The sequence below is a fragment of the Enterococcus sp. DIV1298c genome (assembly GCF_017316315.1).
In the GTDB taxonomy this organism is placed as follows: domain Bacteria; phylum Bacillota; class Bacilli; order Lactobacillales; family Enterococcaceae; genus Enterococcus_B; species Enterococcus_B mangumiae.
This window is the reverse complement of sequence record NZ_JAFLWG010000004.1, coordinates 1-47,993: the sequence shown is the minus strand read 5'-3', so window position 1 is coordinate 47,993 and position 47,993 is coordinate 1. Positions and strand designations below refer to the sequence as shown.

The 47,993-nt window shown below is 40.1% G+C and carries 37 protein-coding genes, 5 tRNA genes, 3 rRNA genes, 1 other RNA gene and 2 pseudogenes; 11 read left to right on the top strand and 37 right to left on the bottom strand.

The annotated features are described in order from the left end of the window. Positions 1–16: 16 nt before the first annotated feature. The 10 genes from JZO83_RS01055 to JZO83_RS01010 form a co-directional block, all read right to left on the bottom strand. Positions 17–88 (bottom strand) — tRNA-Gly (locus JZO83_RS01055). A gap of 10 nt (positions 89–98) precedes the next feature. Then, positions 99–171, bottom strand: a tRNA-Thr gene (locus JZO83_RS01050). A gap of 26 nt (positions 172–197) precedes the next feature. Beyond that, positions 198–279 (bottom strand) — tRNA-Leu (locus JZO83_RS01045). A gap of 7 nt (positions 280–286) precedes the next feature. Continuing rightward, a tRNA-Lys gene (locus JZO83_RS01040) sits at positions 287–359 on the bottom strand. A 3-nt stretch (positions 360–362) separates the two neighbouring features. Next, positions 363–435, bottom strand: a tRNA-Val gene (locus tag JZO83_RS01035). Positions 436–447: 12 nt separating this feature from the next. Beyond that, a 5S ribosomal RNA gene (gene rrf / locus JZO83_RS01030) occupies positions 448–563 on the bottom strand. A gap of 90 nt (positions 564–653) precedes the next feature. After that, positions 654–3,568 (bottom strand): 23S ribosomal RNA (locus JZO83_RS01025). Positions 3,569–3,800: 232 nt separating this feature from the next. Continuing rightward, a 16S ribosomal RNA gene (locus JZO83_RS01020) occupies positions 3,801–5,360 on the bottom strand. Together the 16S, 23S and 5S rRNA genes with 5 tRNA genes alongside form the textbook arrangement of a ribosomal RNA operon. A 792-nt stretch (positions 5,361–6,152) precedes the next feature. Continuing rightward, a complete protein-coding gene (locus JZO83_RS01015) occupies positions 6,153–6,515 on the bottom strand; it encodes a hypothetical protein (protein WP_206859017.1) in 363 nt (120 codons plus the stop codon). A gap of 72 nt (positions 6,516–6,587) precedes the next feature. Further along, entirely contained in the window at positions 6,588–6,968 is a 381-nt protein-coding gene (locus tag JZO83_RS01010; protein WP_206859016.1) for a CvfD/Ygs/GSP13 family RNA-binding post-transcriptional regulator, read from the bottom strand. A 90-nt stretch (positions 6,969–7,058) separates the two neighbouring features. Here JZO83_RS01010 and JZO83_RS01005 point away from each other — a divergent pair, with 90 nt between their 5' ends. Further along, positions 7,059–8,228, top strand: a complete 1,170-nt coding sequence (locus JZO83_RS01005; RefSeq protein WP_207114796.1) for a MalY/PatB family protein — start codon at positions 7,059–7,061, stop codon at positions 8,226–8,228. 154 nt (positions 8,229–8,382) lie between these two features. Here the strand turns inward: JZO83_RS01005 and JZO83_RS01000 are convergent, their stop codons facing one another. Then, complete coding sequence (locus tag JZO83_RS01000) at positions 8,383–8,967, bottom strand: peptidylprolyl isomerase (protein WP_206859010.1); 585 nt, start codon at positions 8,965–8,967, stop codon at positions 8,383–8,385. A 49-nt stretch (positions 8,968–9,016) separates the two neighbouring features. Then, positions 9,017–10,129, bottom strand: coding sequence for an SLC13 family permease (locus tag JZO83_RS00995; RefSeq protein WP_207114795.1), 1,113 nt, complete (start codon positions 10,127–10,129; stop codon positions 9,017–9,019). Positions 10,130–10,321: 192 nt separating this feature from the next. On the opposite strand from JZO83_RS00995, the gene JZO83_RS00990 reads away from it, so the two are divergent. Both JZO83_RS00990 and JZO83_RS00985 read left to right on the top strand, forming a co-directional pair. Next, a complete protein-coding gene (locus JZO83_RS00990; protein WP_206859003.1) occupies positions 10,322–11,320 on the top strand; it encodes an NAD(P)/FAD-dependent oxidoreductase in 999 nt (332 codons plus the stop codon). Between the two features lie 95 nt (positions 11,321–11,415). Continuing rightward, positions 11,416–11,925, top strand: a complete 510-nt coding sequence (locus JZO83_RS00985) for a phosphatidylglycerophosphatase A (RefSeq protein WP_206859001.1) — start codon at positions 11,416–11,418, stop codon at positions 11,923–11,925. An 83-nt stretch (positions 11,926–12,008) separates the two neighbouring features. Here the strand turns inward: JZO83_RS00985 and JZO83_RS00980 are convergent, their stop codons facing one another. The 6 genes from JZO83_RS00980 to tadA all read right to left on the bottom strand — a co-directional run bounded on the left by JZO83_RS00980 (position 12,009) and on the right by tadA (position 16,279). Continuing rightward, positions 12,009–12,656 (bottom strand): TIGR01906 family membrane protein, encoded by a 648-nt coding sequence (locus JZO83_RS00980; RefSeq protein ID WP_207114794.1) that lies wholly within the window; start codon positions 12,654–12,656, stop codon positions 12,009–12,011. Between the two features lie 4 nt (positions 12,657–12,660). Continuing rightward, the gene (locus tag JZO83_RS00975; protein ID WP_206858998.1) at positions 12,661–13,425 is read right to left on the bottom strand and encodes a TIGR01457 family HAD-type hydrolase; all 765 of its coding nucleotides are present in this window, start codon (positions 13,423–13,425) and stop codon (positions 12,661–12,663) included. Between the two features lie 4 nt (positions 13,426–13,429). Continuing rightward, complete coding sequence (locus tag JZO83_RS00970; protein ID WP_206858997.1) at positions 13,430–14,113, bottom strand: YutD family protein; 684 nt, start codon at positions 14,111–14,113, stop codon at positions 13,430–13,432. Between the two features lie 11 nt (positions 14,114–14,124). Next, complete coding sequence (locus JZO83_RS00965; protein ID WP_206858996.1) at positions 14,125–15,531, bottom strand: bifunctional metallophosphatase/5'-nucleotidase; 1,407 nt, start codon at positions 15,529–15,531, stop codon at positions 14,125–14,127. A gap of 160 nt (positions 15,532–15,691) precedes the next feature. Further along, an RNA gene (ffs, locus tag JZO83_RS00960) (signal recognition particle sRNA small type) lies at positions 15,692–15,788 on the bottom strand. Between the two features lie 35 nt (positions 15,789–15,823). Continuing rightward, positions 15,824–16,279, bottom strand: coding sequence for a tRNA adenosine(34) deaminase TadA (tadA, locus tag JZO83_RS00955; protein ID WP_207114797.1), 456 nt, complete (start codon positions 16,277–16,279; stop codon positions 15,824–15,826). Positions 16,280–16,451: 172 nt separating this feature from the next. Between tadA and JZO83_RS00950 the strand changes: the two genes are divergently transcribed. After that, positions 16,452–17,303 carry a helix-turn-helix domain-containing protein gene (locus JZO83_RS00950; RefSeq protein ID WP_207114793.1) on the top strand — a complete coding sequence of 284 codons (852 nt, stop codon included), beginning with the start codon at positions 16,452–16,454 and terminating at the stop codon, positions 17,301–17,303. Between the two features lie 153 nt (positions 17,304–17,456). Here the strand turns inward: JZO83_RS00950 and tnpB are convergent. The 4 genes and pseudogenes from tnpB to JZO83_RS00930 all read right to left on the bottom strand — a co-directional run bounded on the left by tnpB (position 17,457) and on the right by JZO83_RS00930 (position 20,364). After that, positions 17,457–18,599, bottom strand: a pseudogene (gene tnpB, locus JZO83_RS00945) (IS200/IS605 family element RNA-guided endonuclease TnpB). Between the two features lie 45 nt (positions 18,600–18,644). After that, a pseudogene (tnpA, locus tag JZO83_RS00940) lies at positions 18,645–19,008 on the bottom strand (IS200/IS605 family transposase). 241 nt (positions 19,009–19,249) lie between these two features. Beyond that, a complete protein-coding gene (locus JZO83_RS00935) occupies positions 19,250–19,585 on the bottom strand; it encodes a hypothetical protein (protein WP_206858993.1) in 336 nt (111 codons plus the stop codon). Positions 19,586–19,818: 233 nt separating this feature from the next. Then, complete coding sequence (locus JZO83_RS00930) at positions 19,819–20,364, bottom strand: TetR/AcrR family transcriptional regulator (RefSeq protein WP_206859018.1); 546 nt, start codon at positions 20,362–20,364, stop codon at positions 19,819–19,821. A 469-nt stretch (positions 20,365–20,833) separates the two neighbouring features. On the opposite strand from JZO83_RS00930, the gene JZO83_RS00925 reads away from it, so the two are divergent. After that, positions 20,834–22,309 (top strand): helix-turn-helix domain-containing protein, encoded by a 1,476-nt coding sequence (locus tag JZO83_RS00925; protein WP_207114792.1) that lies wholly within the window; start codon positions 20,834–20,836, stop codon positions 22,307–22,309. A gap of 101 nt (positions 22,310–22,410) precedes the next feature. Here the strand turns inward: JZO83_RS00925 and JZO83_RS00920 are convergent, their stop codons facing one another. The 7 genes from JZO83_RS00920 to JZO83_RS00890 all read right to left on the bottom strand — a co-directional run bounded on the left by JZO83_RS00920 (position 22,411) and on the right by JZO83_RS00890 (position 29,749). After that, entirely contained in the window at positions 22,411–23,118 is a 708-nt protein-coding gene (locus JZO83_RS00920) for a zinc metallopeptidase (RefSeq protein ID WP_207114791.1), read from the bottom strand. A gap of 77 nt (positions 23,119–23,195) precedes the next feature. After that, positions 23,196–23,534: a zinc ribbon domain-containing protein YjdM gene (locus JZO83_RS00915; RefSeq protein WP_206853286.1), complete on the bottom strand. Its 339-nt coding sequence runs from the start codon at positions 23,532–23,534 to the stop codon at positions 23,196–23,198. A gap of 229 nt (positions 23,535–23,763) precedes the next feature. Beyond that, positions 23,764–24,714 (bottom strand): bifunctional oligoribonuclease/PAP phosphatase NrnA, encoded by a 951-nt coding sequence (locus tag JZO83_RS00910; RefSeq protein WP_206853287.1) that lies wholly within the window; start codon positions 24,712–24,714, stop codon positions 23,764–23,766. Between the two features lie 15 nt (positions 24,715–24,729). Beyond that, on the bottom strand, positions 24,730–26,061 hold the full coding sequence (locus JZO83_RS00905) for a DRTGG domain-containing protein (protein ID WP_207114790.1): 1,332 nt from the start codon (positions 26,059–26,061) through the stop codon (positions 24,730–24,732). Between the two features lie 9 nt (positions 26,062–26,070). Beyond that, the gene (locus JZO83_RS00900; RefSeq protein WP_206853291.1) at positions 26,071–26,751 is read right to left on the bottom strand and encodes a metal-dependent hydrolase; all 681 of its coding nucleotides are present in this window, start codon (positions 26,749–26,751) and stop codon (positions 26,071–26,073) included. Positions 26,752–27,422: 671 nt separating this feature from the next. Further along, positions 27,423–27,791, bottom strand: a complete 369-nt coding sequence (locus JZO83_RS00895; protein ID WP_207114789.1) for a hypothetical protein — start codon at positions 27,789–27,791, stop codon at positions 27,423–27,425. Positions 27,792–28,069: 278 nt separating this feature from the next. Further along, a complete protein-coding gene (locus JZO83_RS00890) occupies positions 28,070–29,749 on the bottom strand; it encodes a ribonuclease J (RefSeq protein ID WP_206853295.1) in 1,680 nt (559 codons plus the stop codon). A gap of 465 nt (positions 29,750–30,214) precedes the next feature. Between JZO83_RS00890 and JZO83_RS00885 the strand changes: the two genes are divergently transcribed. After that, a complete protein-coding gene (locus tag JZO83_RS00885; RefSeq protein WP_206853297.1) occupies positions 30,215–31,714 on the top strand; it encodes an ABC transporter permease in 1,500 nt (499 codons plus the stop codon). Between the two features lie 13 nt (positions 31,715–31,727). Next, positions 31,728–32,393: an ABC transporter ATP-binding protein gene (locus JZO83_RS00880; RefSeq protein ID WP_206853299.1), complete on the top strand. Its 666-nt coding sequence runs from the start codon at positions 31,728–31,730 to the stop codon at positions 32,391–32,393. A 62-nt stretch (positions 32,394–32,455) separates the two neighbouring features. Here the strand turns inward: JZO83_RS00880 and JZO83_RS00875 are convergent, their stop codons facing one another. The 8 genes from JZO83_RS00875 to JZO83_RS00840 all read right to left on the bottom strand — a co-directional run bounded on the left by JZO83_RS00875 (position 32,456) and on the right by JZO83_RS00840 (position 42,100). After that, complete coding sequence (locus tag JZO83_RS00875) at positions 32,456–32,677, bottom strand: CsbD family protein (RefSeq protein WP_206853301.1); 222 nt, start codon at positions 32,675–32,677, stop codon at positions 32,456–32,458. Between the two features lie 91 nt (positions 32,678–32,768). Continuing rightward, entirely contained in the window at positions 32,769–33,959 is a 1,191-nt protein-coding gene (gene iadA, locus JZO83_RS00870) for a beta-aspartyl-peptidase (protein WP_206853303.1), read from the bottom strand. 205 nt (positions 33,960–34,164) lie between these two features. Then, positions 34,165–35,904, bottom strand: coding sequence for a putative basic amino acid antiporter YfcC (yfcC, locus tag JZO83_RS00865; protein ID WP_207114788.1), 1,740 nt, complete (start codon positions 35,902–35,904; stop codon positions 34,165–34,167). 521 nt (positions 35,905–36,425) lie between these two features. Next, positions 36,426–37,031, bottom strand: coding sequence for an SIS domain-containing protein (locus JZO83_RS00860; protein ID WP_207114787.1), 606 nt, complete (start codon positions 37,029–37,031; stop codon positions 36,426–36,428). A gap of 502 nt (positions 37,032–37,533) precedes the next feature. Further along, entirely contained in the window at positions 37,534–37,908 is a 375-nt protein-coding gene (locus tag JZO83_RS00855) for a hypothetical protein (protein WP_206853308.1), read from the bottom strand. Positions 37,909–37,969: 61 nt separating this feature from the next. Further along, positions 37,970–38,851: a UTP--glucose-1-phosphate uridylyltransferase GalU gene (gene galU / locus JZO83_RS00850; RefSeq protein WP_206853309.1), complete on the bottom strand. Its 882-nt coding sequence runs from the start codon at positions 38,849–38,851 to the stop codon at positions 37,970–37,972. 30 nt (positions 38,852–38,881) lie between these two features. Further along, a complete protein-coding gene (locus JZO83_RS00845; RefSeq protein WP_207114786.1) occupies positions 38,882–39,895 on the bottom strand; it encodes an NAD(P)H-dependent glycerol-3-phosphate dehydrogenase in 1,014 nt (337 codons plus the stop codon). A 468-nt stretch (positions 39,896–40,363) separates the two neighbouring features. After that, a complete protein-coding gene (locus tag JZO83_RS00840) occupies positions 40,364–42,100 on the bottom strand; it encodes a glycosyl hydrolase family 18 protein (RefSeq protein ID WP_207114785.1) in 1,737 nt (578 codons plus the stop codon). A 210-nt stretch (positions 42,101–42,310) separates the two neighbouring features. Between JZO83_RS00840 and JZO83_RS00835 the strand changes: the two genes are divergently transcribed. The 4 genes from JZO83_RS00835 (at position 42,311) to JZO83_RS00820 (ending at position 47,924) form a co-directional block, all read left to right on the top strand. After that, positions 42,311–43,234 carry a helix-turn-helix domain-containing protein gene (locus JZO83_RS00835; protein ID WP_206853319.1) on the top strand — a complete coding sequence of 308 codons (924 nt, stop codon included), beginning with the start codon at positions 42,311–42,313 and terminating at the stop codon, positions 43,232–43,234. Positions 43,235–43,492: 258 nt separating this feature from the next. Next, positions 43,493–44,134 carry a lytic polysaccharide monooxygenase gene (locus JZO83_RS00830; protein WP_207114784.1) on the top strand — a complete coding sequence of 214 codons (642 nt, stop codon included), beginning with the start codon at positions 43,493–43,495 and terminating at the stop codon, positions 44,132–44,134. A 297-nt stretch (positions 44,135–44,431) separates the two neighbouring features. Next, positions 44,432–46,147 carry an ABC transporter ATP-binding protein gene (locus JZO83_RS00825; RefSeq protein ID WP_207114783.1) on the top strand — a complete coding sequence of 572 codons (1,716 nt, stop codon included), beginning with the start codon at positions 44,432–44,434 and terminating at the stop codon, positions 46,145–46,147. A gap of 1 nt (position 46,148) precedes the next feature. Further along, complete coding sequence (locus JZO83_RS00820) at positions 46,149–47,924, top strand: ABC transporter ATP-binding protein (protein WP_207114782.1); 1,776 nt, start codon at positions 46,149–46,151, stop codon at positions 47,922–47,924. Positions 47,925–47,993: the final 69 nt, after the last annotated feature.

The window sequence follows — 47,993 nt, the reverse complement described above, 5'->3', positions numbered from 1 at the left end:
CGTAGTACTTTGGCAAAGCGGAAAACGGGGTTCGAACCCGCGACCCCCACCTTGGCAAGGTGGTGCTCTACCACTGAGCTATTTCCGCGTATTTACGATGCCGGCTAAAGGACTTGAACCCTCGACCCTCTGATTACAAATCAGATGCTCTACCAACTGAGCTAAGCCGGCGTAAAAAAATAGAATAAATCATATGATGCGGGTGAAGGGACTTGAACCCCCACGCCGTAAGGCGCTAGATCCTAAATCTAGTGCGTCTGCCAATTCCGCCACACCCGCAAAAATATGAGCCGTACAGGGCTCGAACCTGTGACCCTCTGATTAAAAGTCAGATGCTCTACCAACTGAGCTAACGGCTCATATGGAGGTTAACGGGATCGAACCGCTGACCCTCTGCTTGTAAGGCAGATGCTCTCCCAGCTGAGCTAAACCTCCAAAGATAACAAAGCGTGGCGGCGTCCTACTCTCACAAGGGGCAACCCCTCACTACAATCGGCGCTAAGAAGCTTAACTTCTGTGTTCGGCATGGTTACAGGTGTATCCTTCTCGCCATCGCCACCACACTTGGTGTTATCTATTTTTGAGTAAATCTTGTTCACTCAAAACTGGATTTGAAGTATCAGTAAGAAACTCTCCGAGTTTTTCATTTTATTTTGGTTAAGTCCTCGATCGATTAGTATCAGTCCGCTCCATACATCACTGTACTTCCACTTCTGACCTATCTACCTGATCATCTCTCAGGGATCTTACTTTCTTAAAGAAATGGGAAATCTCATCTTGAGGTGGGCTTCACACTTAGATGCTTTCAGCGTTTATCCCTTCCCTACATAGCTACCCAGCAATGCCCTTGGCAGAACAACTGGTACACCAGCGGTAAGTCCATCCCGGTCCTCTCGTACTAAGGACAGCTCCTCTCAAATTTCCAACGCCCGCGACGGATAGGGACCGAACTGTCTCACGACGTTCTGAACCCAGCTCGCGTGCCGCTTTAATGGGCGAACAGCCCAACCCTTGGGACCGACTACAGCCCCAGGATGCGACGAGCCGACATCGAGGTGCCAAACCTCCCCGTCGATGTGGACTCTTGGGGGAGATAAGCCTGTTATCCCCAGGGTAGCTTTTATCCGTTGAGCGATGGCCCTTCCATGCGGAACCACCGGATCACTAAGCCCGACTTTCGTCCCTGCTCGACTTGTAGGTCTCGCAGTCAAGCTCCCTTCTGCCTTTACACTCTTCGAATGATTTCCAACCATTCTGAGGGAACCTTTGGGCGCCTCCGTTACTCTTTAGGAGGCGACCGCCCCAGTCAAACTGCCCATCTGACACTGTCTCCCACCACGATCAGTGGTGCGGGTTAGAGTGGCCATAACGCAGGGGTAGTATCCCACCAGCGCCTCCATCGAAACTAGCGTTCCGATTTCTACGGCTCCTACCTATCCTGTACATGCGGTACAGACACTCAATATCAAACTACAGTAAAGCTCCATGGGGTCTTTCCGTCCTGTCGCGGGTAACCTGCATCTTCACAGGTACTAAAATTTCACCGAGTCTCTCGTTGAGACAGTGCCCAAATCGTTACGCCTTTCGTGCGGGTCGGAACTTACCCGACAAGGAATTTCGCTACCTTAGGACCGTTATAGTTACGGCCGCCGTTTACTGGGGCTTCAATTCGTACCTTCGCTTACGCTAAGCACTCCTCTTAACCTTCCAGCACCGGGCAGGCGTCAGCCCCTATACTTCATCTTACGATTTTGCAGAGACCTGTGTTTTTGATAAACAGTCGCTTGGGCCTATTCACTGCGGCTGATCTGACGATCAGCACCCCTTCTCCCGAAGTTACGGGGTCATTTTGCCGAGTTCCTTAACGAGAGTTCTCTCGCTCACCTTAGGATTCTCTCCTCGACTACCTGTGTCGGTTTGCGGTACGGGTCGTTGTTTTCTCACTAGAAGCTTTTCTCGGCAGTGTGACGTCAGGAACTTCGGTACTATTATTTCCCTCCCCATCACAGCTTGTCCTTAAAGTTAGAAGCATTTGACTCCTATCAAGACTTACTGCTTGGACAGACATTTCCGATCGTCTGCATTCCTTAGCCTCCTGCGTCCCTCCATTGCTCAAACAAAAACAACGAGTACAGGAATATCAACCTGTTGTCCATCGCCTACGCCTGTCGGCCTCGGCTTAGGTCCCGACTAACCCTGGGCGGACGAGCCTTCCCCAGGAAACCTTAGTCATTCGGTGGACAGGATTCTCACCTGTCTTTCGCTACTCATACCGGCATTCTCACTTCTAAGCGCTCCAGCAGTCCTCACGATCTACCTTCAACGCCCTTAGAACGCTCTCCTACCAATGCACCTAATGGTGCACTCCACAGCTTCGGTAATATGTTTAGCCCCGGTACATTTTCGGCGCAGGGTCACTCGACTAGTGAGCTATTACGCACTCTTTAAATGGTGGCTGCTTCTAAGCCAACATCCTAGTTGTCTGTGCAACCCCACATCCTTTTCCACTTAACATATATTTTGGGACCTTAGCTGGTGGTCTGGGCTGTTTCCCTTTCGACTATGGATCTTATCACTCACAGTCTGACTCCCGGATATGAATGAATGGCATTCGGAGTTTATCTGAATTCGGTAACCCGAGATGGGCCCCTAGTCCAAACAGTGCTCTACCTCCATCATTCTCAAATCCGAGGCTAGCCCTAAAGCTATTTCGGAGAGAACCAGCTATCTCCAAGTTCGTTTGGAATTTCTCCGCTACCCACACCTCATCCCCGCACTTTTCAACGTACGTGGGTTCGGTCCTCCAGTGCGTTTTACCGCACCTTCAACCTGGACATGGGTAGATCACATGGTTTCGGGTCTACGACTACATACTCAAACGCCCTATTCAGACTCGCTTTCGCTGCGGCTCCGTCTCTTCAACTTAACCTCGCATGCAATCGTAACTCGCCGGTTCATTCTACAAAAGGCACGCCATCACCCATTAACGGGCTTTGACTTGTTGTAGGCACACGGTTTCAGGTTCTATTTCACTCCCCTTCCGGGGTGCTTTTCACCTTTCCCTCACGGTACTGGTTCACTATCGGTCACTAGGGAGTATTTAGCCTTGGGAGATGGTCCTCCCGGATTCCGACGGAATTCCTCGTGTTCCGCCGTACTCAGGATCCTCCTAGGTGCCTTCCAAATTTCGTCTACGGGGCTTTCACCCTCTTTGACTGACTTTTCCAAGTCATTCGACTATCTGAAAGAACTACCAGATCGGAGTCCTACAACCCCAATGAGCAAGCTCATTGGTTTGGGCTTTTCCCGTTTCGCTCGCCGCTACTCAGGGAATCGAATTTTCTTTCTCTTCCTGCAGGTACTTAGATGTTTCAGTTCTCTGCGTCTACCTCGTATACGCTATGTATTCACGTATACGTAACATCCTATAAAAGATGCTGGGTTCCCCCATTCGGAAATCTCTGGATCATAGCTTACGTACAGCTCCCCAAAGCATATCGGTGTTAGTCCCGTCCTTCATCGGCTCCTAGTGCCAAGGCATCCACCGTGCGCCCTTATTCACTTAACCTTATCAACCTTGCGGTTGGGTTTTGATCTTTCTTCTAGCGATAGAAGTCCAATCAAGAAAAATAAGCAATTGAACTTATTAAAAAACTCATTCAACGCGGTGTTCTCGGTTTGTATTACTTACATTTTTTACTTCAATATCCAGTTTTCAATGAACAAAAATTTTGAGAGTAGACCTCTCAAAACTGAACAAAGTATCGACAAACGTGTGTAGTCTCCGTAATATTCCTTAGAAAGGAGGTGATCCAGCCGCACCTTCCGATACGGCTACCTTGTTACGACTTCACCCCAATCATCTATCCCACCTTAGGCGGCTGGCTCCAAAAGGTTACCTCACCGACTTCGGGTGTTACAAACTCTCGTGGTGTGACGGGCGGTGTGTACAAGGCCCGGGAACGTATTCACCGCGGCGTGCTGATCCGCGATTACTAGCGATTCCGGCTTCATGTAGGCGAGTTGCAGCCTACAATCCGAACTGAGAGAAGCTTTAAGAGATTAGCTTAGCCTCGCGACTTCGCGACTCGTTGTACTTCCCATTGTAGCACGTGTGTAGCCCAGGTCATAAGGGGCATGATGATTTGACGTCATCCCCACCTTCCTCCGGTTTGTCACCGGCAGTCTTGCTAGAGTGCCCAACTAAATGATGGCAACTAACAATAAGGGTTGCGCTCGTTGCGGGACTTAACCCAACATCTCACGACACGAGCTGACGACAACCATGCACCACCTGTCACTTTGCCCCCGAAGGGGAAGCTCTATCTCTAGAGTGGTCAAAGGATGTCAAGACCTGGTAAGGTTCTTCGCGTTGCTTCGAATTAAACCACATGCTCCACCGCTTGTGCGGGCCCCCGTCAATTCCTTTGAGTTTCAACCTTGCGGTCGTACTCCCCAGGCGGAGTGCTTAATGCGTTAGCTGCAGCACTGAAGGGCGGAAACCCTCCAACACTTAGCACTCATCGTTTACGGCGTGGACTACCAGGGTATCTAATCCTGTTTGCTCCCCACGCTTTCGAGCCTCAGCGTCAGTTACAGACCAGAGAGCCGCCTTCGCCACTGGTGTTCCTCCATATATCTACGCATTTCACCGCTACACATGGAATTCCACTCTCCTCTTCTGCACTCAAGTCTCCCAGTTTCCAATGACCCTCCCCGGTTGAGCCGGGGGCTTTCACATCAGACTTAAGAAACCGCCTGCGCTCGCTTTACGCCCAATAAATCCGGACAACGCTTGCCACCTACGTATTACCGCGGCTGCTGGCACGTAGTTAGCCGTGGCTTTCTGGTTAGATACCGTCAAGGGGTGAACAGTTACTCTCACCCTTGTTCTTCTCTAACAACAGAGTTTTACGATCCGAAAACCTTCTTCACTCACGCGGCGTTGCTCGGTCAGACTTTCGTCCATTGCCGAAGATTCCCTACTGCTGCCTCCCGTAGGAGTTTGGGCCGTGTCTCAGTCCCAATGTGGCCGATCACCCTCTCAGGTCGGCTATGCATCGTGGCCTTGGTGAGCCGTTACCTCACCAACTAGCTAATGCACCGCGGGTCCATCCATCAGCGGCACCGTAAAGCGCCTTTCAAACCGAAACCATGCGGTTTCGATTGTTATACGGTATTAGCACCTGTTTCCAAGTGTTATCCCCTTCTGATGGGCAGGTTACCCACGTGTTACTCACCCGTTCGCCACTCCTCTTTTTCCGGTGGAGCAAGCTCCGGTGGAAAAAGAAGCGTTCGACTTGCATGTATTAGGCACGCCGCCAGCGTTCGTCCTGAGCCAGGATCAAACTCTCATAATATGCTAGTTCCTCACAGCGATAGCTGATGTGGAACTGTAGTTCGAAATTTACTTTCGAACATCATAATAGTTCATTTGTTAAGCTCAATTTGTTTGCTAGCATATTGCTTGCTTGTTAAAAATGTTTGTTGTCTTGAATTGAATCAAGACGCCCTACACATTTGGTTTGTCTTACTTTGTTCAGTTTTCAAAGGTCTACGTGATAAATGAAACACAACTGCTTCAATTCATCGTTTGTGATTGCCGTAGCAACTTTTATATCTTAGCAAACTCTCGGATGATTGTCAACTATTTTTTAAAAGTTTTTTGAACTCGTTTTTCACGAGGTCGTTTTAGCAACTCACTTATCATAACTTGTCGTTTGTTATTTGTCAATACCTTTATAAGCTAAAAACTCTTTTGTATCAGCTTCTAAAAAATCGACTAACAAGTCAACTCAGTTATATTAACACGGGTTCTCCCGATGGTCAATAGTTTTTTGATGTTTTTCTGAACATTTTCAAAAGAACATATTTCCGAATCAACGTTGTCTAATTTACCATGCCACCTATCAGTCGTCAATAGTTATTTTCGCCTTATAAAAAGAGAAGGTTTTCAAATATTTTTAGATTGTTCGGGTTATCTTCTTATTCCACTATTTTCTTCTCATATTCAGATGAAAACCCACTAAATCCTGAACATTCAACCATTACTTATTAAAAAAAGTGACAAAAAAAGAAGTTTGAAAGAAATTCAAACTTCTCTGAAAGTCATGCTTGTTATCAAAAATGATCACCTATTACTCGTCTTTTGGTTAAAAGATCGGTACGCCATCTACTTCATAAATCCCTAGTACCGTACGCATTTGTCCTGGATCTTCCCAATGATAACCTTCGCCTAACTGTTCTTGTTGATTTTTCTGTTCTGTTTCAAAAACGAACAGCGGAACATTTTCTTGATTGATATGAGTATTCGTCAACTCCATCAAGTTTATTTTACTCACGTCAATATGAACGATTTCTTTCAAAAAACTAAGTATATTTGCCAAACCAGTCTTATCATTTGAGTGGTCTGCGAATGCGAACTCTAATTTATTCTCTATTGAATGAACTAAAAATTTTTTAGATCCATCCTCCAAATGCAACATAATTGTACCAGCGACTCTTTTGTTTGCCAAAATTTCCACCTCGATCAACTTGTTTATGGCTTACAAGAGAATTTTAGCATATTTTCAGAAAAAATACACTTTTTATTTCCTAGATTCTTTTTGATCAAGTTCGACTAAGGCTTCTTTGATCCATATGGGTAACTGCTTTTCAATCGTCGCAAAACCTATTTTTTTATTTTTATTCGTAAAGTAACGTTTTCTCCGATATGGGATCGAAGGTACTTTCTTTTCTAGGGTACGTAACGACAGACTGATTTTTTTCGAATACTCATCAATATCAATGATTTGCACAGTCACCGGTTGTCCCACTTTCAATAATGTATGAATACTTTTTGTATAACCAGATTGCACTTCTGATACGTGGATCAACCCCTGCGTTTCTTCATCGAGTGAAACAAATGCGCCATATGGTTGTATTCCAGTAATTTTCCCTTTGATTATTTCGCCTATTTTATAAGTCATATACTTCCCTCTCTTCGCATTTATCATTATACTGTAAATATTCAAAAAAAAGAAGTTCTGTTCTTGCACATGAAATAGGAGGTTTTATAGATGGATCACTTTGACGAGTTCATTTCAAGAAAAAATACAGATAGCGTGAAATGGGATGCCATTTCGCAAACATACCATATGGATGACCTTTTACCGTTATGGGTAGCGGACATGGATTTTCTTGCACCCCAAGGAGTCATTGACTCCTTTGAAAATTATCTACAAAAAGGGATTTTCGGTTATTCGATCGTACCGGACGGTCTTTACCGCTCTGTGGTCGATTGGGAGCAGAAGCACCACCATGTGACACTGACAAAAAACGACATTCTTTTTACCAGCGGTGTCTTGGTTAGTCTTTCAATGGCGCTCCAAGCATTCACAGCCCCAGGTGATGCGGTTTTGATCCACGATCCGGTTTATCCACCTTTTGGCGCAATCGTCGAAAAAAACGAGCGTCAGCTGATCCGAAGTTCTTTGAATAAAAGAGCTGGACATTTTGAGATGGATTTTCAAGACATGGAAGAAAAAATCATTTCAAAAAAAATAAAAGCAATTATTTTATGTAATCCACATAACCCAGGAGGCCGTGTTTGGACTAAAAAGGAACTCAAACAATTAAGTGATCTATGCTTAAAGTACGGCGTCTTCTTATTTAGTGATGAGATCCATCAAGATATTGTCTTTTCCGGACATGAATTCACGTCGATGCAAACGATCGATCCTACGCTTTCCAGATTGTTGATCACCTTTACTTCTGCAACTAAGACGTTTAATCTAGCCGCAATAAAAAATTCAATGGTCTTTATTAAAGATCCTGATTTAAAAAATCGGTTTATAAATCAACTAGAAAAGAATCAACATCAAGGAATCAATACTTTCGGCTTATTAGGTACTCAGGCTGCTTACGAAACTGGAGAGGAATGGTTGAAAGAGTTACTCGTATATTTAGAAGAAAATGTCGAGGAGGTTATCACTTTTTTTGCAGAACACCTGCCTGATGTCGAAGTGATGAAACCAGAAGGAACGTATCTGATGTGGCTTGATTTTTCTGCGTATACACAGGATGATCGTCTCCTTGAAAAACAACTCATCAAAAAAGGCAAAGTTGTCTTAAACCCTGGAATCAGTTTTGGGCCAAGCGGCCATAGTCATATGCGCTTGAATGTCGCTTGTCCGAAATCAGTGTTGAGAGAAGGACTTTTACGTATCAAACGTTCATTTATTGACTGAAAAAGATGAACCTATTCATTGAACGCAAGAATCTCACACCTGTTGTCATCTGTTATTCTCTAAGTTAAAAAAGAAGCACCGAACACCAAAAGCTGGAAAAGCTTCAGGCGGTCGGTGCTTCTTTCATTCGTTATCCGCTCTTAAAAAATTGATTCTATTCAGAAATCTCGATCGTTTCGATCACTACATCATGTACTGGACGATCTTGTGGTCCACGTTGTGCATTTGCGATGTCATCAACCGTATCCATTCCTTCAAGTACATGTCCAAAGACTGTATGACGGAAATCAAGCCATGGAGTCCCACCATTTTTGTACGCTTCAATGATTTCGTTCGGGAATCCTGCGCCTTCTAATTGACTAAGCATATTTTCCGGCACGTTCGTATTATTAACAATAAAGAATTGGCTTCCATTTGTATTTGGACCAGAGTTAGCCATTGACAATGCGCCGCGTAGATTGAACAATTCACGACTGAACTCATCTTCAAAGCTTTCACCGTAAATGCTTTCGCCGCCCATGCCTGTACCGGTCGGGTCGCCTCCTTGAATCATAAAATCAGGAATCACGCGATGGAAGATCACGCCGTCATAATACCCTTTTTTTGCCAATTCAACAAAGTTTTGGACTGTTTTAGGTGCCAACTCGGGAAATAGTTTTACTGTAATATCCCCACGATTCGTTTTTATAAGGGCTTTAGGCCCCTTTTCATTTGCTAGATCAAGTTGTGGAAATGCCATATTTTCTTCCTCCTAAATATTCTGTCTTCATGTGTAATCATAACATATTCTATTGATATACGGTAAAGATGAGCCACAAGAAAATCAAAAAAATACTGTTGTAGAACGTGAAGATCAATATATATTTACTTCGCCATTGTGGGTATTGCTTGATGATTATTTTATAGGAGATCAGACTTGCCATCGAAGAAATCAAGGTTCCTAAACCTCCTAAGTTCGTACCAATGATCAACGCCTTGATATTTTCCGTATAGCTTGATAATAGGATTGCCGCAGGAACATTACTGATTAATTGACTTGCAAAAATGCTTGCACTGACTTCATGATGCGCAATACTTTTTTCAAACAAAACTTGGATCATCTCGACTTGTTTGATATTCCCAATAAAGATAAAGAAGAAAATAAACGTAAACAATAAGGAATAATCGATTTGTTTGAACAGTCTGCGATCATTGACAAGAACACATGCACTGACTAAGAGCAATACGACATAATGCGGGATCACCCCACTGACTGCCAGAAGACAGGTGAAAAATAGAGCAAAATAAAAAATGAGTTGCGACCTTTTTACAATTATCTCTTCCGTATCCGCCAAATCAATTGTCCTTTTTTTGACTCTTACTAAGATCAATACAACCAACAAGAAAGCTGCAGCCAATGTATAGGGTAACATCAACTGTAAAAATCCGACTAATTGCAGATGAGATTGTGCAAATAAATATAGATTTTGTGGATTACCGATTGGCGTGAACATACTGCCTAAATTACCGGCGATCGTCATCAACGTAACGATGACCGGCAGCATCGCAACCAGTCCAACCATTTCTGCTATCAATAGACCAAATGGGACAAAAATGATCAGTGCCACATCATTCGTGATCAACATACTGCTGATAAATGGGAGAAAGACTAAAATCAAGAGGATGCCTCTTGTAGTTTTTGTCTTTTTGATCAAATAATTGCCTAGAAAGTCAAAAAATTGTTGTTGGCGGATTCCTTCGACGATCAACATCAAACAAAAAAGAAGGATCAATGTGTGAAAATCAATATAGGAAAGATAGTTGAGGGACGGCGGAATGAGAAACATCGTCCCGATTGCTAATAGAAAAGACAGGGTTAATATTCCATCTTTCCTTGCATAGCTGGTTATTCTTTTTATCATAAAATTCTACCTCTTAGATTTAAACATTTAGTACTAGTAAAATAACTCTATTTAGTTAATATTGAAAGTAAATAAGCTACAGTTCAGATAACTACGCATATTTTTCAAGGAATTCTTGTACCATAATCAGGCTATTTGAGAAGAATTCTCAATTAAATTCTGTTATAGTGTCACCAAGGAGGAATTTCAAAAATGGAAATTTACGATATTACGATTATTGGTGCAGGACCTGTTGGCATGTTCGCAGCTTTTTATGCTGGCATGCGTCAAGCGAAAACCAATATTATTGATAGTTTGCCGCAACTTGGCGGACAATTAACTACCTTATACCCTGAAAAATATATTTATGACATTCCTGGTTATCCAGCAATCAAAGCGGTTGATCTTGTCAATAATCTAAAAAAACAATTGACCACTTTTAATCATACATTTCATTTAAATGAAGAAGTGATTTCACTTTCCAGAGAAGATGATATCATCGAGATCACAACTACAAAAGGAATCCACTATTCAAAAGCAGTGATCCTGACACTAGGAAGTGGCTCATTCCAACCGAGAAAGCTGAATTTAGAAAATGCGGATATTTATGAAAACCACGGATTAGATTATTTTGTGAACGACTTGATGAAATATGCAGGGAAGAAAGTTGCCATTGCCGGCGGCGGTGATTCAGCGATCGACTGGGCATTGATGCTTGAACCGATTGCGAGTGAAGTGTATTTGATTCATCGAAGAGAAGCTTTTAGAGCCCATGAACATAGCGTCAACCAATTGAATCAATCATCCGTCAATGTATTAACGCCCTATTTGATTGAGGAATTATCCGGTTCAAATGGTGAATTGACAGATATTCGCCTTAAAAAAGCCAGAACCGATGAAACCATTGACCTTATGATCGATTCATTGATCGTCAACTATGGATTCACTTCCAATTTAGAGCATTTATCTTCTTGGGGACTTGAAAGTTCAAGAAATGCGATCACTGTCCATTCTGATATGTCCACTTCTATTCCTGGTGTTTATGCTGCTGGAGATATTTGCAGCTATGAAGGAAAAGTCAAATTGATTGCCACAGGATTTGGGGAAGCACCGACTGCTGTCAATAATGCGTTGCACTTTATCAATCCCAAGGAACGTACACAACCTGGTCATAGCACTAGTCTTTATGATAAAACATTTGGAACAAATTAACTTGCCTATTTTGATAGAAAAATTGATTCTTGCTTTTTATACGTACTACGTTACCATTATATATAGATAGAAAGAAGATACGGAGGAATCAAAAAATGGTCATAAAAACAGAAACGTTAGAAGAAAAAGCCAGAGATCTCCTAAAACAACGTGGAGTCACGATCGAAGATATCGCTGAATTAGTGATGTTTTTGCAAAAAGATTATATCTCAGATTTGAGCTTAGAGGATTGTGCGGAAAGTATTAACGCAGTTTTAACAAAACGCGAAGTCCATAATGCGATCATTACAGGTATTCAATTAGATATATTGGCAGAACAAAAGCAATTGATGGCCCCGCTACAACATATCATTGAAGATGATGAAGGGTTATACGGGATCGATGAGATTTTAGCCTTATCGATCGTCAACGTCTATGGAACAATCGGTTTTACCAATTACGGTTACATCGACAAAGTAAAACCAGGGATCTTAAAACAGCTAAATAGTCACGACGGCAAAAACGTTCATACATTTTTAGATGACATCGTAGGAGCGATTGCCGCGTCTGCTGCAAGCCGTTTGGCCCACCAAGAACCTGAAAAACGGAGTCGTTTGACTCAATAAACAAAAAAAGCATCCATAAAATCCTTCTGCGATTTTTATGGATGCTTTTTCTATATCAAATCCTGTGTGCTTATCACACTTTCTTAACTCTTGCCTTTTTTCAGTTCTCTTTTGCCCATGAATACCATCAAAGCGAATAGTAATTCAATCAGCACGAAAAACAAAATGAAGCAATGCATGAAGTATTGCTCAGGTAAGACATTGATAATGGGGTCTGTCCGAGGATCGAACAACCAATCATCATTGTTGAAAAATGTTTCGTGAAACACAATGAAAAAACGATCAAAGCCGATCAGCATGAAAAAACCAAAAACAAATGGTACGATCATGCCGATTTGAAACGGACGAATCAATCGCCACAAGCGTTGATCTTTCTTCAGTTGACGAAGAAACAAGCCGCTAGGAATCAACGTAAGCAGTAATACCGCATAATTGACCATGAATAATAACTTTACTTCATAAAAATGATGTAAGCCACTCGCTGACATGGGAAAGTCTGGAAGTGCCAAGACTTGTTCAAAAGGATTATTTAAATACATCATCAACTGATCATAATTTTTGAGTAATGTGGCCTGATCCAACGAGGTGTATTCTAAAATATTCAGATGTCCGATATCAAACACATAAAGTGGCCGAAAATTGATCGTTAGTGTAATTGCTAAAGTGATCAATGTCAGGAACAAACTAACAAACCCTGCATATTCCACCCATTGCCATCGTTTGTTTTTCATTCGTTTAGAAACTCCATTCATCTAGAGATTGCATGACGAAAGTCGCAGGAGTTGGCAGATGTGACAAGTCTTCTTCTTTAGTAAAACCTGATAGTACAAGGAGTGTATCGATTCCATTACGAATCCCCGCTTGGATATCTGTTTCATAATTATCTCCTACCATGATGACTTCTTCTTTGTTCAACCCTAAAATCTCCACCGCTTTATCCATGATGATTGCTTCTGGTTTTCCGATATAGATAGGCGTCTTTTGTGTCGCTGTTTCTACAAAGGACACAACGGAACCTGCCCCAGGTAACAATCCTCTTTCTGTTGGAATGTTCTTATCAGGATTCGTACCGATAAACGTTGCTCCTTTTTGGATCGCTAACGTTGCTGTCACTACTTTTTCGTAGGTCAAGTGATTGTCTAACCCTACTACGACATAGTCTGGCTGCTCTTCTTCCCAAACAAAGCCCGCATCCAAGATCAAATCCGTTAAGCCAGCTTCGCCGATTACGAACACTTTATTGCCTTTCGCGTCTGATTTCATGAAATCGATCGTCGCTAAAGAAGCAGTATAGATTGTTTCTGGTGACACATGGATATCAAACTCTGTTGCTAAACGATGTGCCACTGTTTCAGGTGTTTTCGTTGTATTATTGGTTACGAATAAAAAGGGAAGCCCCTTTTCTTGTAACTGCTCGACAAAGCGTTTACCTGCGGGGATCGGTTCTGTTCCTCGATAAATCGTTCCGTCTAAATCGATCAAATAGCCTTTATAATTCATAGGATCATTCTTCCCTTTGTCTAATAGTAAAATTTTTCTTAGAAGTTGATTTTGTTGGACGTTCTGCCGCTTTTTCAGTTGTTTTTGTTGTTGTTTTATTGCTTGCTGGTTTACGATTTTTGATTACAGGTTGTTTACGCATCGATTCAACTGGTGCTTTTTTCTCATCGATGTGCGCTTGATTGTTGCGATTTTGATTTTTTTTCTTTTTACGTCGTTGGGTATTTTTTTCTTTTTTCCCGCCAACTCGTTCAATGACAAAATACGCACAACCAAAATTACAATATTCGTATAAATAATCTTCTAATGCATCGATTCGCTGATCTGGGTGAGCACGTCGATTCGTGGCATCAAAAAAGCCTTTCAAACGTAGCTGTTCATAGCCCCAGTCTCCTACGATGTAGTCGTATCTGGAAAGCACTTCGCTATATCTTTCACCAAGCTTCTCAGCATTGAAACCCTCTCGATAATCCATGACGATGCGATAAGGTCGATCACCGATCAAAAGATTCGTTTCATCTGTCAATGTGACGATTTCTCCTTTGATTTTCTCAGGTTTCGTTTCTTCGATTATTTCTTCTAAAACCGCCGTCACTTCTTCAGTCACTGTTTGTTCGTTTGATTGATCGGCCGTTTTTTGACTCTCTTTTTTGTCACTAGTATGTTGTTTATTTTGTTTCGTCGACATGCTTTCACCACCTATTCCTCTATTATACCTTCTTTTTCATTGGTTGGGTAGTGAGCATTTAGGTAGTCTCCCACTACTGTACGGATAAATTCAGGGAACAAAAACTCGACCTGTCCGACAATTTCAATCGTTGGGAAAAAAGGAACAAACATCAAATGGTCCACCGTAGTAACGGTATAGCTCTTTTCTCCCTCAATCGGTTTGTTTTTCCAAAGAACCGCTCGATTGACCGGATCATAAGTGATTCCGCTATAGAGGATCTCGCCAAATATACGTCCACGAAATCCCATCCCTTTAATGGGGAAATTTCTTAAAAAGAGTCGGCTTTTTTCGATTTCTAACACTAAACGAATCATATCCGATCCTTTCAACGTGACGTTGATCAAATGCATCGGATGAGGCAACGCACTATGGAGTTGATCTTGATCGACCAGACCTTTGGGTATGCTGTTCAAAAACAACCCACTATTTAAAAACGCTGCTTCTGTGTTTCCTCTTTCTTTCACTGCTTCTAACGCAATTTGGATAAAGGAATGTTCAGCAAACGGATCAAGCGATAAGTCAAATGGGAGATCAGCGACTTTCTTTTGTGCCAAAAGTGCATGTCCTTGTTGAAGATAACCAGTGATTTCTTCTTCATCTTCCAAAAATGCTGTCATTGACTCTGTCGCAATCGCTTTGGCATAGTGCGCGATGATTTTTTTATTTTCCACTGTAAGATGCACTTCTCCAACATATTGTCCAAATTTTCCGGCAGCGGCTAATTGGACCTCATTGACAACTTTCCCATCAATAAAAAGATGATGCGTATGTGACCCTAAAATCACATTGATTGCAGGAATCTCTTTAGCAATTTGTAAGTCATCTTGGATGCCTAAATGGCTCATCAAAACAAGAACGTCTACTTGCGGACGCAATTGCTCAACTAGTTCAGGCAAGAGGTCATAAGGCTGACGGATATCCCAACCATTTGGACTATAAGTCAATGGGAACGGCGCAGTAAAAGCGATCAAACCGACTTTTGTTCCTTGCTCGGTTTCGATGATTTTATACGGTTTTGTCCACTCAGGAGGTTGCAAGGTATTCTTATCGAATAAGTTGCTGAGTAGCACATCGAAGTTTGCATGGTCATATAAATGATTCAATTCATTTTTTGAATTGCCCACACCTTCATTATTACCTATCGTTGCTGCGTCATATCCGACTGCATTCATTAGTTCAACATTCGCATGACCATTTGTCGCTTCTGATAGAGGATGCCAGCGATCAACAAAATCTCCGAGATCTACCGTAATTGTTGTTGTGTTGCTTTTTTTCTCATTTTCACGTTTTTTTTGCTCAAGGTATCGTCTGATCCTTGGCCAATTTTCAAGATGAGAATGCAAGTCATTCGTGTGTAAAAGAACGATTTCTTCCATTGTTTAGATCCACCTCGCTTTTTTTCATCATACCATAGCGTTGCGCTTTGTCCACATGGAAAGTTTTTGCGTAAAAAAGAAGATGCTCAGACTTTTTTACAAAAATCCAAACACCTTCAACTCGCTTAAAAGCAAAAAAATAAGCCCTCATAGGCTTATTGACTTCAAATCAATCAGACACATGGCGGCACCTGCTTAGTGCTGCTTCCTTCCGGATCTGACACGCTTCACAAGCCCACCATTGTCCTAGCCTTTCGGCAAAGAATAGTATACCGCATTTCGTTATCTTTGGCTAGTCCTTTTTTGATTTCTTTTTTTTCGCGCGTAAATTCCTAAAAAACGCTGATAAAAGTTCCCCACATTCTTCTTCTAAAATACCACCCTCTACATAAGCTTGATGATTGAAACGCTCATCTTCGAGTAAATTCATCAACGTTCCGGCGGTTCCTCCTTTTGGATCAAAGGCGCCAAAGTAAACTTCTTTTACTCGGGAAAGAATCATAGCACCACTACACATCGGGCAAGGCTCTAACGTGACATATAATTGTGTCTCTTCTAAACGCCAACTTCCTATCGCCTCACATGCTTCTTGGATCGCTATCATCTCCGCATGGGTCGTGGCATTTTGCGTTGCCTCTCTTAAATTATGTCCCCGCCCGATGATCTGACCTTCATGGACGACGATGGCACCAATCGGTACTTCTGCCAGAGCTTCTGCTTTTTTTGCTTCTTCGATCGCCACACGCATCCATTCTATTTTTGTTGGTTGTTGTCCTGTTTCTTCCACCTGTAATCCTACCTTTTTCTTAGATTTACTTATTACATCTGTCCAAAATAGTATAACTGGCTTTTATGAGAAGCACAAAGAGTTTTTCCTTATCAACGTGTCCTATGGTAAACTAATGGATGAGGTGAAGCGTATGAACACAGAAAAGTTACTTGGATTGTATCCAAATGCACAAAAAAAGAATGCACCTTCTCCTGATGAGCACATTCTTTCTCTAATTGTGGAAGACTATTTTTTATGGATCGACAAGAGCTCTTTGTCTGCTCAAGAAGAGAATCTTTTGAAAGCGTTATTCCAAACAACCTATTCATTAGAAAATCATCCTTGGTTTCATTATTTATTTGAGGAGCAGGCGTACGTATCTGAAGAAAGTTGCCGGATCATCCAGTTACATCTTGAAAAAAGAGCAGAGTTTTTACAAAAAGAGTGGCAAGAAACGATCGCTGAACTCTTTCCGGAAGCACTTGATTTTTTTCTCTATACGGAAACAGATGGGTTGATCATTGAAAGAAAACACCCCAATTATTTGAATACTGCGGATCTAAAAGGCATCTTTTTATCTCTTGATGTCGATTTTGATCTGACGACACAAGCATTTGTGGGTTCATTCCACACATCTGGACAAAATCTAACCGCCATGTTTGATGAAGAGCGAAAGATTTTTTTGAACAAACAAACGCAGATACAGGTCTCCGATCAAACGACCTCTATTCAAGAACTTGCCTTATATTACTATACTAAAGAGCTAGTCACTTCTAGCCAACTCACCAACGAGTATCAAGAAATAATCCGAGGATTTAAAATGGAAGAGATCATCATTGAACTTTGGAAAAATTTCGGAAATATCAGTTCAGCTGCTAAACAGCTATTCATGCATCGGAACACCCTGCAATATCGGATTGAAAAATTTGACGAACAAACAGGCTTTAATTTAAAAAAAGCGGATGATTTACTCTTTTGTTATCTTCTTTTGTTACACACGTGAACTACTCGCCACTTAGCTAACCCTAACGGTTCTTAACGCTTGAAGTGGGAGTTTCTTGGGAAGAGATCATACTTGTAAGCGTATTTCTTTACTCACAGCGGTTTCTCTTATTGACCAAGCGATTTCCGTAGTTCCTACGGTTCTTATTTGTATCTAAACCAAGTCTTTTATTCGCAGTCCTTCGTTCAGAATATTGATACTCGCATTGATATCTCGGTCGTGATGCGTATGACAAACAGAACAAATCCATTCTCGGATGTCGAGCGTTTTCTTGCCAACTTTATGACCACATGCTGAACAGATTTGGCTAGAAGGAAACCATTTATCTACCTGGATGAGTTCACGTCCGTACCAGTCAGCTTTGTACTGTAGTTTCGTCACAAAACTAGACCACGAGACATCAGAAATGCTTTTTGCTAATTTATGGTTACGCAACATACCTTTTATGTTTAAGTCTTCTATACAGATAACATCGTGATTTTTGATGATTTCTGTACTCAACTTATTCAGAAAATCATTCCGTTGATTCATTACTTTTTCGTGCAATCGAGCGACGATACGTTTCTGCTTTTGGTAGTTTTTCGCATCGAAAAGACGAACCCCTTTTTTCTTAGCCACTAATGCTCGTCTTGATAACTTGCGTTATTCACGTCTTAGTTTCTTTGCCATTTCTGAGGTAAATTTATTGTTATCAATTTTTTGCCCGTCAGAAAGAATCGCAAAATCAGTAATGCCTAAGTCAATGCCAATCGCAGCATTCGTTTTGGGCAACTCAACGATTTCTTCTTTACACAACAAAGAAATGTAGTACTTACCACTTGAATGACGAGAAATTGTCGCTGATTTGATGATTTCTTTTGGTTGTCTGTGAAGCTTGATTCGAATCAGAGATTTCAATTTAGGAACTTTGATGAATTTATTTCCGATCAATGCAACTGTTCCCTTTTGATTATTGGTGGTATAGCTTTGAACAGGATTTTTCTTACTCTTGAAACGAGGGAACCCAACGGATTTATCTCTGAAGAAATTCTTATATGCCTTATCTAAATTGAGTTGTGCATTCGCTAAAGCAAGGCTATCCACTTCTTTCAAAAACGGAAATTATTCTTTGTATTTAGCTGGTGTTGGGAACTTCATTTTTTTAGAGGGATCATTTTTCGTTTCTTCATAAGCTTTCATACGATCATCTAGCATCAGATTGTAGACCTTACGGACACAACCAAAAGATTTCGCAAAGAAAATTTCTTGTTCTTCTGTTGGATAAATTCTAAATTTGTATGCTTTCAGCCGTTCCATAAGCTTCACCTACTCGCTATTATAATTGTTTTCTTGGTTTTGAATCTATTTCTTGATGACATTGATAGGTGCGTCAACAGACAGAAGCTTTTAGACCAAAACATTTCTTTCCAAAGAGAGTGCTTCACTCTAGGATAGTCATGTTTGATCAATCGTGAACTAGCGCTTTTATAAGTGTTGATGAATGTTGTCCGCTATGGTTTCGGCTGCGCTTTGAACAGAATAGGAACATGGTCTTTCTCGTGATTCCACTCCACTAGAGTGATGTGATCGAACGCTGCTATTCGTTCGAAAGTGGTTTAGCAAATTCAAATAGTTCATCATCAATCACTTGTCTACGGTATTTTGTTACCAGTACAAGAGGATAATACAGAAAGAATATTGAATGATTATTCGTAGCTAATTCCATTGTTCTATCAGCTCATTCCTTGTATACGCTGATTATAACAAAAGACAAAATAAAAAGGCAATATGCCTTGCTTGTCGGTTTTCGAGTGACTAAAGGTAATCCTCATACCGAACGCATTCATCACCCACCTATAGAGGATGGGCGACTTCTGCCTAATTACGTTAAAAAAGGCACAAGCAGCAACCTTCATTGCTGCTTGTGCCTTTGTATAATCAATCGATCAATTGAATGAAACTAGTTTTTACATCATTTTTTCAACGAGTGACATCAGACGGCCTTTTGCATCCTCTGTTGAGTCTTTGATGGAATCACCATAGACAGAAATTTTCTTTTTGCCAGATTTTATCTTTGCTAACATTCCCATCAATGAATCTAAATCGCTATCTGATAAATGGTCAACGACATCTAATAACTTTTCATTTCCATCAAATTTGTCGTACACGAATTTTTTTACTTTTGTACGGTTACTTAAATGATGGATTTTCTCGATCACTTTACCAGAAACAACCACAGCTGTTGCGACACTTGCTGCTGCTGCGACACTTAATCCAATCGTTACTTTTGTTGATGTTTTCATAATTATCAGCTCCTTTTTATCTATCACAATCATATCACAGTAAAAAAGATAAGCGAACTAATTGCTATGGCGCCTATCGCTGAAAGGACAAAAAATGATACAAAAAGTAAATTGTGTCTTATTTTGATTGTCAGGGTTGCCGTTTTATATCAGTTAGCTGTTCGACGATTACCGATACCAGTATTTTTTGTTCTAAAAAAAGCATCTCTGTTTAAGAGATGCTTTAACCAACATCAACCAATCGGAGCATATTGGATATTTGTTAGCATTTCAGGCAAATCGTCTTCTAACTCTGCTAATTTATTCCAAATCAACGTCATTGTTTCGAAAAATTCTTTTGAAGACTTGTCTGAATTCAAACTTCCTAATGCGTTCAACCAAAGTAGTTCGAGTAAATAAGCTTCTTTGATCCCCGTATGCTCTCTAACAAATTCTGAGAAGGTACGTTTGAACAAGGAGGCCATATCTAATTCAGATTTGATGACTACCCCTCTGATACTCTCATGAATCGAGAAAAATTCCTTTAATAAATGAACGATACTAAAAAAATCGTCAATGACATATTCTGCTAAGTATCGATCAAAACAGATCGTAATCTCTTCGATAATTTTTTCTTTTAAAATACGGATTGATTTAAAATGTGCATAGATCGGGTAAGTAGAACATCCACAAAAAGAAGCTAAACTTCTTGCTGTAATTGTCGATAACCCATTTTCTTCAGCATATACCATGCTCTTGAATAGTAAATACTCTTTACTAAAGTTCGTCACTCTTCCCACGAAACCATCCATCCTTTCCGATTATCTCTTTCATATCCGGCAATGATTCTGTCTTTAATTTTCCCCTACTCTCCAGCGCATTTCACAGTAGGAAAAACTTATGTAAACCATGAAGAAACAAGTTTTGATAAAAAAATAACGATAATAACATATTTTGGGGGTTAAAATATGTCCCTTTGTAATAGAAGCTTGATTTACCTAATACTTCGCCAAAAATCAAAGTTTAAAAATAACAAAAACATCAATTAAATAACGATATATCACTATAATCAAGTTTATTTGAATGATTCCAACTTGACAAAATAAGCAAAGAAATAAACAATAGAATAGATAACTAATTATTATTTCTTAAAATAACAAGTTATATAATCAAAATCTATTACTATGTGAGAATATCATACATTGAAAACACTTTCCACTCACATTTTATGTCACTATCGGTACAGCAATTGTAAGAAAGGAGTCCATTATGTTAATCGACGCTAAAAAGAAAGAGTTATTAGTCCTCTATACGATTTCGCAAAAAAGTCAATGTACGTTGAAAGAACTGGCAGATGAATTAGCTATTCCTAAACGGACGATCAAAGAATTGATCCGAAAATTGAATACGACGATTGAACAGCAATTGAATACCTCTTCCTTTATCTCCTCTACACATAAAGGGGAAATAACGATAAGCGATGACTACCAAGAAATAAAAATGATGATTTATCATAAGATCAAACTTCTTTATTTAAAAGAGTCCAACCGTTTCAACTACTTATTACTTATGGTCAATTATCCAAAAACGTATGTTCCAAAAAAATATTTACTGGAACAACTGTACATATCGCCCTCTTATCTAGAAAAATTAACACGCCAATTGAATGAGACACTTCAAGATTTCGAGATCGAGATTGTTTCGTCCCACGGCTGTTACTTGTTCAAAGGAAATGAATTATTTATCCGGCTCTATCTATTTTTTATTTTATCTGACGCATTCCAAGGATTGGAATGGCCGTTTGATAAATTTAAATTGAGTCAATTAAAAAAAGAGAAGCGATTATCCAAAAAATTGCTCGTTTCAAAACATTCGTTGAAATATCAAGAAAATCTCTATTTGTTGATTGCTATTTTCACACTTCGTACGCAACAATCTGCTTTGATCATTCCTGAATCAACTGAAGTGTATGATATTTTAGAATTATTGCAGCAGGCTCAAGATGTTTCTGGTAGTTTTAAACACCATTTGTTTAAACTTTTACCGCAAGAAACTGCAATTGATGAACTCTTACATTTTAATTTTTTGATCTATTGTTTTTTTCCGAATCTCATCTCTAGTCAGCAGAAAAGTTTGATTGGTTACATGTTGACGAATAAACGAAATCGTCTATGTAATCAGATCACCTTGTTAACAAAAGAGCTAGCTCAAGTTTTTCCGGTAATCTCTTCTTCTGAAAAAAGGTTTTTCTATAATTATTATTTGATGCTTTCTTTGGTTTCCATTTTGATGTTAGGGCATACGACCCCGTTTTTCTACTCGTTGCACTTCCCTAAATCAGCACTTGAGATCGATGAATCAAATCAACAAATACAACAAATCAAGCAGATCATCTCGGAAGTTTTCCATGATCATCCAAAAAACGCGTTGATCGTTTATTATTTGAGCGGCTTGGTCTATAACCTTTTACAATCGGAAACAAATGAAAAATTATTGATCTATGTACAAATGAATAAAACACTTACGGGGAATTATTATATCCAAAATCGGTTACGACAAGTGTTTGATGAAAAAATGATCCGTTTGACTGAAAATCCCGAACAGGCAGATTTGATCGTGACTGATTGGTTTGATAAGTTTCATCAGACCAGTAAAATCTTTTATCTTGATCCTAATAAAGAAAAAGATTTATGGGTGGATCTCGTCACAAAGATCCAACAGCTCTATGTCAATAAGATGATCTGATCATCACAGCTAGCCGATTCTCCTAAATAAAAAGTTTCTCCAAAATAAAAAAAGTGAGTGGATCAGCGCAAATGGCTATCACTCACTTTTATTCATTTCCTCTAGTCTCGGCGATTACCACCGAAGATCAAAATCAATCGTAGTAATTGCAAGAAAGTAGATAGCGCTGCTGCAACGTAGGTCAAGGCAGCCGCAAATAGCACATGTTTTGCCATTGGTACCTCTTCTTCTGTCAGCAAGCCACCTTCACTTAAAATTTGGATGGCTCTTCTTGACGCATTGAATTCTACTGGTAGCGTAACAAGTTGAAATAAAAGTGCCAATGAAAAGGCAAAGATCCCGATATTGATCAATGTTGCATTCCAACTAAGCAATACGCCCACCATAATAAGCGGAAATGAAATCATCGAGCCAAAATTGGCAACAGGCACTAGAGATGCTCTGATTTTCAAAGGAGCATATCCTACAGCATCTTGGACTGCATGCCCACACTCATGGGCAGCCACACCGATGGCAGCAACTGACGTTGATTGTGCAGTAGCTTGCGACAAACTCAATGTTTTATTGCCTGAGTTATAATTGTCTGTCAAATCACCGGCAATTTGTTGAACGCCTACATTATTGATTTTTTGACTTTGTAAGATGAACTGTGCAGCTTGTGTCCCTGTCACATTGTTTGTGCTTCTGATTTTATCGTATTTACGAAAGGTACTGTTGACGTACGCAGAAGCGATCCCAGAGATAGCTAATCCAGCAATAACTAAAAGAAACGTTGGATCTAAAAAACCATATAAACCATATCCATACATTATCGTTTCACCCTTTCCTCATTACATCTATTTTATCATTGATCTAGTAAAAAAATTGTGAAAAGACTTTGAATAATTTATCCTTTTTTAACAAATTCTGATTTCAGCTTCATCGGACCAAACCCGTCGATCTTGCAATCGATATTATGGTCGCCTTCAACTAAACGGATATTCTTCACTTTTGTGCCTTGTTTGATTGGTGAAGATGCACCTTTCACTTTTAAATCTTTGATAACGGTCACGCGATCACCGTCCGCTAAACGATTGCCATTTGCATCGAGAACGACCAAACCTTCTGCTTCTGTTTCTGATTCTTCTGAAGGGGTCCATTCATTGCCACATTCAGGACAAATCAATAATCCTCGATCTTCATACGCATATTCTGAGCCACATACTGGGCAATTTGGTACTGTCATGTTGTTTCTCCTTTTTGTTCGTTATTGAGCAATATTATAACGGAAAAATAACAGTTTGAAAAGAGTAAGCTGGTATTGGCAATCATTGTTTGACTGCCTTGATTTCTTGACATTGTTTGTCGTCTCACAGACACCTGTAAAAAGGCAATCAACTCCAAGTAGTGAACTAGAACTTGAATGATTTTTTCAAGTTTCTCTTTACTACTTAGAGCTGACTTTTAGCTGATCTTTATCGCGAATAATTGCTACACGCAACTTGTATTTCCTTGTAGATCTCTGCCACTTCTTCAAGATCACGAGCATTTGCGCCACTCGCCAAAGGATGCCCGCCACCATGATGTCGTTTTGCGATCTCATTGATCACTGGGCCTTTTGAACGTAAGCGGACACGATAATAGCCTTCTGGTTGCTCCACAAAAATTGCCCAAGCTAACACTTCATCAATGACACCTGGTAAAGAGACAACAGAAGCGGTCTCTGAATCATCAATGCCATACTTTCCTAATAACTCTTGTGACAAGATCACTTTTCCGGCGCCTGTTTCATCGACTTCGATCGTCTGATAGACACAACCGGATAATTTTGCTACTTTCATAGTGATCTGCTCGATTTCACGATTCAGTTGGCTCGCATCGAACGAGTAGTTTCTTAAAACTGCCGCAATTTCTAATGTGCGACCTGTGGTTGAAGGGTATAAAAATCTTCCTGTATCTCCAACGATTCCTGCATACAATAAACGGGCAGATTCACTGTTCATATTCAAATCATCAGGAAACATCAAAGCAAATTCTGCAATCATTTCACTACAACTGCTGGCTTTCGTGTCCACCCAAAGCAAATCTCCATAAGGTTCGTCGTTCGGGTGATGATCGATTTTGATCACCTTTTCGCCTAACGAGTAACGCTTATCATCGATTCGTGGTGCATTTGCTGTATCTGTGACAATGACTAATGCACCTTTGTAAAAAGCATCGTCGATTTCTTGCATTTCTGTTAAATAAAGCAACCCTTCCACGTCTTTTCCAACTTGGCGAATGTCTTTGTCTGGAAAACTGTTACGTAATAATTCGGCCAATCCGACTTGTGACCCTAAAGCATCTGGATCAGGTCTTTGGTGGCGGTGAATCACGATTTTTTGATATTTTTTGATTTCATTCAAAATCATTTCTTGTATAGTCATTTTCTTTCCTACTCTCTACGAACGTTCCATCACTTGGCAGACGACAATGGCTTTAGCCACGATCGTATTTTCAATAAACACTTCTATATCAAGTTTAGCAGATCTTCGACCGATTTCTAACACTCTTGGTCGAATATCTAGCTCACTTTCGATCTGGATCAAACGAAGGTAATGCAGATTCATTTGCTCTAACAAAATATTTCGGCGTTGGTTCATGATCATTGTTTTTTGGGCAACATCTGAGATGATCTCACTTAATACCCCAAAAGAAATCGTTCCAACTCCCGTCACCATTTGTGGAGAAACTTCAAATTTGAACTTAGGGGTAGCCAAGCGGTTTCCCTCACGATCTGTATCGATCGTTTGGATTCCTCCAGAAATCTGATCAGAGATCGTATCAGCGATTTGCGGTTGGCGTTGTACCAGTTGCATCGCCTTCATCACATCTTGTCGTGTAATCAACCCTTCCAAGGTCAAATCATCAGAAACAACAGGCATGACTTCTAAGCCATCCCAGATCATTTGGTGACCGACAGAAGCGACACTCATCGTCTTCTTAACACTGATCGGGTCTTTCGTCATCACACGATCAATCACTTGGGTCGGCGCTTTTCCTACGACGTCTTTTGCAGTAATGATCCCCATTAAACGCATATGATGATTGACTACAGGAAAACGCGAATGTTGCGTTTCTTCTGAGATCTGTTGATAGTCGGCTACCGTGTCAGACTGTAACAAGTAATGTGTTTTCTGAGTCGTCAAATAAATGTCTCCAACGAGCATGATATCTTTTTTGATCAGTTGATCGCTAAGCGCTCGGTTGATCATTGTAGCTACGGTAAACGTATCATAAGTCGTACGTAAAATCGGCATAGCCAACTGATCGGCTAATTGCGCAATCTCAGGCGTCGTATCAAAACCACCTGTGATCAATACCGCTGCGCCATCTTCAAGAGCTAACTTTTGCACTTCGGTACGGTTACCGACGATCATCAATGAACCAGGAGTGATGTAGCGTTCCATGGCGTGTTCCGTCATCGCACCGATGACAAATTTATTCAGTACTTTATCTAAGCCGACCGAACCGCCTAAGACATCACCTTCAATGATCCGTACGACTTCGCCGAATGTCAAACGTTCGATGTTTTTCTTCAACTTGCGTTCGATCCGAATAGTCCCCACTCGTTGGATCGTTGAGACCAGACCGATGTTTTCAGCATCTTTGATTGCTCGGTAAGCCGTCCCCTCGCTGACATTCAATTCTTTCGCAATACTCCGGACCGATATTCGATTCCCCACAGGCAGGCTTTCGATATATTCTAAAATCAGATCATGTTTTGTTGCCATCTCTTTCCCCTACACTTCCAGCGTTTCAGAAACGCTCATTATTTTTCCTTCGTTGTCTGTTAATAAATCGATGAATACTTGCGGATCTTGTTCAATTACAGGGAAGGTATTGTAATGGATCGGCACCACTTTCTTGGCTTTTACTCGCTTCGCTGCACGAGCCGCATCCTCAGGCCCCATTGTATAGTTATCTCCGATCGGTAAAAAGGCTACATCGATCGTAAACTGTTCCCCTAAGAGCGCCAGATCACTAAAATCGGCGGTATCCCCCGCATGATAAATCGTTTTTCCCTCTGCTTGTATCAGGATACCACTTGGCTCTCCCATATAACGTGGGATACCATCGATCTCAAGACTTGAGCTATGTTGAGCGTGGACAAATTTGACCGTGCCAAATGGAAACTCACGCTTGCCGCCAATATTCATCCCAAAAGAGTTTGCTCCTTGTTGTTGTGCATAGTTAGCGATTTCGACAATACTAACAATAGTCGCCTGATTATTTTTCGCAATCGGTAACATGTCCCCAATATGATCGCTATGTCCATGGGTGACCAGTATCCAGTCCGCCTTGACGTCATCCACCTTTAAATCAGTCATAGGATTGCCAGTAATAAATGGATCTATCAGCACTTGTTGGCCATTTTGCATCTCTAGAGAAATACAAGAATGTCCGTGATAAGTAATTTTCATCTTCTCACTCCTCAACATTTTAGTCACTAACTCTCTCAATTTCGGTTCGATCATTCACACATTTAGTAGTACAGTATATCCGACTTTATTGTAACAGATAACACAGGTTGTACCAAGTAACAAGTGGGCATGAATTTTCTAATGCCTCTCTAGGTTAGCAAGTATTTTGTCTATGTTTTTCATGATGAACTGACCAAGTCCAAATGGTCATCTGTTACTTTACTAAAAGAAACAAACTTACTAACCAATATTTTGTTATAATCTTTCGTTTGACAATAAAATAAAAGAGAAATACCATTAAATCTATAATCAAAAGTTGAGTAGCTGATGTAATATAACTATCTAAAAATCTAGGAGGAGCGCTTTGGAAAAATATCATTCAAAAACATTCACTGTCATTCGATTGATCGTATACATTATTTGTATTATAAATTTTTACCTTCACTTCATCAGCAATCATTTTTTTAAATGCTACGTTCACGTTTTTATCAATTGTCTTTATCATCTACGACATTTGGGATATCGTCAGAACTGGTAAAAGCAATAAAAGGGCATGATAGCAGTCATTCTATTCTTCCTAAATCAAATCGTAGCCCACTCTTAAAATCATAAGAAAGAGCCCTAGAAAACTTGAACACGCAACTTTCTAGGGCTCTTCTTATTTTTCGCAGCTAAATCCTTTGATCATCTTCTAAAATAAGCAATTTTTTTAATATCTTTTCAGCATTCAACAGACCATAATCTTGCTTGTCTATCACTTGGATAACCTTAGCAGGATAATCTTCCATGATCTTTTCTTTCATCGAAGACAGTTCTGGAGATAACAGGATGATATCGGCAGCCTTAGCAAACTCATCCAATTTAGAAATACTGTGCATTTCAACCTGTACGAGTAACTGTTGCTTTTTTGCTAGATTGTTCATTTTAGTCACTAACAGGTTGGTATAAAACGTGCTATCTGCACTCATCGACGTCAAACCAAATAGTATGATCTGCTTTTCTTTCTTTTGCTCACCCAGACATTCAGTTTCTTTTTTCATTGTTATCCCCTCCAGCTTTCATTCTAGTTGTTGAACGATTTACACTTACTTTATTCATAAAAATATACTTAGGACATTTAATCAATCGTACCTGTTTGACAATAAATTATATTCGTTATTCAACAATTTACCACGAAATAATCCCTTTGGCCTTTTTTATCATAAAAAGCCGTTTTGACGTCATAATATGAATCCAACAACTCCATTCATTTGAAACAAAAAGCTGTACCAAACATGTTCAACACCTGAACATCCTTGATACAGCTTTATTTCAATAGTTATCTTTTGCCGCGACGTTGTGTGGCTTCCATGATGACTGGTAAGATCACTGGACGACGTTTTGTTTGTTCAAACAAATAGCGGCCTAATTGGTCACGTATTTCTTGCTTTAACTTGCTCCACTCAAAATCATCGCTTTCTAAGTGTTTTCCTACGATGCTCTCAATCATGTTGCTACTTTCATTGATCAAGTCGCGACTTGCTTTGACATAGACAAAGCCTCGTGAAGTGATCTGTGGTTTTGAGACGATTTTCTTTTCACGACGACTGATCGTCACTACTGCAACAAAAATGCCGTCTTCCGATAAGATTTTACGGTCTCGTAAAACGATGTTGCCGATGTCCCCAACACCTAGTCCGTCGATCATGACATTTTCAGCACTTGTCGTACCTGCCACGCTCATTCGATTGTTTTTATATTCCAAAATATCTCCACGTCCTGTGATATAGATATTTTTGTATGGAATACCAACCGCATGTGCTAAGTCGGCGTGCGCAGCTAATTCACGATATTCTCCTTGAACTGGGATAAAATACTTCGGTTTCATGAAGTTCAACATCAATTGTAGATCATTAGGGTTCGCATGACCGGAAACGCGCAGATTATCAGAGATCTGTTTGACCGTTCCACCTGCTCGATAAATGATATCTTCTGTTTTTGCCACCATTGTTTCCATCGCAATACTTGGTGTCGTTGTGATATAAACAAGGTCGCCTTCTTTGATTTTGATGTGACGGTGTGCACCATTCGCCATTTTTTGCAATGACTTGATTGGTTCGCCCATACGGCCTGTTTCTAAAATGATCAGTTCTTCAGGCTCATAGTTTTTCATATCTTTTAATGTAACGAGCAGATCTTCACTTGGTAATTGAAGTTTTTCTAAGCGCATAGCTGTACGGATGATCCGTTCAAAATCTTGCCCAGTCAACACGACTTTACGTCCTGCTTTAGCAGCAGCGTCTAAGATTTGTTGGACACGTTGAAGATTGCTTGCAACACAGGCAACGATAATCCGGCCTTCCCAGTATTTGATCGTATCAAATACTTCATCTGCGATTTGGAACTCAGAAGCGACTGGTGTCGCGTTTTCAGCGTTAGCTGATTCACTAAGTAAGGCTAAGACACCTTCTTTACCGATTTCTGCTAAACGGGCATAATCTGTTTGATACATCGGAATCGCCATTTGGTCAAATTTGAAATCCCCTGTGTAAACGATGTTTCCTTCTTGGGTTTTCAAATTGATCCCGATTGAATCAGGGATCGTATGGGTGGTACGGAAGAAACTAACGATTGTTTCTCCGAAATCGATCTCTGTATGCTCATCTACCACATGGAAATCTTTGAATCCTTTTGCAGCATCATTGCGATTGACATTTAGTTTTGCCAATTCGATCGTCAATTCTGTTCCGAACACAGGTACAGAAATTTTTGACAATAAATAAGGCAACGCCCCAATCGCATCTGCGTGACCGTGGGTAAGAAAGACACCTGCCACACGATCAACATTTTCTTCTAAATACGTAAAATCAGGAATCACGACGTCGATCCCTAATAATTCGTTTTCAGGATATTTTAGACCACAGTCTAAAATAAAAATAGCTTCCCCTACTTCTGCAATGTACAAGTTTTTTCCGTTTTCGCGTACACCGCCTAAAGGGATAATCTTAATGGTACTCACAAATTTCACCTCTTCTTATGACATCTTCGTTTAACGATGTCGATTCTCTATTTTATTTAAACGATCCATTTTCTGAGTGCCTGATTTTCGGATGCTCTCATCAAAATCAACACTCCGGCTTTTTTACAGGCTTTTAGGATCTTTTTTGACACAAAAAATCGGGACTGCCCCAGTTGCTCGATCAACTGCTCCACATTATTATACAACAAATCAAACAAATCGCTAGCATGTACGATTGTTTCTGTCTCTATGTTTTTCCCAGACCATTTTCTTCCTTCATTTTGGAAGATACTTTGTCTATTTTAACATAAATTACGCAATAACTATAGAATGTTTTTCATTTCCTGCTTCATTTGACTTGTTTTTTGGCTTTCTGCTGTCTCTGGTCGTTGTCTTTCTTTAAGGTAGGCTTAAGCTACTCCCTTTATTCTGTTCCTTGTACTCATTCGAAAGGAGATCGAACCAATGAATTTTTTCAAACGAGCATTAAAAAGTACCAAGGTAAAATGGGGACGATCCTTGCTATTATTTGCAGTATTTACAGCAATCCTCGTCTTTGTCCTTGCGGGATTAACCATACGTAGTGCCGCACAACAAGCAGCAGAACAAGCACAAAAAGATGTGGGGGCAACCGTCACTTTAAGTGCAAATCGTGAAGCAGCTTTCCAAAAACAAGAAGATACCACAGATTCTGAGTCAGGTGGTAGACCTGATCCTGGAAGTTTTTCACTCACGCCTGTTTCAGTCAGTGATGCCGAAAAGATCGCCGCTCTAGATAATGTGGCAAGCTATTCCTTTGAAAGTTCTGCGACAGCTTTAGCAAGTAGCGGCATTACCGCCATTTCAAGTTCTGATAGCACTGAAACGTCAGAGGAAACAGAAGCTGACACGATGCCAAACGATGAAAATATGGGTGGTGGAATGAATGGCAAACCACAAATGACTCAAGCAGATTTTCAAGTCAGCGGTGTATCTGACACAGCACAGACTAGCGGATTTACAGATGGCACAGCAAAAATCATCGAAGGTGAAGGCATCACCGAAAGCGATAAAGATACCAATAATGTAGTGATCGATTCCACTCTCGCTAGTGCTAATGACTTGGCCGTTGGTGATACTTTTGTTGTTACTAGCACAGAAGACGAAGACACCACTTATGAAATGACGATCAAAGGAATCTATGAGTCAAGTGAAACAAGCAGTAGTATGGGCATGAACTTCAATTTCATGAATCCAGCAAATACTCTATATACTTATTATACGTTTGCTAACACATTGAATGGCTCAACAGATGAGGAAACGATCGATTCTGCGGTCTATACACTTGCTGATCCGAATAAAATGGAAGCTTTCATCACCGAAGCTGAAAAACTGATCGATACGTCAACATTCAGTCTGCAATCAAATGATACGATGTTCCAAGCAATGCTTGAACCACTTAATAATGTCGCAAGCTTCTCACAAAATGTCGTCTTACTCGTTGCAGTTGCCGGAATCATCATTTTGACATTGATCATTATGATCACGATTCGTGAACGTCGCCATGAATTAGGGGTATTACTCTCATTAGGTGAATCCCGAAGTAAAATCATCCTTCAATTGTTCACAGAAGTGGCCATATGTATGATCGTTGCATTAGGTGTGGCTTCATTTACCGGAAATGTCGTTGCAAATACTCTCGGTCAACAACTCCTTGATCAACAAACCGAAACAACCACCAACTCACCGAGTGGTCAACAAGGAAACCAAATGCCTGGTGGCGGCAATCGCGGACCTGGCGGACAACCGGGTGGTACGAGTAATCCGTTTACTGTCTCAGAACAAGTAAGTGACCTCGAAATCGCGGTCCAACCCACTCAACTTGGTTTATTAGCAGGTGTCGCATTTGGGATCAGCTTACTCTCTGTTTTCCTAGCCTCCATCGGCATATTGCGACTAAACCCACGAAAAATCTTATTGAACTAAAGGAGGATATTGGATGTTACGTACAGAAAACTTGAGCTTCTGGTATCAAAATCCAGCAGAGGCGCTTTACAGAAATGTTGATTTATCATTTGAGAAAGGCAAGATGTATGCCATATTAGGCGCAAGCGGCTCAGGCAAAACGACCTTTCTTTCCTTGATCTCAGGACTTGATACACCGAAAGAAGGCACTGTTTATTATGAAGACCGTTCGTTAGCTAAAATAGGGTTGCGTAATTATCGTAAAAATGATGTATCGATCATTTTTCAGGCGTACAACTTGTTGCCTTACCTTTCGGCTGTCGATAACGTCATCGCTGCCATGGAAATTTCAAATACGCCAAAGAAAGACTACCGACAAGTGGCACTTGACCGACTCGCACGCGTTGGGATAAATGAAACACTCGCCAACCAGCAAGTGACGAAATTGTCTGGTGGACAACAACAACGTGTAGCAATCGTGCGAGCGATTTGTTGCGAACACCAATTGATCATCGCGGACGAACCAACAGGAAACCTCGATGAAACGACTTCACAAGAAATCGTTCAACTCTTCCAGGAAATTGCGCATGAACAAGATCGCTGTATCATCATTGTGACACACGAATTGGAAGTAGCTAAAAAATGTGATGACGTCATCGAATTAAAAAATAAAATGTTCACACCTATTCATTTTGAATAGCAAAAAAAGCGTCCTACCATTGAGGTGGACGCTTTTTTTACGAAAATTCTCAGCTAAAAAGATTACTTATGGTCTTTTTTTGAAAATTTTTCTTTTACATCTTCAAAACCTTCTTTGATCTCATCGCCGATATTACGAGCTTTGCTCTTGATATCTGCACCTACAGATTGGGCTTTACCTTCTGTTTCTTTGCTTTTGTCGCCTGTTGCTTTACCATAGGCTTCTTTGCCTTCGCCTGCAACTTTGTCTTTCAAATCTTTAGAGCGTCCTTCTAAATCTGCCATAATAATTCCTCCTCTAAAATTTGTCTTATCTAACTGTTTTTAGAGTAACACCAATTATAAAAACAAACAAACAGAATGCTTAAAGCGTTATTTAGTTGTTAATGATTTGTTCAAACGTTCCCCAAACTTTCACTTGTTTCTCTTGAACCATTAGTTTCCCATTGGCAATCACAGTATCGATCTCTAGCGTTTCTTTATCAAGAATACAAAGATCCGCATCCTTGCCAACAGCGATTCTACCTTTTTGCTCTAATTTTAGGATTCTTGCAGGATTACAAGTAACTGCTCGTAAAGCGATGTCTAGTGGAATATTTTCTTTTTGAACGGCTTCTTTTATACCAACAAGCAAGGACTTCGCGCTACCAACGCCCATTCCAATAAACCGATTCTCTTCATCGAAATACGGCAAACTGCCTTGTCCATCAGAGGTCAAGGTGAAATTATCGAGGGAGACTTGCGCTTCCAGTAATTGTTTCAATGCTTTACTAAAACGGACTTCGCCATCGGTCTTCTCCCAAAAATCAGGATCTTCACTTGCTGTGAAATCGATGGTTCCTCCTTTTTTCGCAAATTCGATACATGCCTCTAATAATTCAGTCGTCCGATTCGCATGAGTTGGGTAAAACTGAGTGATCGGAATCTCAGTTTCTTCAACGATTCGATCCAGTAAGTCGAGTTTTCTTTTTCCTCCACCTAGATGAACATTCACGATTCCAGCTTTACCTGATAACATGCCGCCAACACGCGCATCTGCTACTGCGTGAGCAAACTCTTCAAAGGTCGGTTGAGAAGAACGATGATCAGAAACAGCGATTTCTCCGATTCCGATGATTTTATCAATTGTCAAAAAGTCCTTGATCAATGAGTCTGTAACAGTCTTAACTGGTAAGCGATAGGAACCAACATAAACATAGGTAGACACCCCTTCTGCCTCTAACCCTCTTGCTTTACTGATCAAAGCAGTCATATCTCGCCCTTCACCATCTGTCCCGATACACCCTACGACCGTTGTGACACCAGCTGTGGTTAATTGGCTAAGGGTTACTTCAGGCGTACGGTTATGATAGCCACCCTCGCCTCCGCCTCCTAAAATATGGAAATGCGCATCAATAAATCCTGGGGTCAAAATTTTTCCATCCCCTGAAATTTCTTCCACGTTCAATTCCTCGTAACCACCGGATAATCGTTCTTCTAAGGCAACGATTTTATTCCCTGCCACTAACACATCTTTCTTACCAAGATATTCTGGTGCATAGACATCGATTTGTCGAATAAGTTTCATACGTGTCCTCTCCTTTATATAAATCACTGATACTGCCACCATTTTTCAAATGACTGAACAACAAACCATCGAACAGCCGTCAGCTCCTTAGGAAATAAGCGAGAAAATCCAAAATATGAAAATACTTTCGGCTTTTCTCGCTTATTCTCTCGGAGCTGCGCTCAGTTGGCACAGCTTCTCTATTTGATAAAAACAGTTTTTTTCTTTATTGAAGTCCGATTGCAATGGCTATCATAATGAAGATCGTTCCTAAAACAAAGAAGAAACCTTGCATTTTGATTTGGAATCTTGCCCATTTTGCCCATTCGATCCGTGCAACACCTAATACGCCGATCAAGCTAGCAGAAACTGGCGTGAAGGCGTCCATGAAGCCGGAACCTAATTGATAAGCCAAGACTGCAACTTGACGTGAAACACCAACTAAATCAGCTAACGGAGCCATAATCGGCATTGTCAATGCTGCTTGACCAGAATTTGATGTTACGACGAGGTTGAACAAACTTTGGAAAACATACATCGCCCATGCACCGATCACTGCTGGTACGCCAGTCAATGCTGTTCCAATACTGTGTAAAATCGTATTAAGCGCAGAAGGCACAGAGGCATCTGATCCACCTAATACAAGTAAGATACCTTTTGCCATCCCAACAACGATCGCCGTTCCAGCTAAATCTGCGGCACCTGATTGGAAAGATGATGCAATATCATTGACTGTCATACCATCAAGTTTGAATAGCACAGCAATGATCCCTGCGACTAACCCCATAACGAAAAATTGCGAGGCGATCTCTGGGATATAGTAGCCTTTTTGAGTGACTCCCCAAACGATCCAAACTAAGACGATCAGCATTTCTACTAAAATCAATTTGTGTCCTAGTGTAAATGGTTTTTGCTCATCAGACGTTTTCTTCAAGTGGTTACGGAAGTATTCATCTGATTTATACGTCAATGAACTTTCTGGTTTTTTCCGAACTTTTTCACCATAGATCATCAAATAACCAGCTGAAAGTGCAGTCACGACGACCCACATGATCAATCGGAACGTTGCACCCGATAAGACTGGAATACCTGCGATCCCTTGGGCAACTGCCACACTGAATGGACTCATCCATGAAGTGGCATTCCCTACTTGCGAAGCAACGTAGGTGACCGTGACGGCAACAATCGAATCGTAACCTAAAGCGATCACAAACGGCACCATCACCATTGAAAATGGGATGACTTCTTCAGCCATACCGAATGTTGCGCCCCCAAATGAAAATGCAAAGAATAATAGCGGTAAAGCTAAACGTTCTAGGCCACGCGTCTTATTGATAAAAGCATAAATACCTGCATCGATTGCACCCGTACGCATGATGATCCCAAAAGCACCACCAACGACTAAAATAAGTGCAGCGATTCCTACTGCTGATCCATATTTATCTCCTGATACAAGCCCTTCAAAAACAAAGTTCAAAAAGCCAAATCCACCAAAGTCATCTGTTCCCCATAGCTTCGCTGTTTTATGGAGTTTCTTTGATGTATCATAGATATCTTCCCCGTATTCATCATATAACACATCATCTGTCAACGAGATTTCATCTAACTTCTCTTGGCTCAAATTTTTTTCACCAGCTGCAAGGACATCTTCTAATCCCTCTTCAGGAACAGCTAGTTTTTCTCTTTCACTTGGATTATTTTGCAATTCTTCCAGTTGATCAAACACAAATGCCTTATCTAATTCATAGGCATAACGGAATGAATCTTGCCGTAATACCGTTCTTGTACTCGTTTCTCCATTTGCATCTTTGTATTCAATATCTTGCGTACTGAATCTCCCAGCTGGTACGATAAACGTCAATATCCAGGCAAGTACAACTACACCAAAAATAATGACATACGTATGCGGAGTTGTCATTTTGGTAAAGTCCCGTTTTTTCTTCAGCGAAGAATTTTTTCCCTTCAAAACTAGTTCTTCCTTTCTTGTTACATTTTTATTGATAATGAATAAGCAAATCGATTATACAGTAAAATGTTCTATACCACATGAATAAACAATTAAAAAATTTTATTGATTTTCATTGACTAAAACAAGCTTTTTTTCATAAATGCTTTTGTATCAGTCATTCTTCTTATAAAAAATGATTAAAATTCTTTTTCTATTTTTACAATTTGTGCGTTCTCGTCTGTATATTTTCATTTCTACTGACGAATAAAAAAAGATAATTTAGCATTTTGCAAATATTTATACATTTTTATTCCAATAATTTTACAGTCGAATCCTCGTTTTAGTTCAATTTCTGTCATCATTTCTCCTTTCTTTTCATTTTCATTAGGTATCTTCATTGCAATATTCATAACAAATGTACTATAATTGGAGTGTAAAGAGTTTTGGGGAAGACTCTTTCATCAACGTGTATAAAGAGACAAGAAAGAATTAGCTTAATTCTTTCTTGTCTCTTTTTCGGACTATTTTTATTTTGTCTATTAGTGACTCTCAAATAAATGAAGCACTGCAAAATAGACGATCTGCTGCAACAACACTTGGGTCGCTAACGACGCAGTGCCGCATATTGCTAGTTCAAATTTAGGAAGCGTAAGGACTGCATCGCCTAGCGTTGCATAATTATCTAGTACCAGATCCGCGTATTCATATAGCCTTAATCCGCTACTATGTCTTGACTTGATACTTCGGGATAGATCAAATCCGGTGATCACGATCAACAGGTGCCCTTGTGCTTTGATCCATTCTGCTAATTCAATGATCGCAGGGTTTCTTCCTTCATTTGATAGAAGCAGAAAAATATCCTCTGGATGCGTATTGATCTGCTCAATGATTGCATGACCAGTTCCTTCCAACGTCTCATAAATCCCTGCGGCGGGGTGCTCGATCAACTGACTAGGTAATATTTTCGGACATTGTTGCCAAAACTCATAAGCGACCCCTTGTAAAGTGCGACTAGCAAAAATATGTAAGCATCCGCCTCGGCGAATTTGTGTAGCGATCCAACGTCCTGCTTGTTCCATCAAAGGTTCTTCTATTCTTAATTTTTGTTCAAGCTGTTGGCAATAATCAAAATAGGGTAGGCTCATCTTTTTCTCCTCTTCTTCTGCTATTTCAGCATAGAGACAACTGTCAAAAGAAAAATACAAAAAGATGAAACGGAGTAAGCACTCAGTCTCATCTTTACCTTAACCACTTATTCATTACAATCACGAAAAAATCTGATGTAGCAGCATCATTATTTCTCCGGTTTTCATGTAATAGATAGGAACGATGTATTGTTGGAAGTTTTTGAAACTTTCCTAAACAAGCAACTTGCTTGAACGTACATCTTTTTTTGACATAGCAAATAAACTGTCCCGCTTCTTCCGCTATTTCTCCTGATAAGGTAGAAAATACTCCTTAAATCAGGTACAATAAATGCGGTTGATGCGTTGCATCGACTATGGCAAAATGATCGGTCAGGGTGTATACGTGTGACTGGTCATTCCTTGATCGTTAGTTGCCGCTAAGGATCAAGGAGCCTTTTTTAGTTATTTCTATCTGCATCTATTGTAAGGAAACTGCTGAACAAGTGCAAGCATCAAAATATCAGCGGCCAGACCTTGTTTGTCTTTCCGAAACATCTTTCGATCGGCTTGAAGAGGCAGCATGCCTACCTTTTTTGACAACATGGAATCTTTTGAGCAGGTAAGGGATATAGGCAAAGAGGTACAGCACGAGAAATGCTGCTGCAAAAATAAATGCCTGTTGGTCGCCCCACAAAAGAACGATGATCAAACTGCTGATTGCCACTGTTGCCAAGTACCATATAAAAATCAAAAAGGTTTCTTTTATTCTGACCATATATAACATCGTAAATAAACTAATAAATAATACTGGCAGTAAAAACAGCCAATTATTTCCTTCCATCAACCATTTCAATCCATCAAGAAACGTTTGTGCACTATTGATTAGAATCCCCATGTATGCAATACACCCCATTTACTATTCTTTCTCATGATTTTATTTATCTATTTGTACTATTTTAATCAAGAGAACGACTTAAATCAATGAGGTATTGTTTGAGCTGTTCGCTGATTTCAGGATGACCTAAGCCGTATTCGATACTTGTTTTTAGATAACCAAATTTATCACCAACATCGTATCTAGAGCCTTTGAATTCTCTCGCATATACGGGCTGTTTTTTATTCAACTCATCGATGGCATCCGTTAATTGGACCTCATTGCCAGCTCCAGGTTTTTGTGTCTCTAAAAGTTCAAAAATTTCTGGTGTCAACAAGTAGCGTCCGATGATCGCTAAATCACTCGGTGCTTTTTCAGGCGTTGGTTTTTCGACGAATCGCTTTACTTCATACAAACCCTCTGACTCTTTGACTTGTGGATCGATGATCCCATATTTCGATGTCTCTTCATGAGGAACCTTCATGACCGCCACAGTCGATCCACTTGTCTTTTCATAATCTAAAATCAATTGTTTTGTCAGTGGGACCTCATCTTCCATCAAATCATCACCGAGCATGACGATAAATGGTTCATCACCAACAAATGTCTTTGCTTGTAATACCGCATGACCAAGCCCTAGTGGATGAGATTGACGGATAAAATGAAGATTGACTTTTGTTGTTTCTTCGACTAGTTTTAGCAAATCTGTTTTATTCGATTCTTGTAAATTCAATTCTAATTCGATATTTGAATCAAAGTGGTCTTCGATCGGGCGCTTCTCTTTTCCAGTCACGATCAAAATATCTTCGATGCCAGATGCTAAAGCTTCTTCTACGATAAATTGGATCGTTGGTTTATCAACGATCGGCAACATTTCTTTTGCCATTGCCTTTGTTGCAGGTAAAAAACGCGTTCCTAAACCTGCCGCAGGAATGACTGCTTTTTTTACAGTTTTTTTCTCCATATGCGTATTTCCATACTCCATTCTGTTGATTTACTGAAATTCGTTTTCCATCTTACCATCACGCAACATGATTTCCTTTGCTGCTTGTTTGATGTCCTCGCCTTGATAAAGGACCTGATAGATCGTTTGAGTGATCGGCATTTCTACGCCTAGCTGTTCTGCTAATTCAACCGCCGCTTTGGTTGTTGCTACGCCTTCCACGATCATTCCCATACTTTCTAAGATTTGATCCAGCTTTTGTCCTTCACCCAACATATGTCCGGCACGCCAATTTCGTGAGTGAACACTTGTACACGTAACGATCAAGTCACCAACGCCACTTAATCCAATAAACGTTAGCGGATTAGCACCCATTGCTACGCCTAAACGACTGATTTCAGCTAATCCTCTCGTCATGATTGCCGCTTTCGCATTGTCGCCAAAACCAAGACCGTGGATCGCACCAGCACCGATCGCAATAATATTTTTCAATGCAGCTCCTGTTTCGACCCCGATCACATCATTATTTGTATAAATTCGAAAATAGTCGTTCATAAACAACTCTTGCACATAAGTGGCTGCTTTTTGATCGATACTTGCAGCAGTGATCGTCGTGATATCGTGGACGGCCACTTCCTCTGCATGACTTGGGCCTGACAACACAACGATTGGTTGGCGTTTTTCTTCTGGGATCTCTTCAGCGATCACTTCGGAGATCCGTTTGTGTGTGTCTTGCTCCAATCCTTTACTTGCATGGATGATGACAGGTTTTGTCGTTAAATGTTGCACTAACTCTTGTGCGACGCTACGTATCGCTTTTGTCGGCACGACAAACAATACCGCATCTACCCCTTCGACCGCTTCAGCCAATTCTGTATAGCCAATGATCGATTCTGGTAAATGTAATTCAGGTAAATAGCGTTTATTCGTATGATACGTATTGATTTCTGTGATTTGTTCTGGAACATTCCCCCAGATACGGACATCATGCCCATTTTCTGCTAAGGTTTGAGCTAAAGCAGTTCCCCAAGAACCTGGGCCTAATACTGCAATCTTTTGTTTCATGGAAATTCCTCCAAAATTCATAGTTAATTTCTATTATAGTATAGATTGGCAAAATACTGGACTTATTTTCATTGTTTTTCGCTTTTGTTTTAAAAAGTGCCTAGATTATTGAGCAGTTTTTAAATCTTATCCTAACATAAAAAAAAATAATGTTGCAATAACGTACATTATGTTCCTTTAACCGATTTAGGCGATATACTATGTTCATAAGTTAACCAATAAAGGAGGTTAGTATTATGTGGCAAGTTATCCCACCAATGTAAAAATATTTACATAACCAAATTTTCAGTAAAAATGAAAGTCGACAATTGCTAGTCAACGTCGACTTTTATTTTTTTTGCGGAGAAAACAATCGAACGGATAACTGTTCTTATCCATCCATTGATACAAAAAAGCGAGAATCGAACAGTTGCTCGATTCTCGCTTTTTTAATTTTATTATGATCATTGTACTGAACGATTATATAAATCAGCCAATCAATTCCCAAGGTCCCCATTGCTCTGTTCCTGGTTCATTTCCTTGTGTCCACCATTTTGCACGGTAAGTATTTCCGTTGTGAGTGACAACATCACCTAGAACATAGACCTTCTTCGCATCCCATGCAGCGATTGCTGGTGCTTCTGCTGTTGTGATAACCAATGCTTCACTTGCTTCTGAGACATTTCCTGCTGCGTCAAAGGCTTTTACTGTGTATGAATATTCGGTGCTTGCAGTTAAGCCAGTATCTGTAAATGCATTTGTAACTGTTTCCCCTACTTCTTTACCGTCACGATAGATAACGTATCCGGCTACGCCAACGTTATCGCTTGAAGCAGTCCATGTCAATAAGACACTCTTATCAGTGATTGTCGAAGCGGTCACATCTAATGGTGTAGATGGCGCAAGTACATCTGCTGGAGGTACTTCTAGAGTTTCGATCACTAATGCTTTGCTTACTTCGGAAACATTGCCTGCTGCGTCAAAAGCTTTCACCGTATATGAATATTCTGTTGTTGCTTCCAACTCTGTATCAGTAAATGCGTTCGTCGTTGAACGTCCTACTTGTTTGCCATCACGGTAAATATAATAACCAGCTACGCCACGATCATCAGTAGATCTTGTCCATGATAACGCAACCGTTGAATGTGTCGCTGTTCCTGCTAAGTTAGTTGGTTGTGATGGTTTTTCTGTATCTGGCGTTTTTTCTTGGAATAGATCTTTATACGCATTCGCAAATGACTCATTATACATCACACCTGCTGAATTTCTTCCTTCATCCCAGTTGATACTCCAAGTCATCAACCCTTTCAGCGGTGTTTGATCTTTTTCCATTTGTTCAAATACATCATAAACTTTCGATGGTTCTTTTACAAAGCCATTTGCTGCTGCATCAACGTTTGCTGGAATACCTAAAGCTAAGCGGTTCGCTGGGATTTGAATAAATCCTCCACTTCCTTCATTAAAAGCTTTTGAGATTCCATATAAGAATTCAAATTTTTTGCTGTCGTTGTTTTGAGCGATCCATTCAGTTCCAACACTGATACCGTCTCCTGCTTGATTGTACAACTGAGGTGCGATAAAGTCATACTCTTCTTCCAACGCAGTGATATAAGGAACATATTTTCCTTGTGTTCTTAAATAGGGAAATTCTGGTGCCATAGAGATAATGAAATGTTTTTGCTCTTTCTCAAAATGCGCACGTACGATTTTCAGAGCAGCTGGAATCACTGTTTTATTGTCGCCTGCATCTACTGCCGTTTGTTCTAGATCGATATCCAAGCCATCAAATCCATAGACTTCTACAAGACGAATGATTTCATCTGCAAAAGCTTGTTCTTCCCCTTTATGTAATTCAATATGGGAATCTGCGCCCCCAAGTGAAATAAGCACTACACGATTTTCCGCATTCAATGTCGCTACTTTTTGTCTAAATTCAGTATCAGACATATTGTACGGTTTGAACGTTGGAATACCATCCCCCTTCATGAAGGATACAGCAATCACATTATAAAACGGATTAACTTTCGCCAAATCAGTATCCGCTGGACGTCCTCCTTGGTAACCAGCTCCTTGCTCAGGCATCCAGTTATGATAATACCCTACTGATACTTGACGATTTGAGATATCTGGCATCACATCTGCTGCATCTGCTGCAAATACATCCGAGCCGCCTCCAATCAAACAACCTAATAGACCAACTGAGAATAACAACGTTTTCTTGTTCATTTTTTCCCTCCTAATTTTGTATTACAGAACAAATTAAAACATGTTTTTTTCTGACATTTTATTTTTGTAGGGTATTGCAACAAAAAAAGATTCTCTCTTAAAAATCGCACTTATTTAACAAAAGGGCGCATATATGAAAACATAACATTCACATAACTACATTATGCTATTATAGTCATATAAAAAAACAGCTTCTGGAGGTATTGAGCATTGACAGAACATGCTGCTCTAATTCGCAAACTAAGAAAAGATCGTGGACTAACACAAGAACAGTTGACTGAAGGCATCTCGCAAAGAGGAACTTTAGCAGCCTTTGAATCCCGTGGAACAAAAATCGGTTTTGAACTATTAGTCAACTATCTTGATCGTATGAACGTCACACTTGAAGAATATCAATTTTTGTTGAATAGCAATTCACTTTCGAATAAACAAAAATTGACGAATTATCTGATCAACTCGAAAAAGATCACACCTGCACAAGAACAAGAACTATTGAATGAATTTGAAAAAACTGGCAATATTTATTATCGCTTGATCTATGCCCAAAGAAAATTGATTTCAAATTATCTTTACAGCACCATATTTACCTCGGCAATGAAAGAAGAAATAGCTATCATTAAGACATATCTTGAAAAAATTGACACGTGGGGACATTTTGAGTTAGCAATTTTTTCAAATTGTTTATTTATTTTTGACGATGACTACATTATCCATTCATTTCAAAAGAGTGTCATTAAAATGAAAGCCTACATAGATAGTACCTACTATTCGGAACATCTTTCTATATTTATCTTGAACGGGATTCGTCTATCTTTCAATCGAGAGTCCTCGAGACTTCGCAAATTATTTCTAGAAAAACTAAAAATGCTCGCGAATACACACAAACAATCTTTAGATTTAGCACACTACAAAGTCTTTACTGCGCTCGATCGTTTGGCAGATGGTCAAAGAAGTGCTTGTAAAGAAGTTGAAGAAGGGATTCATTTCTTTGACTGGTTAGGCTTGACCTCTACGACAGAATATTTGATCAGCTTAAAAGACAAACTAGCTGAACAGTATAATGAGTCAATCTATACGGAAAGTCGAACAGACCGAAAAGTCATCGTAAAAAGCAAACGTGTCCCATCAACGTAATCGATCCAATAAAACGACAAACCAAAGCACTTAGCCTTTATTTTCTCGATAATGACTAAGTGCTTTTTAGTTATCTCATCATTCTGTAGGTTCCACTTGAATGACGGAATTCCACACGATGACTACTTAAAGCTGGAGCAGTTCGCCAGCGACCAATCTTTTTTGTTGCAATAACGTACAATTTTTTAACACTAAAAACATATCAGTTATGATAACAATTGTACGTTACATAAAGAAAAAATCATTGGAGGAAACATCATGAAAAAAAGTACATTAATAGGTTTAGGATTGATTTTAGGAAGTATTGGAGCAAGCACGTTCACTTCGATCGATGTCGCTGCTCATGGTTACGTTTCGCAACCAGCAAGTCGCGGTTATCAAGGGAGCATTGACAAAAACAGCAACTATAATGCAGCATTCAAAAAATACGGAGCTGTCATCAATGAGCCCCAATCTCTTGAAGCACCAAAAGGATTTCCAGCTGCTGGTCCTGAAGATGGACAAATTGCTTCTGCAAATGGCGCTGTCGGCGATTTCCTATTAGATCAACAAACGGCATCTCTATGGACAAAACAACAAATGACAGCTGGTGCAAATGACTTTACTTGGACATTCACTGCTAATCATGCGACAACGAAATGGCATTATTACATGACAAAAGCAGGTTGGGATCAAAATGATGCGTTGACAAGAGATGATTTGGAATTCATTGGTGAAGTCTCAAATAATGGTCAATTATCTTCTACTAACCCGACTCATTCCATCAACATTCCTAGCGATCGCTTAGGCTATCATGTGATCTTAGCTGTTTGGGATGTTGCTGACACTAAGAATGGCTTCTACAACGTCATCGATGTCGATGTCAAAGGTGAAACTTTATTATCTGACTTACAAAAATAAAACAATACGATTGAACGAAAAAGAGTACCTCTATATTTGGCTAGGTACTCTTTTTTTGTGATTTCTTAAGTTTTACTAAAATATGCTGTTTATGAAAAGGCTTGTTCTCTTTTCATTCTAAATTTCATAAGCTACAATATGAGAGTACCTAGTTATATTATCGTTGGATTTCTCGTTGCAAGTTCATTTCATTGCTTTAAGAATATCTATTTATCATATATCGGTTGGACTATCCTTTGGTTTATGCCGACAGACGTTAGAACAAGATTGGGTAACTCGTTTTTAGGAGGAAATTTTATGATTCAGTTATTGCGCTATGCGAAAGACTATCGAAAACAAATCATCCTAGGTCCTGTGTTCAAATTCTTAGAAGCTGTCTTTGAATTGATCTTACCTTTGATGATGGCTTCGCTGATCGATAATGGGTTGAAAATGAACAATCGTGAAGTGATCATCAACATGGGTATTTGGATGATCGCCATGTCAGTGATCGGACTGATTTGTGCCATTATTTGTCAATATTACTCATCCATTGCCTCTCAAGGTTTTGGGACAGAACTTAGGAACCAACTTATCAAAAAAATCAATACATTTTCTCACAGTGAATTAAATCATTTTGGCACCGATACGTTGATCACGCGAATGACAAATGACATCAATCAACTACAACTGGCACTCGCAATGGTGATTCGTTTATTGATCCGTGCCCCTTTTTTAAGTATTGGGTCTGTGGTAATGGCTTTTGTGATCGACTGGCAAGTCGGACTATTCTTCTTAGCTTTGTTACCTATTTTTTCAGTCATTTTATACTTTATTATCCGTAAGACGATTCCCCTCTATCAAAAAGTCCAAGAAAAATTAGACGGTCTGAATGAGACTGTCAGCCAAAATTTAAGTGGTGTTCGTGTGATCCGTGCATTTTCTCGCACAAACAAAGAAATCAAAACATTTGATGAAAACACTGATGTCTTGGCAAAAAATTATTTACGTGTGTCTAATATCTCTGCTTTACTTTCCCCAGCTACGACATTGATCATGAATGTCGGCATCATCTGTTTATTGACTGTCGGTGGGATCAAAGTAAATATCGGTTCCTTACAACAAGGACAAGTCTTAGCACTGATCAACTACATGAATCAAATGTTACTTGCCCTGATCGTTGTTTCAAATCTTGTCGTGATCTTCACACGTGCAGAAGCTTCCGGCAAACGGGTCAAAGAAGTTTTAGATACTGAAAATAGCATCACTGATCCTGAAAGTTCGCTTGAACCAACGATGGATGCGGAAGATATCTTACAATTTAAAGACGTAGATTTTCGTTATACACCAGAATCAGGTCTATCCCTGCAAGGAATCAACTTCAAACTGAAACGCCAGACAGTTCTAGGGATCATCGGACCAACTGGTAGTGGGAAAACGACATTGACGCAATTGATCCCACGCTTTTATGATGTTAGTTCGGGCGCAGTGATCTTTAATGAGCAAGACGTTCGTGACTGGCCATTAGATGTTTTACGGAGCCAAATCTCACAAGTCCCACAAACAGCCGTCTTGTTTACTGGAACGATTCGTGACAATCTTCAGTGGGGCAAACCAGAAGCGACAGACGCAGAATGTTGGGAAGCTTTAGCGATTGCGCAAGCCGAGGATTTTGTTCGCCAATTGCCAAAAGGATTGGACACAAGAGTCATGGAAAATGGGAAAAACTTTTCCGGTGGACAAAAACAACGTTTGACGATTGCCCGCGCGTTGATTGCCAAACCAGCCCTCTTGATTTTAGATGATTCATTAAGTGCGTTGGATTACCAAACAGATTTAAACTTACGAAAAGCGCTCCAGTCTTCCCTTGATACAACGGTCATCATTATTTCTCAACGGATTCGTTCGATCCAACAAGCGGAGCATATCCTCGTTATGGATCAAGGTCAAATCGTGGCACAAGGAACACATGATGAACTACTGGATCACTCGTTTGAGTATCGTGAAATCGTAGCATCTCAGGAGGAGGAATAAGATGAAGTCGAAAAAATTATCCATGCAAACCCTCAAACGCTTTGTTCCCTATCTGACTGCACATCCACGAGAAATTTGGCTGGCTGTCTTGTTGGGGATCATCAATGGTGTTGCTACCGTCGTCATGACACTACAAATTGGTCAAAGTATCGATCAAATGGTTGGGATCGGCCAAGTCAACTTTACTCGGTTGGCCCAATTACTTTTGATGTTCGGCGGGATCGTATTACTGAATGTCATCAGCCAATGGTTGATCCAAGTATTGAGTAATCGATTAGCATACCTATCTGTTGCTAATCTAAGAAAAGATGCCTTTGCTCGTTTGAATCTTTTACCTTTAAGATATTACGATCAAAATTCCCATGGGAACATCGTCAGCCGCTTTACGAACGATATGGACAACATCTCCATTGCAATCTCGGCGGCGTTCAATCAATTGTTTTCTGGCGTGGCGATCATTATCCTCTCCTTGATTTTCATGCTCAACTTGAGTCCATTATTGACCCTTGTTGTGATCTGTTCGACACCGATCATTTTCTTAGTTAGCTGGTTAGTTGCACGAGCTTCTCAAAATGATTTTGATAACCAACAAAAAATCATCGGAAATATCTCAGGTTTTGTGACGGAACGAATCGGTAATCAAAAAATCATCAAAGCGTTCCAACAAGAAGAAGTCAATCAACAACAATTCAGCGCATTGAATGCCGATCTATATGAGAAAGGACAACGTGCGCAGTTTTCTTCTTCATTGACGAATCCTTCTTCTCGTTTTGTCGATCACTTAGCCTATCTTTCCATCGGATTGATTGGTGGGTTACTTGCATTAAGAAGTGATTCAACGATCACTGTTGGTATTATTTCAAGCTTTACGATTTATTCTAGTCAGTTTTCAAAACCGTTTATTGAATTGTCAGGTATCACCACGCAGATCCAAACAGCTTTTTCTGGTTTAGAACGAGCTTTTGAATTGATCGACCAACCGGAAGAAACGCCTGATGAACCTTTTGCTTATCAACTTGATCCTAAAACGATCAAAGGCGAGGTCGCTTTCAAACATGTTTCTTTCTCGTATGAGCCACAACAACGCTTGATCGAAAACTTTAGCTTTGTTGCCAAACCTGGGCAAACGGTCGCAATCGTTGGTAAAACTGGTGCGGGTAAATCGACCTTAGTGAATTTGTTGATGCGTTTTTACGATGTTAACTCTGGAACGATCACGATCGACGATTATGATATTACTCAAATCGCTCGTGACTCCTTACGTAAGAGTTTTGGGATGGTCTTACAAGATACATGGTTATTCGACAGTACGTTACGAGAAAATTTACGTTACGGAAAATCAGATGCAAGTGATGAAGAAATCAATGATGCACTCAAATCAGCATATATGTACGAATTCGTCCAACGCTTACCTGAAAAACTAGATACACGTATCGGTGGACAAGGATTGAAAATCTCCGATGGGCAACGCCAACTACTAACGATCGCGCGTACCATGATCAGTAATCCACCGATGTTAATACTTGATGAAGCAACAAGTTCTGTGGATACATTGACGGAAAAGAAAATCCAAAATGCCTTTCTAAAAATGATGGAAGGAAAAACCAGTTTCGTGATCGCCCATCGCTTATCGACGATCAAAAATGCCGATCAGATCCTCGTCATGGATCAAGGAGCAATCGTAGAAATGGGCACACATGACGAATTATTGAAGATCGCAGATGGGAACTATCGTCAGCTTTATCAAGCACAATTTACTGGATCAGCTGAAAAATAATGAGCATTTGTAGAGAGAAGTCGGAACAAAAATGTTTCGTCTCCTATAGATAAAAAAACAAGCAGTCTT

Bases quoted from the DNA above. Each gene is read 5' to 3' on its own strand.
- JZO83_RS00895 (WP_207114789.1), bottom strand. From the start codon at position 27,791: ATGAAAAAAGAAACTGAATGTCTGGGTGAGCAAAAGAAAGAAAAGCAG.
- JZO83_RS00840 (WP_207114785.1), bottom strand. From the start codon at position 42,100: ATGAACAAGAAAACGTTGTTATTCTCAGTTGGTCTATTAGGTTGTTTG.
- tadA (WP_207114797.1), bottom strand. From the start codon at position 16,279: ATGCGTGTGGCGATCGAAGAAGCAAAAAAAGCAGAAGCTCTGGCAGAA.
- JZO83_RS00820 (WP_207114782.1), top strand. From the start codon at position 46,149: ATGAAGTCGAAAAAATTATCCATGCAAACCCTCAAACGCTTTGTTCCC.
- JZO83_RS00900 (WP_206853291.1), bottom strand. From the start codon at position 26,751: ATGAAAATTACTTATCACGGACATTCTTGTATTTCTCTAGAGATGCAA.
- JZO83_RS00875 (WP_206853301.1), bottom strand. From the start codon at position 32,677: ATGGCAGATTTAGAAGGACGCTCTAAAGATTTGAAAGACAAAGTTGCA.
- JZO83_RS00975 (WP_206858998.1), bottom strand. From the start codon at position 13,425: ATGAATTATAAAGGCTATTTGATCGATTTAGACGGAACGATTTATCGA.
- JZO83_RS00985 (WP_206859001.1), top strand. From the start codon at position 11,416: ATGGTCATAAAAACAGAAACGTTAGAAGAAAAAGCCAGAGATCTCCTA.
- JZO83_RS01010 (WP_206859016.1), bottom strand. From the start codon at position 6,968: ATGACTTATAAAATAGGCGAAATAATCAAAGGGAAAATTACTGGAATA.
- JZO83_RS00950 (WP_207114793.1), top strand. From the start codon at position 16,452: ATGAACACAGAAAAGTTACTTGGATTGTATCCAAATGCACAAAAAAAG.
- JZO83_RS00935 (WP_206858993.1), bottom strand. From the start codon at position 19,585: ATGAAAACATCAACAAAAGTAACGATTGGATTAAGTGTCGCAGCAGCA.
- JZO83_RS00825 (WP_207114783.1), top strand. From the start codon at position 44,432: ATGATTCAGTTATTGCGCTATGCGAAAGACTATCGAAAACAAATCATC.
- JZO83_RS00885 (WP_206853297.1), top strand. From the start codon at position 30,215: ATGAATTTTTTCAAACGAGCATTAAAAAGTACCAAGGTAAAATGGGGA.
- JZO83_RS00880 (WP_206853299.1), top strand. From the start codon at position 31,728: ATGTTACGTACAGAAAACTTGAGCTTCTGGTATCAAAATCCAGCAGAG.
- galU (WP_206853309.1), bottom strand. From the start codon at position 38,851: ATGGAGAAAAAAACTGTAAAAAAAGCAGTCATTCCTGCGGCAGGTTTA.
- JZO83_RS00905 (WP_207114790.1), bottom strand. From the start codon at position 26,061: ATGGCAACAAAACATGATCTGATTTTAGAATATATCGAAAGCCTGCCT.
- JZO83_RS00925 (WP_207114792.1), top strand. From the start codon at position 20,834: ATGTTAATCGACGCTAAAAAGAAAGAGTTATTAGTCCTCTATACGATT.
- JZO83_RS01000 (WP_206859010.1), bottom strand. From the start codon at position 8,967: ATGGCATTTCCACAACTTGATCTAGCAAATGAAAAGGGGCCTAAAGCC.
- JZO83_RS00965 (WP_206858996.1), bottom strand. From the start codon at position 15,531: ATGGAAGAAATCGTTCTTTTACACACGAATGACTTGCATTCTCATCTT.
- JZO83_RS00980 (WP_207114794.1), bottom strand. From the start codon at position 12,656: ATGAAAAACAAACGATGGCAATGGGTGGAATATGCAGGGTTTGTTAGT.
- JZO83_RS00855 (WP_206853308.1), bottom strand. From the start codon at position 37,908: ATGGGGATTCTAATCAATAGTGCACAAACGTTTCTTGATGGATTGAAA.
- JZO83_RS01005 (WP_207114796.1), top strand. From the start codon at position 7,059: ATGGATCACTTTGACGAGTTCATTTCAAGAAAAAATACAGATAGCGTG.
- JZO83_RS00845 (WP_207114786.1), bottom strand. From the start codon at position 39,895: ATGAAACAAAAGATTGCAGTATTAGGCCCAGGTTCTTGGGGAACTGCT.
- JZO83_RS00910 (WP_206853287.1), bottom strand. From the start codon at position 24,714: ATGACTATACAAGAAATGATTTTGAATGAAATCAAAAAATATCAAAAA.
- JZO83_RS00970 (WP_206858997.1), bottom strand. From the start codon at position 14,113: ATGTCGACGAAACAAAATAAACAACATACTAGTGACAAAAAAGAGAGT.
- JZO83_RS00830 (WP_207114784.1), top strand. From the start codon at position 43,493: ATGAAAAAAAGTACATTAATAGGTTTAGGATTGATTTTAGGAAGTATT.
- JZO83_RS00995 (WP_207114795.1), bottom strand. From the start codon at position 10,129: ATGATAAAAAGAATAACCAGCTATGCAAGGAAAGATGGAATATTAACC.
- JZO83_RS00860 (WP_207114787.1), bottom strand. From the start codon at position 37,031: ATGAGCCTACCCTATTTTGATTATTGCCAACAGCTTGAACAAAAATTA.
- JZO83_RS00915 (WP_206853286.1), bottom strand. From the start codon at position 23,534: ATGACAGTACCAAATTGCCCAGTATGTGGCTCAGAATATGCGTATGAA.
- iadA (WP_206853303.1), bottom strand. From the start codon at position 33,959: ATGAAACTTATTCGACAAATCGATGTCTATGCACCAGAATATCTTGGT.
- JZO83_RS00990 (WP_206859003.1), top strand. From the start codon at position 10,322: ATGGAAATTTACGATATTACGATTATTGGTGCAGGACCTGTTGGCATG.
- JZO83_RS00920 (WP_207114791.1), bottom strand. From the start codon at position 23,118: ATGTATGGATATGGTTTATATGGTTTTTTAGATCCAACGTTTCTTTTA.